General features: G+C 69.6%; 54 protein-coding genes and 9 pseudogenes. 35 read left to right on the forward strand and 28 right to left on the reverse strand.

The window, feature by feature from the left end; genetic code table 11:
• Positions 1–87: 87 nt before the first annotated feature.
• Positions 88–4,080, reverse strand: a complete 3,993-nt coding sequence (locus tag ABZ934_RS27770; protein ID WP_361318316.1) for a Pls/PosA family non-ribosomal peptide synthetase — start codon at positions 4,078–4,080, stop codon at positions 88–90.
• 682 nt (positions 4,081–4,762) lie between these two features.
• Between ABZ934_RS27770 and ABZ934_RS27775 the strand changes: the two genes are divergently transcribed.
• From ABZ934_RS27775 to ABZ934_RS27800, 6 genes are all read left to right on the forward strand, one after another.
• Positions 4,763–4,894: a winged helix-turn-helix domain-containing protein gene (locus ABZ934_RS27775; RefSeq protein WP_361318318.1), complete on the forward strand. Its 132-nt coding sequence runs from the start codon at positions 4,763–4,765 to the stop codon at positions 4,892–4,894.
• Positions 4,895–5,223: 329 nt separating this feature from the next.
• Positions 5,224–6,252, forward strand: a complete 1,029-nt coding sequence (locus ABZ934_RS27780) for a YihY/virulence factor BrkB family protein (protein WP_361318320.1) — start codon at positions 5,224–5,226, stop codon at positions 6,250–6,252.
• Between the two features lie 347 nt (positions 6,253–6,599).
• Positions 6,600–6,854 (forward strand): hypothetical protein, encoded by a 255-nt coding sequence (locus ABZ934_RS27785; RefSeq protein WP_361318322.1) that lies wholly within the window; start codon positions 6,600–6,602, stop codon positions 6,852–6,854.
• Positions 6,855–6,907: 53 nt separating this feature from the next.
• The gene (locus ABZ934_RS27790) at positions 6,908–7,186 is read left to right on the forward strand and encodes a hypothetical protein (RefSeq protein WP_361318324.1); all 279 of its coding nucleotides are present in this window, start codon (positions 6,908–6,910) and stop codon (positions 7,184–7,186) included.
• The gene (locus ABZ934_RS27795) at positions 7,186–7,743 is read left to right on the forward strand and encodes an ATP-binding cassette domain-containing protein (protein ID WP_361318326.1); all 558 of its coding nucleotides are present in this window, start codon (positions 7,186–7,188) and stop codon (positions 7,741–7,743) included. The genes ABZ934_RS27790 and ABZ934_RS27795 overlap by 1 nt, the downstream gene beginning before the upstream one ends.
• 145 nt (positions 7,744–7,888) lie before the next feature.
• Positions 7,889–8,257, forward strand: coding sequence for an ATP-binding cassette domain-containing protein (locus ABZ934_RS27800; RefSeq protein WP_361318328.1), 369 nt, complete (start codon positions 7,889–7,891; stop codon positions 8,255–8,257).
• A gap of 315 nt (positions 8,258–8,572) precedes the next feature.
• On the opposite strand, the gene ABZ934_RS27805 is transcribed toward ABZ934_RS27800, so the two are convergent.
• The gene (locus tag ABZ934_RS27805; RefSeq protein ID WP_361318330.1) at positions 8,573–10,108 is read right to left on the reverse strand and encodes a hypothetical protein; all 1,536 of its coding nucleotides are present in this window, start codon (positions 10,106–10,108) and stop codon (positions 8,573–8,575) included.
• Between the two features lie 486 nt (positions 10,109–10,594).
• Positions 10,595–10,759 carry a hypothetical protein gene (locus ABZ934_RS27810; protein ID WP_361318332.1) on the reverse strand — a complete coding sequence of 55 codons (165 nt, stop codon included), beginning with the start codon at positions 10,757–10,759 and terminating at the stop codon, positions 10,595–10,597.
• Between the two features lie 292 nt (positions 10,760–11,051).
• Between ABZ934_RS27810 and ABZ934_RS27815 the strand changes: the two genes are divergently transcribed.
• Both ABZ934_RS27815 and ABZ934_RS27820 read left to right on the forward strand, forming a co-directional pair.
• Positions 11,052–11,405 (forward strand): hypothetical protein, encoded by a 354-nt coding sequence (locus ABZ934_RS27815; RefSeq protein ID WP_361318473.1) that lies wholly within the window; start codon positions 11,052–11,054, stop codon positions 11,403–11,405.
• A 14-nt stretch (positions 11,406–11,419) separates the two neighbouring features.
• Positions 11,420–11,528, forward strand: a pseudogene (locus ABZ934_RS27820) (hypothetical protein); the annotation flags it as partial.
• 10 nt (positions 11,529–11,538) lie between these two features.
• Here the strand turns inward: ABZ934_RS27820 and ABZ934_RS27825 are convergent.
• Positions 11,539–11,703, reverse strand: a complete 165-nt coding sequence (locus ABZ934_RS27825) for a hypothetical protein (protein ID WP_361318475.1) — start codon at positions 11,701–11,703, stop codon at positions 11,539–11,541.
• A gap of 74 nt (positions 11,704–11,777) precedes the next feature.
• Entirely contained in the window at positions 11,778–12,458 is a 681-nt protein-coding gene (locus ABZ934_RS27830) for a hypothetical protein (protein ID WP_361318334.1), read from the reverse strand.
• Between the two features lie 336 nt (positions 12,459–12,794).
• Here ABZ934_RS27830 and ABZ934_RS27835 point away from each other — a divergent pair, with 336 nt between their 5' ends.
• From ABZ934_RS27835 to ABZ934_RS27845, 3 genes and pseudogenes are all read left to right on the forward strand, one after another.
• On the forward strand, positions 12,795–13,013 hold the full coding sequence (locus ABZ934_RS27835) for a hypothetical protein (protein WP_361318336.1): 219 nt from the start codon (positions 12,795–12,797) through the stop codon (positions 13,011–13,013).
• Positions 13,014–13,041: 28 nt separating this feature from the next.
• A pseudogene (locus tag ABZ934_RS27840) lies at positions 13,042–13,119 on the forward strand (hypothetical protein); the annotation flags it as partial.
• Between the two features lie 23 nt (positions 13,120–13,142).
• Complete coding sequence (locus ABZ934_RS27845) at positions 13,143–13,367, forward strand: hypothetical protein (RefSeq protein ID WP_361318338.1); 225 nt, start codon at positions 13,143–13,145, stop codon at positions 13,365–13,367.
• A gap of 57 nt (positions 13,368–13,424) precedes the next feature.
• On the opposite strand, the gene ABZ934_RS27850 is transcribed toward ABZ934_RS27845, so the two are convergent.
• Positions 13,425–13,745: a peptidase inhibitor family I36 protein gene (locus ABZ934_RS27850; protein WP_361318340.1), complete on the reverse strand. Its 321-nt coding sequence runs from the start codon at positions 13,743–13,745 to the stop codon at positions 13,425–13,427.
• Between the two features lie 1,437 nt (positions 13,746–15,182).
• Here ABZ934_RS27850 and ABZ934_RS27855 point away from each other — a divergent pair.
• The 7 genes and pseudogenes from ABZ934_RS27855 (at position 15,183) to ABZ934_RS27885 (ending at position 24,435) form a co-directional block, all read left to right on the forward strand.
• Positions 15,183–16,481, forward strand: coding sequence for an AMP-binding protein (locus tag ABZ934_RS27855; RefSeq protein ID WP_361318342.1), 1,299 nt, complete (start codon positions 15,183–15,185; stop codon positions 16,479–16,481).
• Complete coding sequence (locus ABZ934_RS27860; RefSeq protein ID WP_361318344.1) at positions 16,478–17,875, forward strand: MFS transporter; 1,398 nt, start codon at positions 16,478–16,480, stop codon at positions 17,873–17,875. Before ABZ934_RS27855 ends, ABZ934_RS27860 begins: the two co-directional genes overlap by 4 nt.
• Positions 17,872–19,017: a GNAT family N-acetyltransferase gene (locus tag ABZ934_RS27865; RefSeq protein ID WP_361318346.1), complete on the forward strand. Its 1,146-nt coding sequence runs from the start codon at positions 17,872–17,874 to the stop codon at positions 19,015–19,017. Before ABZ934_RS27860 ends, ABZ934_RS27865 begins: the two co-directional genes overlap by 4 nt.
• Positions 19,014–20,162: an acyl-protein synthase gene (locus tag ABZ934_RS27870; RefSeq protein ID WP_361318348.1), complete on the forward strand. Its 1,149-nt coding sequence runs from the start codon at positions 19,014–19,016 to the stop codon at positions 20,160–20,162. Before ABZ934_RS27865 ends, ABZ934_RS27870 begins: the two co-directional genes overlap by 4 nt.
• Positions 20,159–22,759, forward strand: a complete 2,601-nt coding sequence (locus ABZ934_RS27875) for an acyl-CoA reductase (RefSeq protein ID WP_361318350.1) — start codon at positions 20,159–20,161, stop codon at positions 22,757–22,759. The genes ABZ934_RS27870 and ABZ934_RS27875 overlap by 4 nt, the downstream gene beginning before the upstream one ends.
• Positions 22,760–22,954: 195 nt before the next feature.
• A pseudogene (locus tag ABZ934_RS27880) lies at positions 22,955–23,533 on the forward strand (WYL domain-containing protein); the annotation flags it as partial.
• An 80-nt stretch (positions 23,534–23,613) separates the two neighbouring features.
• Complete coding sequence (locus ABZ934_RS27885) at positions 23,614–24,435, forward strand: hypothetical protein (RefSeq protein WP_361318352.1); 822 nt, start codon at positions 23,614–23,616, stop codon at positions 24,433–24,435.
• 250 nt (positions 24,436–24,685) lie between these two features.
• Here ABZ934_RS27885 and ABZ934_RS27890 read toward each other — a convergent pair whose 3' ends face one another.
• Positions 24,686–24,970: a hypothetical protein gene (locus tag ABZ934_RS27890; protein ID WP_361318354.1), complete on the reverse strand. Its 285-nt coding sequence runs from the start codon at positions 24,968–24,970 to the stop codon at positions 24,686–24,688.
• Between the two features lie 277 nt (positions 24,971–25,247).
• On the opposite strand from ABZ934_RS27890, the gene ABZ934_RS27895 reads away from it, so the two are divergent.
• The 3 genes from ABZ934_RS27895 (at position 25,248) to ABZ934_RS27905 (ending at position 27,238) form a co-directional block, all read left to right on the forward strand.
• Entirely contained in the window at positions 25,248–25,787 is a 540-nt protein-coding gene (locus ABZ934_RS27895) for an AAA family ATPase (RefSeq protein ID WP_361318356.1), read from the forward strand.
• A gap of 86 nt (positions 25,788–25,873) precedes the next feature.
• Positions 25,874–26,329, forward strand: a complete 456-nt coding sequence (locus tag ABZ934_RS27900; protein ID WP_361318358.1) for a hypothetical protein — start codon at positions 25,874–25,876, stop codon at positions 26,327–26,329.
• Between the two features lie 72 nt (positions 26,330–26,401).
• Positions 26,402–27,238, forward strand: coding sequence for a transposase family protein (locus ABZ934_RS27905; RefSeq protein ID WP_361318360.1), 837 nt, complete (start codon positions 26,402–26,404; stop codon positions 27,236–27,238).
• Positions 27,239–27,272: 34 nt separating this feature from the next.
• Here ABZ934_RS27905 and ABZ934_RS27910 read toward each other — a convergent pair whose 3' ends face one another.
• The 7 genes and pseudogenes from ABZ934_RS27910 to ABZ934_RS27940 all read right to left on the reverse strand — a co-directional run.
• Complete coding sequence (locus ABZ934_RS27910; RefSeq protein ID WP_361318362.1) at positions 27,273–27,821, reverse strand: putative immunity protein; 549 nt, start codon at positions 27,819–27,821, stop codon at positions 27,273–27,275.
• A gap of 475 nt (positions 27,822–28,296) precedes the next feature.
• Positions 28,297–28,812: pseudogene (gene mobF / locus ABZ934_RS27915) on the reverse strand (MobF family relaxase); the annotation flags it as partial.
• 122 nt (positions 28,813–28,934) lie between these two features.
• A complete protein-coding gene (locus ABZ934_RS27920; RefSeq protein WP_361318364.1) occupies positions 28,935–29,249 on the reverse strand; it encodes a hypothetical protein in 315 nt (104 codons plus the stop codon).
• A gap of 140 nt (positions 29,250–29,389) precedes the next feature.
• The gene (locus ABZ934_RS27925; RefSeq protein ID WP_361318366.1) at positions 29,390–30,022 is read right to left on the reverse strand and encodes a Fic family protein; all 633 of its coding nucleotides are present in this window, start codon (positions 30,020–30,022) and stop codon (positions 29,390–29,392) included.
• Entirely contained in the window at positions 30,012–30,725 is a 714-nt protein-coding gene (locus ABZ934_RS27930; protein ID WP_361318368.1) for a hypothetical protein, read from the reverse strand. The genes ABZ934_RS27925 and ABZ934_RS27930 overlap by 11 nt, the downstream gene beginning before the upstream one ends.
• Before the next feature lie 285 nt (positions 30,726–31,010).
• Positions 31,011–31,382 carry an STAS domain-containing protein gene (locus ABZ934_RS27935; protein ID WP_361318370.1) on the reverse strand — a complete coding sequence of 124 codons (372 nt, stop codon included), beginning with the start codon at positions 31,380–31,382 and terminating at the stop codon, positions 31,011–31,013.
• Positions 31,383–31,462: 80 nt separating this feature from the next.
• Positions 31,463–31,654: pseudogene (locus tag ABZ934_RS27940) on the reverse strand (helix-turn-helix domain-containing protein); the annotation flags it as partial.
• A 124-nt stretch (positions 31,655–31,778) separates the two neighbouring features.
• On the opposite strand from ABZ934_RS27940, the pseudogene ABZ934_RS27945 reads away from it, so the two are divergent.
• A pseudogene (locus ABZ934_RS27945) lies at positions 31,779–32,161 on the forward strand (IucA/IucC family C-terminal-domain containing protein); the annotation flags it as partial.
• Between the two features lie 94 nt (positions 32,162–32,255).
• Here the strand turns inward: ABZ934_RS27945 and ABZ934_RS27950 are convergent.
• Positions 32,256–33,965, reverse strand: a complete 1,710-nt coding sequence (locus tag ABZ934_RS27950; RefSeq protein ID WP_361318372.1) for a CAP domain-containing protein — start codon at positions 33,963–33,965, stop codon at positions 32,256–32,258.
• 373 nt (positions 33,966–34,338) lie between these two features.
• Between ABZ934_RS27950 and ABZ934_RS27955 the strand changes: the two are divergent.
• A pseudogene (locus ABZ934_RS27955) lies at positions 34,339–35,137 on the forward strand (IS5 family transposase).
• Positions 35,138–35,839: 702 nt separating this feature from the next.
• Here the strand turns inward: ABZ934_RS27955 and ABZ934_RS27960 are convergent.
• Positions 35,840–36,574, reverse strand: coding sequence for an SDR family oxidoreductase (locus ABZ934_RS27960; RefSeq protein WP_361318374.1), 735 nt, complete (start codon positions 36,572–36,574; stop codon positions 35,840–35,842).
• A 118-nt stretch (positions 36,575–36,692) separates the two neighbouring features.
• Between ABZ934_RS27960 and ABZ934_RS27965 the strand changes: the two genes are divergently transcribed.
• Positions 36,693–37,601 carry a LysR family transcriptional regulator gene (locus tag ABZ934_RS27965; RefSeq protein WP_361318376.1) on the forward strand — a complete coding sequence of 303 codons (909 nt, stop codon included), beginning with the start codon at positions 36,693–36,695 and terminating at the stop codon, positions 37,599–37,601.
• 166 nt (positions 37,602–37,767) lie between these two features.
• Here ABZ934_RS27965 and ABZ934_RS27970 read toward each other — a convergent pair.
• Positions 37,768–37,911 (reverse strand): annotated as a pseudogene (locus ABZ934_RS27970) (DUF5701 family protein); the annotation flags it as partial.
• Positions 37,912–38,497: 586 nt separating this feature from the next.
• On the opposite strand from ABZ934_RS27970, the gene ABZ934_RS27975 reads away from it, so the two are divergent.
• Positions 38,498–38,962, forward strand: coding sequence for a DUF6233 domain-containing protein (locus tag ABZ934_RS27975; RefSeq protein WP_361318378.1), 465 nt, complete (start codon positions 38,498–38,500; stop codon positions 38,960–38,962).
• 287 nt (positions 38,963–39,249) lie between these two features.
• On the opposite strand, the gene ABZ934_RS27980 is transcribed toward ABZ934_RS27975, so the two are convergent.
• The gene (locus ABZ934_RS27980; protein WP_361318380.1) at positions 39,250–39,666 is read right to left on the reverse strand and encodes a CBS domain-containing protein; all 417 of its coding nucleotides are present in this window, start codon (positions 39,664–39,666) and stop codon (positions 39,250–39,252) included.
• 103 nt (positions 39,667–39,769) lie between these two features.
• A complete protein-coding gene (locus ABZ934_RS27985; protein WP_361318381.1) occupies positions 39,770–40,045 on the reverse strand; it encodes an isoamylase early set domain-containing protein in 276 nt (91 codons plus the stop codon).
• A gap of 227 nt (positions 40,046–40,272) precedes the next feature.
• Here ABZ934_RS27985 and ABZ934_RS27990 point away from each other — a divergent pair, with 227 nt between their 5' ends.
• Positions 40,273–40,479, forward strand: coding sequence for a hypothetical protein (locus ABZ934_RS27990; protein ID WP_361318382.1), 207 nt, complete (start codon positions 40,273–40,275; stop codon positions 40,477–40,479).
• Positions 40,480–40,760: 281 nt separating this feature from the next.
• Here the strand turns inward: ABZ934_RS27990 and ABZ934_RS27995 are convergent, their stop codons facing one another.
• A complete protein-coding gene (locus ABZ934_RS27995) occupies positions 40,761–41,135 on the reverse strand; it encodes a hypothetical protein (RefSeq protein ID WP_361318384.1) in 375 nt (124 codons plus the stop codon).
• Positions 41,132–41,392 carry a hypothetical protein gene (locus tag ABZ934_RS28000; RefSeq protein WP_361318386.1) on the reverse strand — a complete coding sequence of 87 codons (261 nt, stop codon included), beginning with the start codon at positions 41,390–41,392 and terminating at the stop codon, positions 41,132–41,134. Before ABZ934_RS28000 ends, ABZ934_RS27995 begins: the two co-directional genes overlap by 4 nt.
• A gap of 364 nt (positions 41,393–41,756) precedes the next feature.
• Here ABZ934_RS28000 and ABZ934_RS28005 point away from each other — a divergent pair, with 364 nt between their 5' ends.
• Positions 41,757–42,695, forward strand: coding sequence for a hypothetical protein (locus ABZ934_RS28005; RefSeq protein WP_361318387.1), 939 nt, complete (start codon positions 41,757–41,759; stop codon positions 42,693–42,695).
• A 744-nt stretch (positions 42,696–43,439) separates the two neighbouring features.
• Here the strand turns inward: ABZ934_RS28005 and ABZ934_RS28010 are convergent.
• Positions 43,440–43,619 (reverse strand): hypothetical protein, encoded by a 180-nt coding sequence (locus tag ABZ934_RS28010; RefSeq protein ID WP_361318389.1) that lies wholly within the window; start codon positions 43,617–43,619, stop codon positions 43,440–43,442.
• A gap of 242 nt (positions 43,620–43,861) precedes the next feature.
• Between ABZ934_RS28010 and ABZ934_RS28015 the strand changes: the two genes are divergently transcribed.
• The 3 genes from ABZ934_RS28015 to ABZ934_RS28025 all read left to right on the forward strand — a co-directional run bounded on the left by ABZ934_RS28015 (position 43,862) and on the right by ABZ934_RS28025 (position 45,396).
• Positions 43,862–44,404 carry a transposase family protein gene (locus tag ABZ934_RS28015; protein WP_361318391.1) on the forward strand — a complete coding sequence of 181 codons (543 nt, stop codon included), beginning with the start codon at positions 43,862–43,864 and terminating at the stop codon, positions 44,402–44,404.
• Positions 44,362–44,730 (forward strand): hypothetical protein, encoded by a 369-nt coding sequence (locus ABZ934_RS28020; protein WP_361318471.1) that lies wholly within the window; start codon positions 44,362–44,364, stop codon positions 44,728–44,730. The genes ABZ934_RS28015 and ABZ934_RS28020 overlap by 43 nt, the downstream gene beginning before the upstream one ends.
• Positions 44,731–44,796: 66 nt before the next feature.
• Positions 44,797–45,396 carry a hypothetical protein gene (locus ABZ934_RS28025; protein WP_361318393.1) on the forward strand — a complete coding sequence of 200 codons (600 nt, stop codon included), beginning with the start codon at positions 44,797–44,799 and terminating at the stop codon, positions 45,394–45,396.
• A gap of 10 nt (positions 45,397–45,406) precedes the next feature.
• Here the strand turns inward: ABZ934_RS28025 and ABZ934_RS28030 are convergent, their stop codons facing one another.
• Together ABZ934_RS28030 and ABZ934_RS28035 are read right to left on the reverse strand one after the other, a co-directional pair.
• Entirely contained in the window at positions 45,407–45,955 is a 549-nt protein-coding gene (locus ABZ934_RS28030; RefSeq protein WP_361318395.1) for a hypothetical protein, read from the reverse strand.
• A gap of 423 nt (positions 45,956–46,378) precedes the next feature.
• Positions 46,379–46,672, reverse strand: a complete 294-nt coding sequence (locus ABZ934_RS28035; RefSeq protein WP_361318397.1) for a DUF1330 domain-containing protein — start codon at positions 46,670–46,672, stop codon at positions 46,379–46,381.
• Between the two features lie 188 nt (positions 46,673–46,860).
• On the opposite strand from ABZ934_RS28035, the gene ABZ934_RS28040 reads away from it, so the two are divergent.
• The gene (locus ABZ934_RS28040) at positions 46,861–47,763 is read left to right on the forward strand and encodes a LysR family transcriptional regulator (RefSeq protein ID WP_361318399.1); all 903 of its coding nucleotides are present in this window, start codon (positions 46,861–46,863) and stop codon (positions 47,761–47,763) included.
• Between the two features lie 330 nt (positions 47,764–48,093).
• Here the strand turns inward: ABZ934_RS28040 and ABZ934_RS28045 are convergent, their stop codons facing one another.
• Complete coding sequence (locus tag ABZ934_RS28045; RefSeq protein ID WP_361318401.1) at positions 48,094–48,531, reverse strand: DUF6228 family protein; 438 nt, start codon at positions 48,529–48,531, stop codon at positions 48,094–48,096.
• Positions 48,532–48,605: 74 nt separating this feature from the next.
• On the opposite strand from ABZ934_RS28045, the gene ABZ934_RS28050 reads away from it, so the two are divergent.
• On the forward strand, positions 48,606–49,004 hold the full coding sequence (locus ABZ934_RS28050; protein ID WP_361318403.1) for a transposase: 399 nt from the start codon (positions 48,606–48,608) through the stop codon (positions 49,002–49,004).
• A 47-nt stretch (positions 49,005–49,051) separates the two neighbouring features.
• On the opposite strand, the pseudogene ABZ934_RS28055 reads toward ABZ934_RS28050, so the two are convergent.
• Positions 49,052–49,234 (reverse strand): annotated as a pseudogene (locus ABZ934_RS28055) (hypothetical protein); the annotation flags it as partial.
• Between the two features lie 612 nt (positions 49,235–49,846).
• On the opposite strand from ABZ934_RS28055, the gene ABZ934_RS28060 reads away from it, so the two are divergent.
• Positions 49,847–50,488 carry a carbonic anhydrase gene (locus ABZ934_RS28060; protein ID WP_361318405.1) on the forward strand — a complete coding sequence of 214 codons (642 nt, stop codon included), beginning with the start codon at positions 49,847–49,849 and terminating at the stop codon, positions 50,486–50,488.
• A gap of 133 nt (positions 50,489–50,621) precedes the next feature.
• Here the strand turns inward: ABZ934_RS28060 and ABZ934_RS28065 are convergent, their stop codons facing one another.
• The gene (locus ABZ934_RS28065) at positions 50,622–51,620 is read right to left on the reverse strand and encodes an L-threonylcarbamoyladenylate synthase (protein WP_361318407.1); all 999 of its coding nucleotides are present in this window, start codon (positions 51,618–51,620) and stop codon (positions 50,622–50,624) included.
• 498 nt (positions 51,621–52,118) lie between these two features.
• Between ABZ934_RS28065 and ABZ934_RS28070 the strand changes: the two genes are divergently transcribed.
• Positions 52,119–52,868 (forward strand): Imm21 family immunity protein, encoded by a 750-nt coding sequence (locus tag ABZ934_RS28070; protein ID WP_361318409.1) that lies wholly within the window; start codon positions 52,119–52,121, stop codon positions 52,866–52,868.
• Positions 52,869–53,343: 475 nt separating this feature from the next.
• On the opposite strand, the gene ABZ934_RS28075 is transcribed toward ABZ934_RS28070, so the two are convergent.
• Entirely contained in the window at positions 53,344–53,937 is a 594-nt protein-coding gene (locus tag ABZ934_RS28075) for an MBL fold metallo-hydrolase (protein ID WP_361318411.1), read from the reverse strand.
• Between the two features lie 93 nt (positions 53,938–54,030).
• On the opposite strand from ABZ934_RS28075, the gene ABZ934_RS28080 reads away from it, so the two are divergent.
• Positions 54,031–54,987: a helix-turn-helix domain-containing protein gene (locus ABZ934_RS28080; RefSeq protein ID WP_361318413.1), complete on the forward strand. Its 957-nt coding sequence runs from the start codon at positions 54,031–54,033 to the stop codon at positions 54,985–54,987.
• The last annotated feature ends 501 nt before the right edge of the window (positions 54,988–55,488 follow it).

Consider the following 55,488-nt stretch of genomic DNA (forward strand, 5'->3'; position numbering starts at 1 on the left):
CCCCCGTGGTGCCGGTCGTTCCCGTGGCGCCCAACCCGAATCCGCCCGCCACCAACACCACCCAGTGGTGCGTGCCGATCAACTTCGTCATTCTCCTCGGATCTCTGTGGCCTCGGGCGGCAGCCCTTCCGCCGGAAGACCCTGCCAGTCCGTTCCCGACGTCAGCCGCTCCCCCTTCATGACGAGGGACAAGGCCCCGAGCCGGACATCCGCGCCCACCACCGTGTCGTAGAGCACGACCGTGCGCGGGCCGATGCTCGCCGCAGGGCCGACGGTCACCGTCGACATCTTCATCACACGGTCCTCGAACAGGTGGCTCTGCAGCGAGACGTGCATGCCCACCGCGGCATCGTCGCCCACGTCCACCAGATCGAACTCCGTGATGAACGTCGTGCCGATCCAGGTGCGCCGACCGATACGGGCGCCGAACAGACGCAGCACCGGCGGCAGGAACGGCGTTCCCACCAGGGCGCCCACGCCCGCCGGAACCGCTGCCGCCTCGAAGAGACCCGTGACGAATTCCGTACGGCGCACAAAAAGGCTCCACAAGGGCTCTACGCGCGGCCGGTACTTTCCGGCGACCACCCACTTGGCCAGCGCGCAGTACCCGATGACGGCCAGTACCGCGCCCACGGCGATCAGCGGGGACACCAGCAGTGCTGCCGGCGCTCCCGCCCGACCGGCGACAGCTCTCAGGGCCAGCAGGAAAAGGAAGGCACTCGTGGCGATCACCGAGGCGGGCAGGGTGACCCGGAAAAACTCGATGACCAGGCGGCCGAGCACGGCCCTGCGACCGGGGCGGAACGTCAGCTCCTGCGGGTACGACCCGCTGTCCTGGCGCACCGGCAGCCGCAGCGCGGGCGAACCCAGCCAAGTGCTGTCAGCGGGCACGCCGTCCCCGGGCGGCACCGTCGCCACACCGATCAAAGAGCCGGGGCCCAGCCGCGTTCCGGCGGGAACGAGGGCCGCGTTGCCGACGAACGCCCGTTCGGCGACCTCGGTGGGCCAGAACCCCATGCGGTCGGCAGCGAAGGTGGCCACGCCGACGCCGGCCATGTCGGCGACGAAGCTGCCGTCGCCGAGGGTGAGCAGGTCGGGGTCGATGTGCGACGCCGTGGAGACCTCGGCGCTCCGGCCGACGCGGGCGCCGAGGAGACGCAGCCACGGGGCCGTGTAGAGCGTGGCGTACAGCGAATTCGTGAAGACGAGGCTGTGTTCGAGAAGCTTGTCGGCGAACCACTTGCGCACGCCCAGTGCTGAGCGCGCCGGATAAATCCCGGTAGGTGTCCTCGGCAGCACCGCCCTCTTGCCGACGGCGACGAACAGGCAAACCGTGGCTACGAAGAGTGGCCCGCACAGCGTGGTTGCGGCCATACCCGCTGCCGTGCCTCCGCGCAGCCAGGCCCACCAGAACAGGGCGACACCGGGCAGGGCGGTGGCGAATGCGGCCGCTTCCAGCAGGACCACGCCGAGCAGAGCAGCGACCAGCTGGCTCGGCCGCCAGCGGTCCGTCTCGCCCTGGTGGGCCCGCAGCATCGCCTCGACGGGCGGAGAAAGCGCATCGACCGGGCGGGCGGGCGATCCGGCACGCCGGGCTCCGGCGGGCACCGCCCCACCGGGGCCTGCGACGGACTGCTCGCCGAGCGCGGATCCGGGGCCCAGGCATGCCCCGGGTTCCAGGACCGCGTTGGCGCCGACGTACGCCCGCGCACCTACGACGATCGGGGCAACCGTGACCCATCCGTCGGCGACCTGCCAAGGCCGTACGGTCACTCCGTAGCCGATCGCGGCGTCGGAGTCGACCCTCAGCAACGCGGGCAGCCCGACCAGGCTGGTGGCGATGGTGACGCGGGGGCCGATGCGCGCGCCGAGGAGACGCAGATAGGGGGCCATCAGAGGAGAACCGCTGAGCACGCGCAAGGGGCTCATCCCGAGCACCAGCACATCCAGCGTCCACAGACGCAGATAGGTCACCCCCCAGAGCGGGTAGCGGCCGGGTCTGATGCCCGCCCCCAGCGGGCGGGCGAGGGCGACGGGAACCAGCCAGCGCACCACCATGTATCCGCTCATCACGGCGAGTGCCGGCCCCACAGCTCCCCAGCCGGGAACCCGACCGTGGTGCGCCGCGTAGGAGAGGGCCACGGGTGCCGTCAGGAGGAAGAACAGCCCGTACAAGGCCGCCGCCTGAGCCAGCCCCGCACGGGCGATCCGCGCAGTGCCGTGACGCAGGGGCTCCGGGCGAGGCCGAGCCGCCGGACCCGGGGTGCCCGCCGAAGAGCGCAGACGTGCCGCGAAAGTCCGCACTGTGGGGTTCTCGTAGAGGTCACGCAGGGTGGGGGCGGCCCCGCCGGCTGTGCCACGCAGCAACGACACGGCGCGGGCGGCGAGGAGGGAGTGGCCTCCGAGGCCGGTGAAGAAGTCGGCTTCCGCCGACAGTTCATCGGAAGCGACACCGAGCGCTTGCGCCCAGGCGTCGCGCACCCTCGCCTCCGCCTCGTCGCGAACCGGCGCCACGTGGCCGGTGGCGGCGAGCCGGCGGCCGGAGGGTGCGGGCAGGCGCGTGCGGTCAGCCTTACCACTCGGCATGACCGGCAAGGCGTCGAGGAAGTCCAGGGTCGAGGGCACCATGTACGCAGGCAGCGACCGGCACAAACGTTCGTGCAGCCGGGCGGTAAGGACATCGTCCGGGACGCTGACGGGCTGATTGCGCACGACGTAAGCGGCGAGGACGCGGTCACTGTCGGGCCCGTTCGGGGCATCAGGCACGGCAGGCACGGCCAGATATGCGGTGGTCGCCTGGGCGACGCCTGGGTCCTCCAACATCAGGTTGTCGATCTCGTCCAGCGACACGCGATATCCGCGGATCTTCACCTCGGCGTCGGCCCGCCCGAGGTACTCGATCTCCCCTTCTCCGGTCATCCTTCCGAGGTCGCCTGTGCGGTATAGACGGCCGCCACCGGGGGCCAGAGGGTGCTCGACGAAGCGGTCGGCCGTCAGGTCGGGCCGGCCCACGTAACCACGGGCGAGGCCCGGGCCGCCCAGGCATATCTCACCGACGGTGCCCTGCGGCACGGGTTGGCGCCGCTCGTCCAGGAGGACGACCGAATACGTCGGAAGCGCCCGGCCGATGGTCACCGGGCGGCCCGGCAGCAGTTCCTGGCAGGTCGCCGTGACGGTGGCCTCGGTCGGCCCGTACGTGTTGAGCATGCGCCGACCCGGTCTGCTCCACCGTTCGACCAGCGCGGCAGGGCACGCCTCGCCGCCGACGACGACACTGCGGAGCTGCGGGAGGTCTCGCGAGATCGTGGCCAGCAGGGTAGGCACGCAGTAGAGAACGGTCACGGCGTGCACCTGGAGGAAGTCGGCGAGTTCGTCGCCGAGTCCTCCGGGCCCCGGAGGACCGGCGACGAGCGTGGCTCCGGCCGTCCAGGTGGGCCAGATTTCCTCGATGGAGAAGTCGAACGAGATGGTCATGCCCTGGTACACGCGGTCCTGCGGCCGAACGTCGTAGATCGGGGAAACGACACGCAGGAAGTTGCAGATGCTCGATTGGGCGACCTCCACACCTTTGGGTCTGCCGCTCGACCCGGAGGTATACATGACGTACGCGAGTGGATCATCCGTGGGCTGGTCCTCGGCGGGCGGGCGCGAGGACGGCAGCCGGCTGAGATCTCCGGGGTGCGCGTCGACCTCGATCACCGGGCACGGCCCGTTCGGGCCCGCCCAGTCCGCGCCATCCGCGAGAGCGGACGTGGTCAACAGCACGTCCGCAGCCGCGTCGCGCAGGATGAAGGCGACCCGATCGGGAGGCGCCGCGGGGTCGACCGGAACAAACGTGGCACCCGACTTGCAGACGCCCAGCATCCACACGTACATGTCCACGGACCGGGCCAGCGAAAGGGCAGCTCGCCTGCCGGGGCCGATACCGAGACGGCGCAGGTGGTGGGCGGCCTGATTGGCCCGCGCGTCGAGATCGGCGTAGGTCAGACGGTGTGGTCCACACTCGAGCGCGACCGCCGACGGTCCACGATCGCACGCATCCTCGAAGAAACGATGCAGCGTACTTGTGGTACCTGCCATCCGCGGGGCAGTGCGGCTCCCGGCCGAAACGACGGGAAGTGCGGCAATGCGGGAAGCCATGGTTTCCCCCTTTTCGGAACGAAGGGCGCGCGGTCCTCCCGATCACTCCTCCAGCCTGGCCGGAACCCGATAAGAGCACGCTGAGAAACGCAGCCCGAACGCCAGGTGAGTCCTCGAAAACGATCCGGGCCCCGGACGCCGCGCGAGGCCCTTGCCCTCGATGACACCTCCTTCATCCGCAGTTCGACGGCGTGCTCGTCGCGTTCAACCAGCCGCAAATGGCGGTCAGGGCTGTTGCACAGAGGAGGGGTATCCGCCGACGGAGGACATGCCTGCTTCGTGCTCTCTCGCCTGACGGCACGACGCGCCCGGTTACACCTCGCCGCTCGCTTTCGGCGCAGCCTTGGCGCTTGTCGCGCGTGCCGGAACGTGGTGACGCCCGCTTGCCCCTCAATTTCGGCAGCTGCCGGACGGGTCCCCCTCAGCGGCGCACGGCAGTGTCGAAGACGGCTCGCGCCTTGTTCTGGTCACTCCGCGGTGGAATGCCACCGGCAAGCCCTCCGTACTCGACGGACCGGTGCCCCGGCACGGCTACACGGTCATGTCAGCGGCGCGCGCACCAGGCCCAGGGCGCCCGCGCGGTCGGCAAAGGTCCGACCTGGCACGACTTCGACGCTGAGCGGTGACTCTGGCTCGGATGCAAACCCTGAACCGACTCCGCTTCCGGCCGAGCCTGTCGGTGGCAACGGTGTGGCGGCTGCTGAAACGACACAGATGGTCCTGGCAGACACCCACCGCACAGCGCCGCCCGTAGGAGCATCCACCGTTTTCCCAGCCGCGGCCGCAAGGCCGACCCGTGGTGGACCGCGTGCCTGAGCCCCGGACCGTCCAGGCGCACGGATCAGCAGTTCGGAACAGGGAGCGATGCTCTGTTTCCAGAGCTGTTCGTCGCACAGGTCTTGCCCATCGCCCAATGTGCCGGTTGCACGGTTGGAGATGGCGCCGGTTCGCCGCCTCCACCTGGTCGGCGGCCCGGACAACGTGCACTGAGCTGCTCCCCCGCTCGGGGCGGTGGCGGTTACAAGCGGCTGCGTGGGGCGCAGGATGGATGGGGGCAACCGAAGGTGTCACGGGAGGATTGCGATGAACCGTGCCGAAGTCGTTGTACGACGGATCGACCTCTTCCAGCAGCGCCACGCCGTGGTCGGGCTGCCCTTCGCGGTCGTGCAGAAGTTCGGCAATGACCAGGCCGGCGGCAAGGCCACCGTCATCGCCTACTACGCCCTTTTTGCCATCTTCCCTCTGCTGCTGGTGTTCTCCACCCTTCTGGGTTTCGTCCTCGGCGGGAACCCGGGTCTACAGCATCGGCTGGTGAACTCCGCGCTGGCGGACTTTCCGATCATCGGTAGCCAGCTGCGCAGCGCGGCTCACCCGCTGCGGGGCAGCGGCCTTGTGCTCGCACTGGGCCTGGTCGGCGCCCTCTACGGTGCGCAGGGGGTCGGTCAGGCTGCGCAGAACGCGATGAACACGGTGTGGAACGTGCCGTTCAAGGAGTGGCCGGGCTTCGTGGGCCGCCGGGTACGGGGCCTGGCGATCCTGGTGGTCCTGGGCATCGGCGTGCTGATGTCGAGCACCCTGATCGGCTTCGCCCCCAAGCTTGGGCCGCTGGCCGGGGCCTGGTCCTGGGCGGCGTCCGCGCTGGTCAACTTCGGCGTCTTCCTCGCCGCCTTCACCCTGCTGACCGCTGCCACCGTACGGGTGCGGGACGTGCTGGTCGGCGTGGTGATCGCCACCGCATTCTGGGAGGCTCTGCAGGCCATCGGCGACTTCTACGTCCGCTACGTCATCCATCACGCAGCCGACGTGTACGGCTTCTTCGCGATCGTGATCGGCCTACTGACCTGGGTATACACCGCCGCGCGCCTGACGTTGCTCGCCGCCGAGATCAACGTTGTCCTGCGCTACGGACTGTGGCCCCGTTCCATGACCCAACCCCCCTTCACCGCGCAGGACAAGGCCGCGTTCCTCCTGCTGGCGAAGATGGAGGAACGCCGACCCGAGGAGACCGTCGAGGCAACCTTCAGCCCCGAGGCTGACCGGCAGCCCCTCTCTTCATCCCGCTGGGCTGGGGCGGTTCGGCCGGCGGAGGTTAGACGGGGACGGCCACGATGAGTGCATCGCCGCTGTTTTGCTGCACCACGGTGCCGGCGGTGGCCCGACGTGTGGCTCATTGATGTTCCCTGCGCGCAGACGCAGTTCCAGGTCGTAGACACCCAGCCGGCCCCCCGATACGAGCACGAGGAGGGCCACCGTGGCGGCTACCACGCGGACGCTCGCTGTCTCATGCGCCCATCATTGCGTGGGCCGGCCTTGGGCAGGCGCTGCGTCAGACCTTGGGTGGCGCGGTTTTGCCGTCGTCTAACCCTGCTCGGTGCGGGCTCTTACCGGCCGCTGCCTAGCGTCGCGGGTATGGCCGTCCGCCTCACTCGTGAAGGGCACCACGATCATGCGACGCACACTTGTTCTCTCTGGTGCCCGGTCTCGCGCTGACCATCGGCCTGGTCGCCGGATGCGGCAGCAGCAGCACATCCGTACCGCCCAAGAGGACCAGCAGTACGCAGCCTGCGCCGGCCGAGTCCAATCCTGCCGATGACATCCCCGACAACCAGGCGTATGTCGCCTACCAGCCCGCCCAGGGCGGGTTCACGATCAAGATCCCCGAGGGCTGGTCCGCACCGAGAGCGGCCATGCGGTCACCTTCACCGACAAGCTGAACCGGATCGAAATCGGCCCTTCCAACGCCACCTCGACTCCCACCCCCCAGTCGGTGAACTCCACCGTGGTGCCCGTTCTGAAGCAGCAGGTACCCGCATTCCAGGCGGGGAAGACCACGGTTGTCTCCCGTCAGGCCGGGCAGGCCGTCCTGCTCACTTACCAGGGCAACAGCGCCCCGGACCTGGTGACCGGGAAGGTGGTCCACTCCGCGTTCGAGCGGTACAGCTTCTTCCGGGGCGGCCGGCAGGTCGATTTGACGCTGTCCGGGCCGGTCGGAGCCGACAACGTAGACCCGTGGCGTATCGTCACCGACTCCTTCCGGTGGCAGTGATGAACGCCTCCCACACGCTCGCCCAGCAGTCCACGGACACTGCCGCGCTGACGGCGCGGCACTTGTACCGGTTCTACCGGGCGGGCGAGGAGGAAACTCTGGCCCTGCGCGGGGTCGCCCTTGAGGTGCGGCGCGGGGAGAGCCTCGCGGTGATCGGGCCGTCCGGGTCGGGCAAGTCCACCCTGTTGGCCTGCCTGGCCGGGCTGGACGAACCCGATGGCGGCACCGTCCACGTCGGCGGCGAGCGCATCAGCCACCGCCCCGAGGCAGAGCGGGCCCGCGTCCGCGCCCGCCGGATCGGTGTTCTGCTGCAGTCCGGGAACCTCATCGCCCATCTGGACATCGGCGCCAACATCCGCCTCGCCCGGACCGCCGCCAAGCGTGACCCCCCGGCGCCGGCAAGCAGTCCATCGCCGAACTGCTGGAGCGAGTCGGGCTCGCACACCGCTCCCGTGCCCTGCCTCAGGAGCTCGCCGGAGGTGAGCTGGCGCGGGCGGCCTGGCCGTCGCTCTGGCCAACGACCCGGACATCCTCCTCGCGGACGAGCCGACCGGTGAACTGGACGGCGTCACCGAGCAGCGCATTCTGGTGCTGCTGCGCGAGCGCGCGCAGGCGGGCGGCGGGGTGCTGCTCGTCACCCACAGCCCCGAGGCCGAAGATCGCCGACCGGGTCATCACCCTGCGTGACGGAAGTATCGGGTCATGACCACTCCCCAGGAGGTGCTCGTCCACTGCCAGGACGTCGCCCGCACCTACAGCTCGGGGCCCGCCGCGGTCGTCGCGGTGCACGGTGCGACCTGCCAGGTCCGCGCCGGAGACCGGATCGCGATCACCGGACCGTCCAGTTCCGGCAAGTCCACACTGCTGCATCTGATGGCCGCTCTGGAGAAGCACGCCACCGGGCAGGTGACGTGGCCCGGCCTGGCCGGAGGGCCGGTGGCGAGTCAGGTCGGGGTACCAGGCCGCCCGGGAACTGCTCGGCGGCGGCGACGAGGTCCGGGAACCGGTCCTGGATCAACGTCCCGCGCCGGGTCTGCACCAGCACCCGGTCACCCGCGCCGGTCGGGGTGAACAGCAGCGCGCCCGGTACCCGTCGAACTTCTGTTATCGCTGTTGAACTGTCCGCAGATAGTGTCCGGCTCCATGTCGAGGACAGGATGGCGGGTGCACTTCACCCGCCGGGATCCGGTGTGGCCCCGTGTGGTCTCACCCTTCATGCGTGAGTTCAGCGACCTGTTCGCCACCCTCGAAGGGAGGCTGGATGAGCAAGGGGGTGCCTGAGGGACAGCCGTTCTTGATCTGCCCACCCTCGAAAACGACGCCCTCAAGCGGCAGGGCACGCTCATCGCGCTGCCCACCGGCCGACACCCGTAGAAGAGGCAATTCTCAGGTGGGCCGGGGTGCTGCGAGCGTCTGCGCAGCCTCTGCGGCCTGGCGCAGATTCTCGGTGGGGTGAGCAAGGCCGTCGAGCATGGTCTTCCCCGACTGGAGTGCCGCCTGGGCCACCTCGTAAAGACCGAGCGGCACGGCGGCCTGTGTGATGAGGAAGTATTCCTCGGTGACTCTCACCCCCAGGCCGAGCTCCCGCCAAGTGAAGGTCTGACAGGACGGTTTCGGTAGATCAAGATCGAGCGCCAGCTGATTGGTAGGCGGCAGCGGTGGCGGGCCGTCAAGTAGCGTGACTGCCCGTTGAAGGGACTGCCAGGCTGCCTCTACCTCGCCGTGGCGGCGTTGCAAAGAGGCGAGGTCGACGAGGGCCGCGCCGTGCTTGTCGGCGTCGTCCTGCAAGGACGCGTGCAGGCGGCGTGCCCGGATCGCCTGCCCGAGGTCCCCGAGGATCTTGAGCTCGTTGGCGAGGGACCCGAGCAGGGCCCCATCACGCGGGCCTGTGTCGTCGAGGATACGTATGAGAGCAGCGCGGGCCAGTTCGGTCTGCCCCTGGCGGCGGGCCAGCGCCGTCCAGGTGAGGTCGTATTCGGCGTGGGGATCCTGGCCGTAGTTCGACTCGTCGAAGTCCGCCGCCCACTGCGTGAGGGCTCGTGCGGAATCGGGGAAACCACCGAGTAGGAAGTGGAAATCGGGGTCGGACTCCAGCAGGGACCACAGCAGAGCGTGGTCCTCCGTCTCACCGTGCAGGGCGACCAGGACCGCGGCGAGGCGGAGTTCTTCAGTGGGGCCGCGGCGGACTTCCTGCCGCAGGAGTATGCGCAGAAGCTGCAGGTCGCCCGGCTGCCGATCATACTGTGCAGCGCGCAGAACGGTGGCCCGCCGTACCGGATCGCCCACAATCGCGTCCCAGCGGTCGCAGCCCGCCCGCATCCGGGCCAGATCGGCCCGGCCGGGAGCGAGAACCGCCTGCCAGAGCGGCGGACGCCGAAGACGGTCCAGCAACTCGTACGCGCAGCCTTCATCCGCGTTCAGCAGCAGGAACTCCGGCTCGGTCCGCAGAAGGGACTCCTGGAGCCTGTGCAGCAGATCCCTCCTGGGGAGCCGGCGCAGACCCAACCCGCTGAGCAGCGTGCTGCGATCGGCGTCCAGCTCAGGGCCGTAGGAGCCCCGAATCTCGTCTTCGATCCGGTCGAACACCGCCTCCAGTACCTCGTCATCGGCCGCGAGGTCGAGATCGGTGTAATCGTGCCAACCCGGCAGACCAAAGAGAATCTCCAGCGCCTCGTCCATGCTGGCACCGATGAGACCCGCCTCGCCCTCGGAGCTCGCGTACAGCACAGCCCCGTCGGCACATATGAAATAGGTTCCGCCGGTGTCATCGCCCGCCACGGCCCTCAGCATCGCTCCACTCGCCAGACGGACCTCTTCCACGTGCTCAGCCCGGTCAAGATCAAAATCGAAGGGTCCCGCAGCCAGCCTCTCCAGATCAGGATTCCGGCGCAGGACAGTGAGTACGTCGTCGGGGCGTGTCATGGCCGGACCGTAACAGCCGCCGCCTCCGGGGTTCGTCTCGTGTCGCCGGTCAGTGCAACTGAGCAGTCGTCACGCTTCTGACCTGGGGTTACGTAGTTTGGCTGAGCGGGTTGGCGGCTGTGCTGGCTCACTGAATCTGCGCAGGGTACGGAACGCGCCGAGTCCCTGAACAGCCCCGGAACGCCGCCTATACGCCTCTGAACTGCACAGACATCCCCAGGGCCACCCAGGGACCGAACACGGGCCGGGCCGCTCGCGGACCAGCGGATCCCGCCGTGGACGTCACCGTCCCCGGTCGGACAGGTCACCAGGTACGGATCACACCCCCGGCGGAGGTGTGATCCGCACAGTGCAGGAGACAGGGGCTAGCTCCGCAAACCCCGACGAAACCGCAGGTCAGAGCGTATATGGACCGCCCCTCGCGCACGCGGTACACCACCACACCCCTAGCCCCGCAACCCCCTGCGGACCGCGCCGAGAATCCGGTCAGCCGGCTGCGGCGGCCGGATCCTCCCCGAACCGGGGAACGTCCCCCACGGCCACGTCCAGGCGCAGTCGCCGGAACCTCAGTGGATGGCGCCATACGCCGCCCCGGTCCATGGCGCGGTCGGCGCTGATCTCGGCCACCAGGTCGGGGCGGACCAGGCGCACGTCCAGGACGTCAGGGCTCCCCCCATGTCGCGGCGAACGTGACGCCCTCCCAGGGATGTCCCGGGCCGGCACCGAGCCGCTCAGATTTGCGCCCTCCCGTCAAGACACGTTCTTCAGGGGCATGACGGTGGCTACCACCAACGCGCCTACTTGAAGTGTGGTCACGCCGCAAAGACAGCGAGACCAGCCAGGAGAACGGCGGCCTTAGTGGCCCCGTATCAACCAGCCGCGGGTCGCTCGGGCGCAGCTTGCCCGACCGTTTTCCGGCGGCCTCTATCCGCAAGGAGCACTCATGTCGTATGACCGCCCCAGCCCGACCGCCGCTCAGTCAAAGCGCCGGATCTCGCGCTCCATGATGGTCTTCGCCTCAGCCGCTTTCATCACCGGAGGCATCGCGCTGCCGGCCACTGCGGCGATCGCGCCACAAACACAGACCTCTGTCAAGAGCCTCCCGTCCGACGGCAGTAACCCCCACCGGCAGCCCGGCGGCGGAGCCTACGGGCCGAGGACGTGCAAGCCCGGCTACGTCTGGCGTGAGAAGTTCAAGGGCGACACCCTGTGCGTCACACCGGCAGAACGACAGCAGGCCAAGAGCCATGGCACGGTGATCGACTACGGCACGCACCTCAATCCCGTGAACGAATAGTTCCCGACGCGCGTGGCATCTACGACGTCGCGGCAAATACCGGCTGGTAACGTCGGCACCGATCACGACACCGCCGCGTTCGCGGTCGAGTCGATTCGCCGCTGGTGGCACAGCCAGGGCCAAGCCGATCCGGTCACCCGGCTGCGGCGGCCCGACCCTCCCCGAACCGCGGGACGTCGTCCACGGTCACGTCCAGGCGCAGCCGTTTGAAGCGGAGCGGGTGGCGCCAGACGCCGCCGCGGTCGACGGCTCGGTCGGCGCTGATCTCGGCCACCAGGTCGGGGCGGACCAGGCGCACGTCCAGGACGTCACGGCTCGCCCAGGTCGCGGCGAACGTGACGCCCTCCCAGGGGTGTCCGGGGTCGGCGGCCGTCAGGTGCTCGGCGACCAGGCGGGCCGCCTCCGTGCGTAGCGGGACGGTGCGGCCGACCTCGCGCAGCCGGCCGTCGTGGTCGTGGCGGCCGAGGACGAGGAGCTGCGGGCGGGTGAGGGTGCCGGTGGGGCGCCGATGACCGCCTCGGTGGCGTCGCGTTGTCTGACCTTGGTCCACGCCCCCCTGTGGCCCGGCATGTAGCGGCTGCTCTGGGGCTTGACCACGATGCCTTCGACGCCGGACACGTCCGTCCACGACTCCAGCCATTCCCGGGCCTGGGCCGCATCCGTGGTCATCGGACACAGCGTCCAGGGGGCCGTCAGGGCGTGCTCGGCGAACAGGGCCTCCAAGCGGGCGCGGCGCTCCACATACGGCAGGTGCAAAAGCTCCCGGCCGTCGATCTGCAAGACGTCGAACACCACGAAAGAGGCCGGCAGCTTCACGGCCAACGCGGGAACGCTGCGGGTGCGGGCGGCGGCCCGACGCTGCAACCCCTCGAACGACAGGGCGGCGCGGCGGGTCTGGAGCAGCACCCGCCCACCCGGCCCGGCCGGGGTGAACACCAGCGCCCGATACCCGTCGAACTTCTGCTCATACGCCACCCCGGAAGCAAGCGGCCGCACAGGCGGCATCACCTCGGCGACCTGCGCCAACATCGGCTCCACCGGCGGACGCAACACCAAAGCCTCCCTCGTCCTCGACTCTGACCCGCGCCCACACACACGGCCCGACGAGAACGCCGGACGGCGGAAGCCGACAAACCCGAGCCGCTCGACAGCGGGGGCAGAGCTGGGCCAACAATCGAACACGTGATGGAATAAAAGAGTCCGCCGGACCCCAGGAGCCCGCCATGACCTCCCCCACCCCGGCTCCCCGACCGCAGGTCGTGACCTGGGCGCCGAGCCAGACCGGACCGTGTGCAAAATGTCACGCCCCACCTGCCGCTACGGGGTGGGTGCCAGCCCCTTGTGCGAGGCGTGTAAGGCCGCGCGGCGGGTGCAGTACGGGGCCTGACCGTGTCTGTCCTGCCGCCCGACCTGCCGCGCCTGCGGACGCTGGTCACCTACCTGCGCGGGGAGCTCGGCCGCGCCGAGCGCGCACTGAACGAGGCCGAGGAGGCCAAGGCCGCCGCAGCACGGCTCCGTCCCCCGGCGGAGCCGCCGGCGTGGCTGGTCGAACACGAGATCGGCGCCGGCCGCCCGGCCGCGTCCCGGGACGTGTTGGGACACTGGTAAACGCTGCGCTCCCGCCACCGCCGACCAGGTACTCGACCTGCTCGCCCAAGGCGTGCCCACATGTCCCCAGTGCTGCCCGGACACCGCACTCGGAGTGCTGGAATGATTGCCCGACAGCAGGGTGGAGGGATGAGCCCCGCCCCGCGCGTCATCTACCCGCCCGACGCCCAGGGCGGGCGCCGCATCCGCTGCGACGGCGAAATCCTCGGCCGCGCCCTCCGCCCCGGCGATCTCCTGGAATTCCTGCGCCGGGCCGGCCTGGACCCCGACGACGCCCGCCTCGACGACGCCAGCCTCATCGAATGGCGCGGCGGCGGACCCGCCGTCTGGGCCCCGGACCCCGGCGCCGAGTGAGCGCAGCAGTGCGGGCCACGGGTGGTGGCCCGCACTGCTTTGCTGCCGTCGCCGGGCCTACTTCTCCCAGGTGACCTTGACCACGGTGTCGTTGGAGTCCGACGGCTCCTCGAGCCTGTCGCCGGCCTTCAGGACGCGCTCGGTCCGGCCGATCAGGATCGCGTCGCTCTCCGTCCGGTTCCACCACGACGAGACGTTCTTGGCCATGCTGCCGCCACCGGAAAGCGGCAACTGCGCCAGGTCCACGTCATACCCGGCCCCGATCCCGTAACCGGGGCCCTGCCGGTTGTAGTCCCGGTACAGACCGAGCGTCTTTGGCGGACACTCCGCGCCGTCAGGGGTGATCGCAACGACGCCGGGGGGCAACTGAGTGCTCATGGCTCTCTCCGTTCCTCAAGTCCCGCCGGTGTCTCCGGCGAGGCTGGTAGCGACAACGTTCCACAACCCGACAGCACAGATAGGGGGCCATCCGGGGCATGATCGTTACTGCAATGGACATGACCACCCGCACAGCCCAATAGTCGGCCACACACGTCCAAGGCGTCTGCAAGGACTAGCAACAACTCGAGTTGACGGCACCTTTCAGCGAGAACACCCACACGCAAAACCGAAGCCCCTCGACTGGCAACGCCACCACCGCATCCTTACCGACCTCGCCGACGCCGACGGCAAATTTGCCGGCCATCGAACCCGGCGTGCTCTTCGCAGCGACGACCTCGGCAAGTGGCTAAAGCGGCAGAAGCAGCCCACACCGGGGCGCGGCTCCTCCCCGAACAGCAGGACCGGCTGACCGCGCTGGGCTCCAGCCCGCTGAGGCGCCGTCTTCCGCCCCGGCAGCCGGGCATGCAGCGAAGGGGGTCCGAGCAAGGCGCAGCAGGCGTTCCAACGCGGCCTGACGGCCCTCACGCTCTGATGGCTCTGCTTTGAGTCAGCGGGGGCTGACGCTGAAGCGCTGGGCGAGGCCGTGTGCCAGGAGTCGGTGAGCCCCATACTGCTCGGCCACGGCAGGGCGATCGGTGTGCCCCAGCTCTCACCGGTGCGTACCGTGTACTCCAGGGTGCCTTCGGGGAAGGGCACTTTCCCGCCGGTCGACTTGACCTTCAGCTTGTGGAAGCCGTCACCGTTGAAGTCCCACTCGGTGGTCCCGCGGTGCGCCATCACGGCCAGGGTGTACTGGTCCAGGACGAACCCGCGTTCGCAGGACATGTCGTCCTCGTTGCGCCAGATGGCGATGAAGGTGGCGAGCATCCCGACGGCTTCCATCAAGAAGCCGGAGCGGCTTCCTCGGCGGGCCAGCTGCCCCGCGGCCCTCCGGCGGGGAAATGGTCGACCACCCTAGCGCTCGTCATGCCCGGCACCTCCAGCGTCGAAGACCCTGCCGAGCGGTTGCCCCCGACGGGCGGCGGACATGCGCGTCCCGGCAGCGCCGGGCGCCGCCGCACCCGCACCCCCACCGGCGGCGGCCCATCCGCCGTTCGGACCAGGCGGGAGGTCGGCGCTGCGGATCGTCGCTAGGTTCGGGCGGTATGAAGCGCGTACCGAACGACCCCGGGCCCACGCGGCGTACCCTGCTCACCGTCGGGACCGGGGCGGTGCTGGCCGCAGGGTCTGCGTTGCGTACTGCTCATCCTATTGACTGCAAATATTGTTGAATCTGGCCCGATTGGCCGGAAATCTTGGTCGATTTGGTGACAACCGCATTGATGTTTCATCATCGTGACCGCACGTCAGCTTCGGGCGCGCATTCGAGAAGGCGGGGGCGTCAGAGCCCCGTTCCTCCTTCCGCTCCCTCTCCCGTCACCTAGGCAAAGGCCCATGTCCGCCCAGCACCTCCCGGACCTCATACGTTTCGCCCGTCACAACTCGCCCTACTACCGCGACCTTTACGCGTCCCTGCCGCCGGACACCGACCGTCTCACCGACCTGCCGGTGATCGACCAGCAGGACTTCTGGGCGGCCAACACCCTCCGCGACAACCGCGTACTGACCGGCCCGCTCAGTGAGGCCACCGTCTACAAGACCGGCGGCACCACGGGGTCCCCCAAGTTCTCCGTCTACACGCGAGACGAGTGGCGCACCTTCGTCACCTCGTTCGGGCAGGGGCTCGTGGACGCGGGTCTGCGCCCGGGGCACCGCGTGGCCGACCTCTTCTACGCCGGAGAGCTGTACGCCAGCTTCCTCTTCGTCCTCGACTCGCTCGCCCACGCGCCCGTGGACAACGTCCGCCTGCCGATCGGCGGCGGGGCCCGTCCGGAATCGACGATCCTCGCGCTGGACGAACTCTCCGCGCAGGTCCTGGCCGGCACGCCTACCACCTTGTGCCAGCTCGCCGAGCAGGTCGTCTCCGGCGGTGTCCGGCTCGACTCGGTGGAGCTGCTCTTCTTCGGCGGCGAGGCCCTGTTCGAGGACCAAAGGCGCCTGCTGGCCTCCGCGTTCCCCCGCGCCGAGGCACGCTCCATCGGGTACGCGAGCGTCGACGCCGGGCTGCTGGGCCGCCCCGTACCCGGCTCCGACACCCGCGTGCACCGGCCCTTCTCGCCGTACACGGTCGTGGAGATCCTGGACGACGTCACCGGCGAGCCCGTCACCGAGCCGGGCCGGCCCGGCCGGGTCGTCGTCACCAGCCTCTTCCGCCGCCTGATGCCGATCATCCGGTTCCCCGCCGGAGACCGTGCCGAATGGACCGGCACCGGCCCCGGACACTTCCGGATCCTCGGCCGCGCGGAGGAGGGCGTACGCGTCGGACCGGTCTCCCTCTACACCCAGGACGTCCAGAACGCGGTCGCCGCGGCGGACACCGCCGGGCGGGTGGTCGGCCTGCAGCTCGTCGTGCGGCGCTGGGACGGCCGGGACGGGCTCGTCCTTCGGCTGGCGACGGCCCCGGGCGACGACGGCGCCGCGAGCGCAACCTCCGGCGAACCCGCCGACGGCCTGCCGGCCCTGGCCGAAGCAGTCCTCGCCGAACTGGAAGCCGTACGGCCGCTCTACCCCGACAGCGTGCGCGCCGGGTTCGTGCACCCCCTGTCAGTGGAGTGGGCACGCCACCGCGACCTCACGGTCAACCCCCGCACGGGCAAGCTCGTACGAGTCCTCGACGAGAGGCCGACCGCATGACCGCCACGCCTCCGCCCGCGCCTTCGCCTTCGTCTCCGTCCCCGGCCCCGGCCCCGGCCCCGACCGCCGGTATCGACGAGACCGGGACCGAGTCGGGTGCCCGGGCCACCGGCCGCCGCGCCCCCCTGGTCCTGCGCAACCGCGCCTTCGCCGCCGTGTGGCTCGGCCAGGTCCTCACCCAGGCCGCCGTGCGCATGTTCCAGGTCGGTGTGTCCTGGTGGATCGTCGCCCATGCCGTGGACGACGCCCGGGGCCTGGCCTCGGGGCTGTTCATGGCGGCCTGCACGCTGCCCGCCGTGGCGCTGGCGCCCGTCGTGGCCGGGGCCATCGCCCGCTTCGCCCACCGTTCGGTGCTGCGGACCGCCGCCGCCCTCGCCGGGGCCGCCTCGTGCGCCCTCGCGCTGTGGGCGCACGACGAAGCCCTGCCCCTCACCGCCGTGTACGCCGCCGCCCTCGCCCTGGCCACCTGCCAGGCGTTCTTCGACCCCTGTCTGACCACCTCGGTGCCCGAACTCGTCGACGACGCCGACATCGAGGCGGCCACAGGCTTCGAGCTGTCCACCCAGTCTCTGGCGGGCCTCGGCGGCGCGCTGCTCGGTGCCCTGACCGTCGACCGGGTCGGCGTGGCCGGGCTGGCCGCGGGCTGCGCGGCCGCCTACCTCGGCGCCGCCCTACTCGTCGCGAGCGCCCGTTTCCGCACCACGGCGCCACAGCCGTCCGGCGCCGCGGAAGGCCCGGCCGACGACCCGTCAGCCGCGCCCCGGCGCCGCGGGCTGCTCGGCATCCTGCGCGAACTGCCGTACGTGCGGCGAATCCTGATCTGCTTCACCGCGGCGAACCTCTTCACGACCGCCGTCTTCGTCGTCATCCCCCTCTACACCCGCTCGGTCCTCTCCGGCGACGGCGCCACCGTGGCCCTGCTGGAAGCCTCCCTCGGTACCGGCGCGCTCATCGGCGCCTTCACCGGCGCCCGGGTACCGGGCCGGCCCACCGTCGCGGGCGCCTACTGCCTGGGCCTCATGGCCCTCGCCCTGGCGCTGCCCGGGCTGGTCGTCCACCGGACGGTCATCGCGGGCTGCCTGGGCGTGTCCGGCTGGTGCGCGGGGGCCGTCAGCGTCCGGTTCGTCGCCCTCTTCCAGCGCCTCGTGCCCACGGCGGACAAGCCCGGCTTCTTCGCCGTGATGCAGGCGGTACTGGGCTCCTCGCTACCGGTGGCGTCCCTGCTCTTCGGCGCGGCGGGTGACTTCCTCTCGCCCCGCACCCTGTGCCTCGTGCAGGGCGCCGGCCTGCTCCCCGCGGCCCTCGCGCTGGCCCTCCTGGGCTCCCGCACCCCCGCACCGCCGCCCGGGGCGGCACCGGAGCGGGACGCGGAAGCCGTCGGGGGTGTGCGGTGAACCCCCTCATCAACCCGGCCACGCGCGATGACATCGCCGAACTGCGCCAGCTCTACTACGCCGTCTACGGGCCGCACTACCCCGTGGCCCTGGGCACCGACCCGGCCGAGATGGCCCGTCTCATCGCCGACCCGCACTCCCGCTGGCTCGTCGGCCGTTGCCCCGACACCGGGGCCCTGACGGCATCCGCGGTCATCCGCGGCGACGCGGGCAGCCGCATCGGCCGCCTGGAAGGCATCGCGGTCCACCCCGGGCACCGCTCGGGGGGCCTGGCCGCCGCGCTGACCGGGGCCCTGTGCACCGAGATGCTGGACACCGGGCGGCTGGACTCGGTCTACGCGACCGTGCGCACCGTAAGCGCCGGGCCGCAGCGAGTCGTCGCCCGCAACGGCTTCCGCCCGCTCGGCATCCTGCCCAACGCGGTGGACCTCAGCAGCCGCGAGAGCCTCGCACTCTACGCGCGTCATTCCGCGGGGGTGCTCACCCGCCGGATCCCAGTCGCCGAAGTCCCCGCACCCGTCATGCCGTTGCTGCGCACCTGCGAGGACGCGCTCGGCATCTCCTACCCCGGGGTCAGGGCCGTTTCACGCCCGCTCCGGGAACCCGCTCCCCAAGGGGCCGCGGAACGGCTGGAGATGATCGAGGCACCGGCCTTCGTACGACGCCGCTTCCGCGAGCGTTTCCCCGACGCCGAGGGCTGGTTCTACCCCCTGCACACCCCGAACGTACTGCTCACCCCCGAAGACGGCCGCTTGGAGGTGTACGCCTATCTCAACCGCGCCGGCGGGTACTGCTCGCTGCTGACCGCCCACCCCGACCCCGCGGCGGCCGCCGCCCACCTCGCACCCGTCACCCGCGCCCTGGCCCGGGCCGGAGCCGGTTACGTGGAAGCCCTGGTCCCCCTCGCCCACACGGAAGCCCTCAGCGCCTTCCTGGCCCAGGGCTTCGTCGCCGGAGCCCTGTACCCGGCGATGCGCGCGGACGGGGACGGCTTCCACGACTACGCCGTCCTATCCCGCTCCAGCGAGCGGATCGACTTCCGCGGAGTCGCCGTCGAACCGTCCCTCCAGCCGTATCTGGACTGCTACGTGTCGGCCTGGGCGTCGACCCACCTGCCCACACCACCCGAGGTTGCCCCATGAACCCCCATCTCGCGCCGGTCGCCGTACCCGACCCGGCCCTCCTGCCGCACGTACAACAGCTGTGCGACCTGACCGACCCCTATGCCCACGGGCCCGAGCAGGACGCGCTGTTCGCCGCCGCCATGGCCGAGACCAACGCCTGGCACGCCGAACGCTCCCCGTTCTTCCGCTCCCTGTACGAAGCCACCCCCGAGGCGCACCCGTACCGGGCCCCGCTCGTCCACGCCAACTTCTTCAAGCGGCACGAGGTGCTCTCCATCCCGCGCGAGGAGGTCGAGCTGCACCTGACCTCCTCCGGAACCACCGGCCAGAAGTCGCAGATGTTCTTCGACCACTGGACCATCCGCTCCGCGCAGCGCATGGTCGCCCGGATCTTCGAGCGCAACGGGTGGATCACCCCGGACCAGGAGGTGAACTACCTCCTGTACAGCTACGAACCGGCCCCGTCCCTGAACCTCGGGACGGCCTTCACCGACAACTACCTGTGCGACTTCGCCCCGGCACGCAGCGTCGAGTACGCCCTGCGCAACACCGGCGGCGACCACGAGTTCGACCCCTTCGGCTGCATCGCCGCGCTGCGCCGCTTCGAGCGGGAGGACGCCCCGGTCCGCATCCTCGGCTTCCCCGCCTTCCTCTTCTTCACCCTGGAGCGGATGCGGTCCATGGGACTGCCCCCGCTGCGCCTGCCCGAGGGGTCCCTCGTCGTCCTCGGCGGCGGCTGGAAGGGACACGCCGACCGGCGCATCGGCAAGGAGGAGCTGTACGCGCGCGTCACCGAGCAGCTCGGCATCCCCGGTGAACGGATCCGCGACACCTTCGGATCGGTGGAGCACTGCATCCCGTACATCGAGTGCGACCACCACCGGCTGCACGCGCCCGTCTGGTCCCGGGTGACGATCCTGTCCACCCGCACGCTCGAACCCGTGCCCTACGGGGAGCCGGGCTACCTGCACCTCGTGTCGCCGTACATCACCTCGGTACCGGCCCAGAGCGTGGTCATGGGCGACCTCGCCTCCCTCCGGCCGGGGGACGCCTGTGGGTGCGAGCTGGAGACCCCCTGGTTCACCGTCCACGGCCGCGCCGGGGTGAGCCGCAACCGCAGCTGCGCGGTGGCCGCAGCAGAACTGATGAAGGGAATGGCGTGAGCGAGATCCAGACGGCGACCGGCACCGCGACCCCCACCGCGAACGGTTGCGGGACCGGGGCTGCGTCCCCGGACGACCGGCACGACGCCGGCGTCGCGCACCACTACTGGCAGGGCGCCTTCATCCGCGACGAGGAGGCCGGGCGCCGCCTCGCCGACCTGCCGGCCGCCGTGGAGGCGGCGCTCGTCTCGGTCCTGGAGACCGAGACGGTCCTGGCCGCCTGCGACGCCCTCGCCACCGCCCTGTGCGACCCGGCCCACCCCGTACACGCCCGGCTCGCCCCACACCTTCCCGACGGGGAGGACCCGGCCGTCCTGGCTGAACTCGGCGGCGCCCTCGGCCGTCGCGAGCTCACCCGCAAGCTTCGCCGGGAGCTCGGCAGCGCGACCCCCGGCCGGCTGAACCGGGCCGATCCGCGAGAGACGGTCTACGAGGCCTGGGCCCCCGTCGGCCTGGTCGCGCACATCGCCCCGGGTAACAGCGCGACGGTCGCACCGCTCAGCATCGTCGAAGGCCTGCTCGCCGGAAACGTCAACATCCTCAAGACCAGCAGCGCCGACACCCTGCTGACCCAGCACCTGATGGCCGAACTCGCGGCCCTGGACCCCAGCGGCGCACTGGCAGCGCGGATCGTCGTGCTGCGCTTCCCGTCCTCCAGGCAGGAGTGGCTGCGCCTGATGTGCGCACCCGCGGACGCCGTGGCCGTGTGGGGCGGCGAAGGCGCCGTCGAAGGGGTGGCGGCTCACGTACCGCCCGGCTGCCGGCTCGTGGAGTGGGGACACCGCATCTCCTTCGCCTACCTCACGGCCGACGCCTGGTCCGACGCCGGCACCCTCGACGCCCTCGCGGCCGACGTGTGCCTGCACGAGCAGCAGGCGTGCTCCAGCCCCCAGGTCGTCTACCTCGACACCGAGGACGAGGGCGAGGTGTTCGCCTTCGCCGAGCGCTTCGCCGCGGCCCTCGCCTCCCGGCCACCGGGCGCGTCCGCCGCCGGGGCGGACGACCCGGACCCCGCCCAGGAGGCCGAGCTGACCACCACCGAACTGGTGGCCCGGCTGGAGGAACACCTCGGCCTGACGCGTGTGTTCGCCGCCCCGGACGGCTCGTGGCGGGTCATGGCCGACATCCGCCCGCCGCTCGCCGCCTCACCCCTGCACCGCAGCGTGTGGGTCAAACCATTGCCCCGCAAGCGCATGATCGCCACCCTGCGCCCGATGCGCCGCTACCTGCAGACGGCTGGCCTCGCGGGCAGCCCGACCGACATCGCCGAGCTCGCCCGTACCGCCTTGGCCGCGGGCGTCACCCGGGTGACGCCGGTCGGCTCCATGCTGGACAGCTACGCGGGTGAACCCCACGACGGCGTGTACGCCCTGCAGCGCTACAGCCGCCGCGTGGCGGTGCATGCCGACCCGGCCCGCTTCGCGACCACCGCCTGCCTCGACGACCTCGCCCGACCCCTCGTCCTGCCGCAGCCCACGGGACCCCTCCTGGGCAAGGAGGACGTACAGGAGCGGGGTAGGCACCTGGCGCGGGCCGACGCCGAGCTGTTCTTCCGCAGCGGCGGCAGTACCGGCGCGCCGGCGCTGTCGGTCTTCAGCTACGACGACTACGACACCCAGATGCACGCCGCCGCCCGCGGCCTGCTCGCCGCGGGCTACGACCCGGTCGGGGACCGCACCGCCAACCTGTTCTACTGCGGCGCCATGTACGGCAGCTTCATCAGCTTCTTCTCCGTGCTGGAACGCCTGGGCGGAGTCCAACTGCCCCTGTCCGCCGGGCCCGACCACAGCGCCACCGCCCGGGCCCTCATCGACCACGGGGCCGACACGCTGTTCGGGATGCCCTCCTACCTCTGGCAGCTCCTGCACGCGGAGGAGGACGCACTGCGCGCGTACGGCGGCTTGCGTAAGATCTTCTACGGTGGCGAGCACTTCACGCGGGAGCAGCGCAGCGCCCTCAAGGAAAGGTTCGGCATCGAGGTCGTCCACTCGATCACCTACGGCAGCACCGACCTCGGTCCGCTCGGGTACCAGTGCACCGAGAGCTCCGGCGGCGTGCACCACCTGCACGCCGACCTGCACACGATGGAGATCGTCGACCTGACCGAGGACCGGCCGGTGGCCCCGGGCGAGACGGGCCGGCTGGCCTTCACCACGCACGCCCGGCGCGGCCAGCAACTGGGCCGGTACCTGATAGGCGACCTCGGGCGGGAAGTCCCGGGCCGGTGCGCCTGCGGTCGGCACGCGCCGCGCTTCGAGCTGATGGGACGCACCGGTGACGTGATGCGGGTGGCGACCTACTTCCTCAACCAGCGCCGCATCCTGACCCTGGCCGCGGAACAGGGCGGCCACCGGGGCGAGTTGCAGGTACGGCTGGACGCGGCGGACGCGCGCGAGCGGCTCACCGTGCGGGTGGAGCGCGGCGGGACGACGGACCCGGAGCGGCTCCGGGAGGTCTTCCTGAGCGGCTACCCGGAACTCCGCGCGGCGGTGACCGAACGACTGCTGGACCTGGTGGTCGAGGCGGTCGACGGTGCCTCGCTGGACCGCAGCCCGACCAGCGGCAAACTCCTGGCGGTGGTGGACACCCGCCGCTAGGCGGCGTCGTCGGCACTCGACGGGACCCTGGTGGCGAAGACCTCCGGTGCGGGTGGAACCCCACCGCGCGCGGAGGCTTCGCGCGGAGGTCTTCGTATCCCAGCGGCGATGCCCCGGGAGCCGGCAGGGGCCTCTGCCCGTGCGCGGGGCACCGCCGGTGCCGCGTTCGCCGGCCGGAGCGGTGATGCTCGGATCATGCGTGCAGCCCGCCTGATCCGTATGGCTCTCCTGTTGCAGTCGAACCCCGGCCTGACCGCCGCGTTCGCCCGCGAGCTGGAGGTCTCCGAGCGAACCGTGATCCGCGACGTCCAGGCGCTGCAGGAGGCCCGAGTCCCCGTCCGGTCGGAGCGCGGCCGGGCGGGTGGGTACTTCCTGGCCCCGGGCTGCCGGACCCGGCTCACCACGCTCCACCCGAGCGAGGCGGAAACCCTGTTCCTGTCGGGGCTGCCGACGGCCTTGCAGGACCTGGGCCTGTGCGACGCGGCGCACACTGCCCGGCTCAAGCTGACCGCGACCCTGCTCCCGTCGGTGCGCGAGGCAGCCGAATCGGCGGCGCGCCGTTTCCACCTCGACGCCCCGGCCTGGTTCCGGGAGCCGTCCACGCCCGAACTGCTCCCGGACCTGGCCCGCGCCGTCTGGGCCGACCGGGCCGTCGAGCTGGCGTACGAGCGGCCCGGCCGGGACGGCTCACCGCCTTCCACGGCGACCCGGGTGGTGGAGCCGTACGGGCTCGTGTTGAAGGCCGGTACCTGGTACGTAGTCGCCCGCATCCCATGTGTACGCCAGGACCGGGACGGCGGCTGGCGTACCTGGCGCAGGCGGCCAGGCTCGGGGTTTTCGGAAGTCGCCTCGTCGTGAAGGTCCTGAGCGACACGTTCCAGCTCGGCGCGGTCTGCGTCGGGCATATCCAGGGTGCTGCTGACCTGACCGACGTACCCGGCAAGCTGGGCGAACAGCGTGGGGTCGACGCCCTCGGTGTTGTTCTGGGTGAAGTGCTGCTGCTCGCCGATGATGACGCCCTTGGCGTTCGGCATGAAGTTGTTGTACCTGGTGCCGGGGCGGGGCTGGTTGACGTGGTCCTGCACGCTTCCTCCTGCCAGGGCACAGCGGGTGCCCTGAGGTGTGATGGCGACCGTGGCCGGGTCGGTGTCGATGTGTTCGATGAGCTTGTGCTCCGCCAGGTAGGCGAGAGCCTGGTGCAGCTCGGAGGCGCTGATCTCGGTTCCGGCGAAGTAGGAGCCGGGGGTCGCGAGGAACAGGGCCGGGTCGACGGGTGTCTGGTCACTGACGGTGTCGAAGAGCCACCGCAGCAGGGCGTCCATCGTGTGCTGGATCCGGGCGGCGCGGTCCTTCTGCAGGTCCTTCAGCTGGCGCACGGCGACGCGGCCGGAGTCGCTGAGACGGACGAGCTTCGTGGTCCCCGCAGTGCGAAGGAGATGCACCAGCCCCTGCTGGTCGAGCTGGAAGGCCAGGATGGCCGGGTCCTCGTCCTCCAGCTGGAGTTCTTCAGCGAAGGAGTTGACGTCGATGAACGCCGCCCGGTCTGCCTCGCGTGGCCATCCAGCCACAACAACATCCGGGCCAGAAAGCCGTTGCTCTCGGTCACCTCACCGCCGGGGACAGCGCCGGAGGTAGCTTCGATCCGTGTGGAGACGCGAGGAGGATTCCGTCGTTGAGCCCGCTCCAGACTCTTGTTGGTCTCCTTGACCAGGTCCCTTGCAAACTTGTCGGTCTCCCGCTTGTTGATGCCGTTGCGGGCCACGTTGCCCTCCTGTCTCAAGTACCTCGCCAAGCGTACGGAACAGGTCCGACATCGAGCCTGGAGGAGACCCGGACGGCCGCCACGTGACGTGCCGGTACCGGTCCCGTCGGACCATCCACGGGCTCCGGGGATCCCCCGGGGCCCGTGGTGTGTCCGACTCGGGGTCAGCTCTCGTTGTCCTCGGGGTCGGTGAGCCAGTTGACGACGTCGGCGTTGGTCATCAGGACCGCGTGCGTTTCGTGGGTGGTGTCCTGCTGGATGACGTGGAAGCGGCCCGGGTGCGGGCTCTGCTTCGGGGCGCGGCCGGCCATCGGGGCGAGGCGCTGCCAGGTGTCGGCCGTGAACCGCGCCAGGATCACCGTGGCAAACAGCTCGTGAGCCGCCCCTTCGAGGACGGTGGCCTGGGGCCGTCCGTCGAAGATGACGTGGATACGGGCCGCGCGTCCCACCCAGAGGGCTTCGTCGAGCGCGGTGATGGCGGGGGGGACGTCTTCGGGTCGTCCTTCTGCCGGAAGGTCGGCGCACCGGGTGCAGGTGACAGTAAAGGGCTGGTGTGATCGATCCTCGGGGTACTCGTGCTGGTCGTGGGCGGCTGTCCGCGCCGTAGATCGTCCGTCAGCGGTTGGTTGCCAGGTTTTCGGTGCTCGATTCGGTGCCGGACGTGCGTTTCCCGACCAGTGACAAGCGTGACTCCGAAGCCCGAGCTGTTCGACGTACGATGCCGAGATGCACGCAGACAGCCCTCGGGACGCTCACGCCCTCCTCCTCAACGGCACTGTCGGCGTGGGCAAGACAACCGTTGCCGAGGCCCTGGGCGACCTTCTCGCCGATGCCGGGGTCCCTCACGCCGTCGTCGATCTCGACTGGCTGCGCAAGTCGTGGCCTGCGCCTCCCGGTGACCGTTTCAACTTCGGCATGCTGCTGCGGAATCTGCGAAGCGTCACCGGTCACTATCTCGATGCCGGGGCGACGCGCCTCGTCCTCGCTGGTGTGATTGAGGACCAGGACGAGAGGAAGCTACTGGCCGATGCCGTGGGTGCTGAACTCTCGGTCTGTCGGCTCCAGGCTGAGCTGTCGATCATCCACCAGCGACTGGCCCAACGCCACGACAGCGAGCCCGAAGCACTGCAATGGCATCTGAACCGGTCCGGTGAACTGGACGGAATCCTCAGCCGGTCCGCAGTCGACGACTTCATCGTCGATGTCGGCACAGACTCCGTCACTGACGTCGCCGTATCGGTGCTCAGGGCAGCAGGCTGGACGTGACCATCGAATTGCAGCCGTAGTCGTCACGGAGGCTCGGTCACACCCTTTTCCGGAAAACCCCATCAACGGCCTTTTACGATCTGTGCATGCTGGATCACGAGCTGCTGGAACGGATCACCGCGCGGCGCCCGAAACTGGACGAACGTGAAGAGCAGCTGGCCGACCAGCTGGCGGAAGTGCGGGCCGAGCGAGACGAACTCGCCGTCGTCGAACGCGTCCTTGAACGGATGACCAGGCAGCTCGCTGAGGAGCGTTCTTCAGCCCGGCCGATGCCGGGGCAGGTGGGCGGACGGGCGGTGATGCTGATCCCGCACCGCGAGCCGGGCGCGGAGGAGGATTCCCTTCCCTGGGACTACCAGCGCATCATCGCCGCCGTGCGGCAGGCCGCCGGACCGGTCATGGCCCGTGAGGTCGACGAGGTAGTGGGGGTGGACGTCAGCGTGAAGGCCAAGCTCGAACCGCTACGGAGCAAACTGATCAAACTCCTCGATCGTGGCTGGCTGCGGAAACTGCCCGACGGCCGGTTCACCACCCGCCTGTGACCAGGAATGCCGCCACTCGAGGCGGCTTGGAACAGACGTAACCCGCCAACCTCTGGCGGCCGTTGATATTGTGTGACGAATACCAAAGAGCTCGCCGAGGGCACCTGCCCGCTTGTCTACCAGTGCCGTCTGCCACTGTCCACGCGCACCGTCAACCACCTCGCCGATCTGCTCAGGCGCCATCTGAAGGCGATCCGGTCCCGATGGAGGATCCTGCCGCCGGGGAAGATCGCGGTGATCGTTCTGGCCGTACTGCGCCACGACCAGCGCCTGGCCGACATGGCCAGCGGCAACAACGTGTCCGAGTCCACCATCCGCCGCTGGCGCGACGAGCTGATCACCCTGCTCGCCGCGCAGGCACCGCGCCTGGACCGCGCCCTGAAGAAGATCGCCAAGCAGGGCGGGGAGGTCGTCCTGATCGACGGCACCCTCATCCCCACCCAGCGCCGCACCGGAAGGGACAACCGCCGCAACTACTCCGGTAAACACCGCCGTCACGGCCTGCACTTCCTTGCCCTGACCGATGAGAAGAGCCGCCGCCTGACGTGGATATCTGCAGCCCGGCCCGGCCGCACCCACGACGTCACCGCAGCCCGCCACGACCACATCCTGGCCCACCTGCGAGCAGCCGGCCTCGGAGCCCTCGCGGACCTCGGCTTCCGCGGCCTGGACAACGACGTATGCGCCCCCGTGATCGTCACCGGCTTTCACGCCAGCCGCACCCACAAACTCACCCCAGGTCAGAAGGAAGCCAACCGCGTCCTCGCCGTCGGGCGCGCACCGGTCGAGCACGGCTTCGCCCACCTCAAGAACTGGCGAACCCTCACCAAGCTCCGCACCGACCCCGCCCGCGCGACCCGCCTCCTGCGCGCTCTGCTTGTCCTGACAAACCTCGAAGTCAACCGCTGACGGATGTGAGGCCGCTCCGCCTGGACGCTGAAAGTCACTCAGCGATGGTGAGTGAACGAAGGTCAGCGTCCAGCATGCGGATCAACTCACCAACCCGTCCGCCGCCACTCGGCGCCGCCGGGAAGCGTTCGAGCACGTCAATGACGACTGGTGTCGCACGATGCACCGTCTGCTCGATGCTTTCAGCACCAACGCTCCGATCGTCGCCGGCGACAAGTTCGGCCGCTCTGGCCGCGTAAGCGCCAGCTCCGAGGATGTGCTTGACCTGGGTGGCCTTGGCCAACGGATGCAGGTAGGCGGCGCCTGCCGCAGACATCGCAGCCCACGCTGCCTCTCGGGCAGCCGCAGTGTCCGCGTCCTTGGCCGCTTTGAGGGCCGCCGATGCTGTGTCGCGCAGAGACTTCCCGCGTTCGCCGCCCCGAGCGAACTCCCACGCGGCACTGATAGCGTCTCGAGGCCGCGAGTCGTCCGGCTGATCGGCCTCGAATACCTCAAGCGCCGCCTCAGCACAGGTCGCAGCGAACGCGGCGATCTCACGAAGGTCCTGCTTGCTCAAAACGATCTCGCTCGCGTCCCCTGTCATGGGTTCCATCTTCCACGATTGCGCCGGACCGCTAGTTGGTAGGGGCGGCTCCGGGCTTCATATGCCGACTGGCTCCCAAGCAGACCGGATCGCCGGACCGCTGAACCGGCTCGACACCCGAGCATTCACCGGCTCGTAGAAGGCTGCCCCGCCACAGCGAACGGAAGACGACCAGCCGACCGCTGACAGACGATCTACTCCTCAGACAGCCGCCCACGACCAGCGCGAGCACCACGAGATCCGGTCACACCAGCCCTTTGACCAGCGACTTCAAGTTGGCGCAGGCTCAGTGCGGACCATCGTGGTGCGCACGAGAGTGGAGCCCAGCGTCAATCGGTGCGCACCGCAGTGGTACTCCACCTGCGGAGTACCACTGAGTGGAGTGGCGCCCACTGGGTGGAGTCCACTCGATGGGCTCCACCCAGTGTCGGCATCGGGCGGTCCGCTCGGTGGACGATGCCCGGCATCGTCACCAGTCGGCGGCCTGGCAGGCCAGCCCGTAGGCGGCCCGCTCCCCCGGCGGGTGCCCCTGCCGCTCTTCGTACGCGGCCTCCAAGACGGGGAGCGCGTCCTCGATCTGCTGGCGGCGGGTGGACTGCCAGCCGATGAGCCGCTGGTCGATCCCGGCGATCTCCATGACCGGGCGGCGGCCGGGCGTCACCTCACGCAGCTCCCACGCCCACCCGAGCCGGGCCGAGACCTCCTCCATGAAGTGGAGGGTGTAGAGGGTGTCGGCCGCGACGATGTTGGCGAGCATCGAGTCGGCCGACAGGTTGCCCCACGTCCCTGCCCTGTCCGGACGCCGGGCGCGGATCGAGGCCACCGCATGGTCGTGCAGGAGCGGCTTCGTCTCGGCCGCCCGGGACTCGTAGTGGCGGAACACCGCGACGATCAGCCCGTCCCTGATCGGCTGGCGCTGCTTGCCGAGGCTCTTCCACCGGATCTCCGCGACCGTGTCCTCGAGCCAGGCCAGCGTCTTGTCGCGGGCGATGTCCTGTCAGCCTTCGCACTCGGACAGGCTCGGCCACCGCACCTCCAGCGATCGGATCGGACGTGTCACCGCACATCCAACCGCCACGACCGTCAGCCTGGCGAACGTTCCCCGTCAGAGGACTACTTGTCACGCATGGCTTCGATCTCGGCAGCCAGCGCAGCCACGTCGCGTGCCTGCGTGTAGTAATTGCTCGCGTATTCGTCGCTGATCGCCGGAAGAACCTTCTCGAACACCCCCACCAACCTGATCAAGCCTCCTCGGGACGGTTCGGGGAGGGGGCCCTCGAGGACGCGATAGACGTAGCCGGCGGTGCCCGCGTCGAGCATGACCATGTCCTGGTCCTCAACGTCCAGGCCGCGGAACCCGTTCGGGAACGGCATGGCGCGGTACTCGTCCATCATCTGCGCGAGCGCGTCGAGCTTCTTCTGAATCACGCGGAGATTCTGCCAGGGGCCCGTGCGGTGAACTGCCAGTCACACCCCTGGAGGGGACTCACTGTCGCCGTACGCAGGAAGGTGCTCAGCCGCGTACAGCTGAATGTGCTCAGCTGTAGCGGCAGCGACGACTTCTCCCACTACGCCGCTGCGGTTGCCCGACGGTCGGTGGCGCGGATCAGTACGGAGATTAGAGCCGTGAGGTCAAGGGCGCCGGCCGGGTCGTCTGCGTAGCGAGTGGTCTGGAGCGGCCCCACTTCGTCCAGACGCACTCCCTCCACCTCCAGGACGTGGGCGAGTGCCAGCAAGGCCAAGCGGGCGTTGCCGTCCGGGTAGGGGTGGAAGAAGGCGATGTCGAGATACGCCCGGGCCGCACGGGCGGGCAAAGGCACTGACCGGTCCGTGCTCTGGCGCAGGCAGGCAGCGAAGTCCCGCCAGGTGTGCGGCGTCAGCCCGTAACGTTCCCGGCCGGCCTTGGCGAAGGCGTCGCCCTGACGCAGGCGCACTTCGGGCATGCCGAGGACCTGCTTCTGCCAGTCGTCGAGCAGGGCCGGGGTGAGCGGTTCTCCCTGCGCGGCCGCGGCGCGGGAGAGGGTCATCGCGGCGAGCAGCCGGTCGGCGCGGTCTGGGTCGCGGTGGCGGACTGGGCCGTCGAACCAGGCGGCGAGTCCGTCGACGGCCGACCGCACGGGCGCCGAGCTCGTCGTCGCAGCCGAGCACCAGTCGACCTGATCCCTGACCTGGCACCATAGGGCCAGTGCGTCATCGCTCACGGTAGAACCCACGACCGGTGAGGTGGACCGCCAGGTCCTCGCCCACCGCGTCGACCAAGGTCGGAGCGGGCTCGGCCCAACTCTTGAACCGGCCGCCGATCGCGGCTTCCACCGCCTTCTCCGCCTCCTCCGGCCCCAGGCCAGTGGAGGACAGAAACCAGGTCAGCGTCGTGTTGCAGAGCCCGTACCAGGCGGACTCGGCGTGGGTGCGGTCCACGACCGCAGTGACCAAGCGGGTCGCCGCACGCTCCAGATGCCAACTGCGGTCCTCGGTATCCGCACCGGGGTGCGGGGCAAGCTGCTCGAACCGCTCGGCCACATCCTCCAGCCACCCGCGCCATTCCAGCAGCGAGACCACCACCCGCGCGGCGGTCTCCTCCGCCTCTCCGACCGAATGCGCGTCGCAGCACCAGGCGGCAACAGGTCCACCGTTGTGGGTTGACCAGTCCCAGCCGCAGCTCCAGCGGCCGTAGCGCGACGCCAGGAGCGCGGTCACATCGCGTATGAAGCGGAAGTTCTCCAGCCGATCGACACCAGCAGGAGGTGTCATCCGGGCGAGCAGCGCCGTGACCCGGGCCTCCTCGTCGTCGTCCCAAGCAAAGGCGTTCCGACGAGGGTCGGCCTCGGACCACGGCAGCGACCAGGCTCGAAGTTCTTGGTGGATGGACGTGGTGTACCCCCGAAATCGGACGTGGCAGGACAACCGATCAATGATGCCGACGCAATCGAGGCATGTCACCCGGATTTACGGACCACCGATCTGTGTCTCCCACGTCCAGCCGCCATCGCCATGCCGAGCACGTTCACATGTACCCGGCTGAGCACTTTGCCGAGTACGCCGACACTGGCCGCCGAACAGGCCGCCGCCGGCTGATCCGATCCAGGCACACTCAGGGGTGGTCGGGTAGTTGAGGCTTGTTGGCTAGGGACGGCGCCATCCCTTACGGCTGCGGTGGCCGCCTTTTCCCGACGGCCACCGCGGGAGAGGTTACGCGGTGGCCCTGTCTTGGCTGGGGGTGCGCGCGACGAGGGCGTGGGCGGCGGTGGGGTGGGCGGGTAGCAGGGCGCTGAGGCCGGTGAGGTCCAGCAGCCGCTCAAGGCGGTCGGGGACGGCGGCGAGGACCAGGGTCCCGTCAGCGGTCTTGGCGCAGCGGAGGATACCGATCAGGGCGTTGAAGCCGGAGGAGTCGCAGAAGGTGACGGCTGCGAGGTCCAGGATCAGGTGGCGCTGGCCTTGTTCGATCAGGGCCAGTGCCTGGGCGCGCAGGTGGGGGGCGGTGGCCATGTCGAGTTCGCCGGCGACGTGGGCCAGGGCAAGGTCGCCGTCGGTGTGCTGTGCGGTGAGGCGGAAGTCGGTCACGATCTGCTCTCCGGCATCTCGCCGGGCGGGGGCGATGGTGTGGGCGGTGGCGGTCGCGGTGAGGCCGTCCGCGATGTCGGGGGCCGCTTCAGCTGTCCCTTGACGTACCGCTCCACGGTGCGCTGGGACACCCCGAGTGCCTCGGCGGCGGCCTTGGTGGACTTGAGCTGCTTGACCAGGTACTTCATCTGCGCCTGGGCGCGCTTGGGGGCGGGGCGGGTGAACGCCTTCTCCAGGGCGAGGTCCAGGCTGTCCCCGAGCGAGCTGACCATCGTCTACTCCCCGTCGTCGTCGGCCGGGCGGCCGTTCTTGATGTTCCGGGCGATGTTGCACAGGCCCCGTTCTTCTCGAACTGCTCCTCGGTCCACAGCGTGATCTGGTTCCCTCGTGCTTGACATGGCCCCGGACGCGGTCCTGCCGTCGGCGGTCGAGCGGATCCGGGCGGACGGCCAGTACATGAAGCTCCTGTCGATCTTCACGGACGTCTTCGACTGCTTCTTCCGCTTCCTGGGCCCGATCCTGGCGGCGGAGGGGATCTGCGAGGAGGAGACCTTCTGGCGGGCGGTTGTCGACTGCGCCCACGCCTACCAGGAGTCGATGCCGGAGCTGGCGGACCGCTTCGCCCGCTACGACCTCTTCACGCCGGAGTTCCAGCTGTCCTGCCTGAACCGGCTCCAGCTGCGCAACAACCGGCAGATGGTCGATCTCACCGACCGTCGGCGGTCCTCCAGCTGATCGGCAACCTCAAGAACCCCGTCGCCCCCTTCGCGCGACGGTGAACCGGGCCGGGTGGGTGTCGATACGGTCCTCGACACCCACCCGGCCCGGGGCTCACCTCCCTCGGCGCCCTTGGCCCCGTTCTGGCCGGGGCCGCTACGACGTCGGGAAGACGGGCGGGCCGAACCGCACCGGGTCATGCCACGGCTGCGTACCGACCACCCACGCCACGTTCAGGGCGCCCTGCTTGTCGACGGCGAGCGCTGTCAGCAGATCGTTCGCCTGCTTGGCCATGGCGACCGGTGTTCCGGCCGGGAAGACGGGCGGGCCGAACCGCACCGGGTCATGCCACGGCTGCGTACCGACCACCCATGCCACGTTCAGGGCACCGCCCCTGTCGACGGCCAGCGCTGTGAGGAGATCGTTCGCCTGGTTCGCCATCGCCACCGGGGCCCCCGGCGGGAACACGGCCGGGCCGAACCGCACCGGGTCGTGCCACGGCTGGGTGCCGACCACCCAGGCGACATTCAGGGCACCCTGCTTGTCGACCGCCAGCGCGGTCAGCAGGTTGTCGTTCTGCTTCGCCATGGCGACCGGTGCCCCCTCAGGGAAGACGGCCGGGCCGAACCGCACCGGGTCGTGCCAGGGCTGGGTACCGACCACCCACGCCACGTTCAAAGCGCCCTGCTTGTCCACCGCCAGCGCTGTGAGGAGATCGTTCGCCTGCTTGGCCATCGCCACCGGGGCCCCCGGCGGGAACACGGCCGGGCCGAACCGCACCGGGTCGTGCCACGGTTGGGTACCGACCACCCACGCCACGTTCAGGAAGCCGTCCCTGTCGACGGCCAGCGCGGTCAGCAGGTTGTCGTTCTGCTTCGCCATGGCGACCGGTGCCCCCTCAGGGAAGACGGCCGGGCCGAACCGCACCGGGTCGTGCCACGGTTGGGTACCGACCACCCACGCCACGTTCAGGAAGCCGTCCCTGTCGACGGCGAGCGCCGTCAGCAGGTTGTCGTTCTGCTTGGCCATCGCCACCGGGGCCCCCGGCGGGAACACCGCCGGGCCGAACCGCACCGGGTCGTGCCACGGTTGGGTACCGACCACCCACGCCACGTTCAAAGCGCCCTGCTTGTCGACCGCCAGCGCCGTCAGCAGGTTGTCGTTCTGCTTCGCCATCGCCACCGGGACCCCGGTCGCGAACGGCGGCTTCGGCGGCGGCGGTACCGGGCTGCTGCCGGGGGGAATGGCGCGCTGCCCGCCGATGTTGCCCGCGGCGGAGTACCGGCACACGAGGATCCATCCCGTGTTTCCGTTTACGGGCACGCCTTCCTTCACGCCGCAGCCGATCGCCGTGGTGGAGGACTGGGGAGACATCCACACGATTTGCGAGTAGTGGCCCCACGCGCGGGGAGCGTTGCTGTCGACCGGCGCGTTGTTGTCCGCGTCGAACGCGGCCTTCTCGGCCATCCAGCTGAACCCGACCCCCGGGTCCATGGCCATCAGCGGCTTCGCCGGGCCGGGGAAGGCGTGGAGCAGGTTCTCGCCCTCGTTGCCGTTCGTGTCCCTACTGCTGTGGACGAGTTTGCCGTCCTGGCTGGAGGCGGGGTCGTCGGCCCAGGCCTGCGCGTCGCAGGCGAGCTGGGGATCCCACCTCACGGACACCAGGGGGAAGGAGGGGTTGTACTTCTGGAGGGCCGCCTGGCGTGCGTCGTTGTGGGCCCTTACGAAGGCGTCGGCATCGGCGGCGCTGATCTGTGAGCCCGTGCCCGGCGGGGGGACGGACGAGGCGCATCTGGGCCCTTTGGCCTGGGAGGCCGGCGCCGGCGCAGCGGGCTCGTGCGCGGCGGCGGCCGGTATCGGCCCCATCGCGCCCAGGCCGCACAACACGGCGGCTGACGCTGCAAGTATCTTCAGTTTCATCGGACACCCCGTTTATGTGGCATCGCGGTGACCTGCGCGGGTGCCGGTGCCGGTCTGAGCGGCGGCACGGGCGCGACGGTCCGGCGTCGCGGGAATGACGCCCGACTGTCAGCGTCACCCGTTCGCAGGACGCCCGCCCGCCCAGCGATCGATCACTACGCCATCGGGGTGAAACACGCCGCCGGGGGGTTTCGGCTGGCGGACGGGCGGACTGTTACGGCCAGAGGGACGTTCAGGAGCGCGGTAGCGGGTGATGTCCTGCACGTCTTTAGACGTCGTCTCATTTGGCGGATTAGGTAGGCTGTCGGTCGTGGCGGGGATTGTTGAACGGCTGGTGCCGGATGAGTTGTGGGTGTTGTTCGAGCGGGTGGTCCCGGAGGCGCCGTCGCGGCCTCAGGGCGGTGGCCGGCGTCGGCATGGCGACCGGGAGGTGCTGGCGGCGATTGTGTTCGTCGCCACCTCGGGCTGTACCTGGCAGCAGCTGCCCGCGGCATCGTTCGGGCCGTCGGGGGCGACAGCCCACCGGCGCTTCTCCGAATGGACGAAGGCCAGGGTGTGGGCCAAGCTCCACCACCTGGTCCTCGACGAGCTCGGCGCCCGCGGTGAGCTGGACTGGTCCCGCTGCGCGATCGACTCCGTCAACATGCGAGCCCTGAAAAGGGGGACCTGACAGGTCCGAATCCTGTCGACAGGGGCAAGTACGGCTCAAAGATCCACTTGATTGGCGAGCGGACCGGTCTGCCCCTGTCTGTCGGAATCTCAGGGGCGAACCTCCACGACAGCCAGGCCCTCGAACCCCTCGTCCGCGGCATCCCGCCCATCCGCTCACGCCGCGGACGCCGACGGCGCAAGCCCGCCAAGCTCCATGCAGACAAGGGCTACGACTACGCCCACCTGCGGAAATGGTTACGTCAGCGCGGCATCAAGCACAGCATCGCCCGCAAGGGAATCGAGTCCTCGCAGCGGCTCGGACGCCACCGCTGCACCATCGAACGCACCATGGCGTGGCTCGCCGGCTGCCGCCGCTTCCACCGACGCTACGAACGCAAAGCCGAACACTTCCTGCCTTCACCAGCATCGCCTGCACCCTCATCTGCTACCGCAGACTGACCAAATGAGATGACGTCTTAGAGGTCGTTTTCATCTGGCCTGCCCGCTTATCAACGGATTCTCGGAGTGTCGGGCTGCGGTGCAGGTGAGGTTGCGGAGGTGGTCGGCGCTTGTGGGGCGGGTGGGGTTGCCGATGGGGCGAAAGGCTACGTACTCCTGTCTCATCCCAGGATGCCCGGTCTCCGAGGTCGTGTGCTTCCATCGTCGCGGGTGTGCGCCGCACCCGGTCGGCACCCTGCAGCATCGCACCCAGCAGCATGTTGCCGTAGGTGCCTTGCCCGCCGCCAAAGCCCGCCCGGCCCCGTCCTGCGAACGCTGACCAGTCAGCAGCCCCCGCAACCGCTCCACACGCTGTTCGGGAGTCGTGCTCTTGCTGGTCATCAGCCCCCACCCTCTGTCTGCCGGCCCCAACGGGCGCGGGCAAGGCGGGACATTACGCACCCCGCCTCACAAGACCATCGACGACCAGTCACATAAAGGGCCGAAAGGTGCCTCTCCTCAGGGCCGGCAACCGCCCGCAAGATCACCTATGGGGCGGGTTGCGACCGCCCGAGGCATATCCCGTCACTGTTCGGCTCGGTGGCAGCTACTCGGGCCGTCTCGAAATGTCGCCATCGCCTCGAACGCCTCGATACGCATCGACCGGTCGTCGTCGGCGCCGGCGCTGGCATACGGGGCGGGCCAGCGGACTTCCGCTCGTGGCCCGGAGGTCAGGAGCGACCGGTGACGTGGCCGCCGTCGACGCGCAGCGCATGGCCCGTCACGAAGCCGGCGCTCGCGAGGTACAGCACCGCCTCGGCGATCTCGGATGCCTCTCCGACCCGGTTGAGGAGGGCGAGCCCGCCGAAGCTGTCCACGTCGGTGCCCTCGTGCAGTGGAGTGCGGATGATGCCGGGCGAGACGAGGTTGACGCGGATCCCGTCGGCTGCCAGCTCGGCGGCGAGGCTCGTGGTCAGCCCGTGCACGCCGGCCTTGCTGGCCACCGGCGCGCTGGCCGGGAAGCCGGCCAGCCCGTGGTCCACCAAGACGGTGCCGATGTTGATGATGCTGCCGCCCTCGCCCTGCGCGCGAAGCGCCCGCACCACGGCCTGGGTGGTGAGGTAGGTGCCTTTGAGGTTGCCGGTCAGGAAGTCGTCGAGTTCCGCCTCCGTGACCTCGGTGAAGGGCTTGGAGGCGAAGGTGCCCGCGTTGTTGACCAGGACGTCGATGCGGCCGAAGCGCTCCAGGGCCGTGCCGACGAGGGCCTCGCCGGTCGCCCGCTCGGCGATGCTGCCCGCGACCCATGCGGTCCGCTCCGGTTGGCCGAGGTCGGCGGCGGTCTTGGCGAGGCGGTCGGCGTCGCGTCCGTTCATGACGACGTTCGCGCCGCCCGCCAGGAAGGCCCGGGCGATCTCCAGGCCGATGCCGCTGGAGGATCCGGTGATGAGAGCAGTTGTCATGGTCATGATGGGTGCCTTTCGGGGCAGATCGGCGGACTGATACGTCCGGCTGACACCCCAGAACCTACGAACACTCAACTCATAACACCACGACGTAAATTGAAGCGTGTGATAATCCCAGGTTATGGATGTGGATCTGCGTGACCTGGAGCTCCTCGACGCCACCGCCGAGGCGGGGTCGCTGACGGCCGCCGCTGAGCGCCTGTACGTCAGCCAGCCAGCGCTCAGCCAGCGGCTCACCCGGCTGGAGAGCCGCCTCGGCATGCAGCTCTTCGACCGCAAGGGCCGCCGGCTTGTGCCCAATACGGCGGGCCGCCGACTGCTGGTCGCCGCCCGTCACATCCTCGCCGAACTGGAGTCGGCCTCCCGCGATCTGCGGGAAATCCGCGACGGTCGCGGCCGGCGGGTCCGCTTCACCGCCCAGTGCAGCACCACTTTGCCGTGGCTGCCGCCCGTCCTGCGCGCCTTCCGCGAGCGCGAGCCGGACATCGACGTACGCATCGAGACCGTCGCCGACGACGCCCCGATCCCCGCGCTGCTCGCCGACCTGGTCGACGTCGCGCTGGTCACCAACCCGGACCTGCAGATGGACCGAGTGTCCCTGACCAAGCTCTTCGACGACGAGATGATGGCCGTGGTGCCCGTCGCTCATCCGTGGGCCTCCCGCGGTTACCTGACCGCCCGCGACTTCGACGGAGCCGACCTGGTCCTCTATGACGGCTACGACCAGAACCGCATCCCGTCGATGCCGCTGCCGATCCCGGCCGGGGCCAGACCCGGCCGGATCACCACCATGCCGGTGGTGACCGACCTGGTGATCGAGATGGTGGCAGGCGGCCAGGGCGTGACCGTGCTCCCCAACTGGGTGGCCGCCCCGTACGTGTCCTCCCACGACCTCGCGCTGACCCGCATCGGCGAGGAACCGCTGACCCGTACCTGGTTCTGCGCCACCCGGACCGGCCCACGGCCGCCTCACCTTGAGGCCTTCGTCGAGGAGCTCACCACCCGCCTCACCACCCCGATCAACGCTTAGCTTGACATTTAACGTCGCAGGCCACCCGACCTGCTGATCTGCGGTTCTTCCCGGGACAGGGGAGGCAGGCGGCCAGCCGAGCCAAGCGTCACGACGTCCGCAAGACGGTCAAACGTGGCTGGGCTTTGCCTCCGCTGCGGGCCGCAGGGGCTACTGAGCTTGACGTTCAACGTCGCTGCACCTTGGGCTTCTTGAGTGACTCGGCGCACGTGTGGCGGTTGCCCCACCAGCACCAGCCGACCTTCGGGGCGTTGCGTCGCTCGCGGCCGTCCCGCCCTGCGCCGTTGCTGATCCAGATCGCCGGAGTGCGCACCCAGTGGATGCAGGTGCGGGCGGCCCAGACGTGGTGGCGGCCGAGGAGGAGCTGAGCTGGGGGCCGGGTAAGAGCGGTCCGTGATGGCGTCGATGCATCGGGAGCGGATCGGTGTTCGTGAGGCTGTCTCCGGACAGACCGTGTCGAGGGCCGGAGCGGGACCCGGGTAGGCGAACCGCTCCGGCGTAGCTCTGACGGCTCACACACCGCAAAGACACCATCGGTCCTCCACGCCTGCCCGGGAAGCCCGTGAAATGCCGCAGCCGGGATAGGCGAACGCCGGCATCCGCATCTCCAAAGACGCCTTCCAGGGAGATCGCGGGCGGCACACTGGCGCCGGGCGGCCGATCGACGTCAGGCGCTCACGAACCACGCACAGCGCCCGCTCCGCCAAACCGGTGGCGAAGCCGGATCAGGTGGGAAAGCTCCGCCACGACTTTGAACCGGTCGAGGAGGAGACCGATACGATGATCATCCCCTTCGCGCACGCGGCGGCGATGGCATCAACAAGCTGGTCAGCGTCCACGGACATGCGAGAAGTCTTGACTGGTGAACAGCACTTCACACACGCCACCGGAAGCCAGTGACCACATCCGCCGGCACCAGATGTCCGGCGGCGAACACGACGGCTTCACCCAGGTCGGCACTCGACGGCGTCCCCGCCGGCTCTGGGGCGCTACCGGACCGAACCGTTCCGGAGCACGATGCCCTCACCACACGCACGTGCCGCCGGGCCGCCACCCGATGGTGGGCGGCCCCCGCCGAGGCTGGCCGCAGGGGTTTCGCCGCGCGTCGGCGCCCGCCGCGCGAGCCACCCAAGTGGCTGATCGAGCGCGGTATCGACGGCGCCCGGCTCCCGGCCCGCCTCCACCCCCGCACCTGCTGGGATGCACGCACGCGCTGCTCACCCATGCGCGGCGAGGAGACGCGCCGGGCCCCGGCCGAGGGCGTACCTGGCTGCCCGAGAATGCCGCCCTCACGTCGCCCTGGGCGGGCTGGAGTGAACGGCCGGCGGCAGGTGGAGGGACGAGCCCTGCTCTGCGGGTGATCGTCTATCCTCCGGACGCGCCGAGGGCGGCCGCCCGGGTGCGCTGCGACAGTGAGATCCTAGGCCGCGAGGGCCCCGGTGGCCTTGTGGAGTTCCTGCGGCGGGCCGGCCCAGCGCATACCAACTCGCCGAGGCCAGGGCCGGGTCGCCCCCTGATTGCCCGGCAACCCTGCGGAGTGATTACCGGGCCCTCACTCACCATCAGCAACCGGGACAGCCGGTGGCCCTCAAGCAGGTCCTCCCGCCCGGGCGGTCGGCCCCACGTCGTCCTCTCGACGGTGAAGGCGTCAGTTGACGGAGAGGGCTTCGAGGAGGTCTCCGACCTGCGGGTCGGGCAAGGCGCGGGCGACGTCGGCCTGGGCGACGATACCGACGAGGCGGTGCCCGTCGATGACGGGCAGGCGGCGGACTTGGTGCTCGGCCATGGTGCGCAGGATCTCGGTGGCATCGTCGTCGGCGCCGATGGTGACCGCTTCGCCCTGGGCGAGGTCTCCGGCCTTGCACCGGGCGGGGTCCTTGCCGGCCCCGAGGACCTTCACGACGATGTCGCGGTCGGTGAGCATGCCCTTGAGCCTGTCGTCGGTGCCGCAGATCGGCAGCGCCCCGACCCCCAGCTGCGTCATTTTCTTCGCGGCCTCGAGGACCGTTTCCTCGGCGCCGATGCACTCGGCGCCCTCCGTCATGATCTCGCGAGCCGTGGTCATCCAGTCATTCCTTCCCGTAGGTGTCATGTCATCGGTGCCCGTGCGTTCCCCGAGGGGAAACGTTCGGGTAGTCGGGCGGCTGCCCCGCGACTGCCGGGCCGAATCAGGTGTGGACTCGGCTGTTGATGCCGTCGTGGCTGTCGGCGTGCTCATCGTCGAACCAGTGGTCGTCCGCGGCGAGGTAGCGGAAGGAGTGCACGCTCTTGCCGGGCAGGGCGACGGTGACCGCGCGTGTGCCGTCCTCGCGTGGAGCCAGGGAGTGGGTGCCGGGCTGCCAGTCGTTGAAGTCGCCCACCACACTGACTGGGCCGGGAGGGGTATCGGCGGGGAGCACGAAGGTGATGTAGGTGCGGTCCTTGAGCTGCTTGCGTTCCAGCACGGAAGTCTCCTGACGGCAGAGGGGGCAGGGTCGGGGCCATCCTCGGGCCGGCGGCGTCGGTCGGAGGCGGGACACGGCCAGGGGAGAGACCCCGTTCACCCGCCCGGCACCGACCCGCACCCACCCGGCACCGGCCCGTCCGGGCCCAAAGTGGGGACACGCTGCCGAATGCGCCGTCGCGTGTCAGCGTGGAAGGCAAATGCCCTCCGAGTTCGAGGAGTGTTCTCATGGGCGGTACGCAGGGCAAGCGACCTTGGTCCGGCAAGGCGCCCGCCGAGGTACGTCCACAGTCACAGATCCCGGCCGGGCAGGACCCGGTCCACCCCACAGAACCCGACCGGCCCTCCCCCGACAAGCACTCGGAAGCCCTGCGCCGCCGCGAGCAGGACATGCTCGGCGAAGACGACTACTGGGGCGGCTACGACGAGCTGTAGCCAGAGCCGAACGGTGTCTCGAGCGGTCAAGCCGGAGAAGTCCTGGTGCTTGTTCCCATGCCGCCGGCGCCCGTGCACGGGCGCCCTGACGAGCGGATGCTCTGGTTCCCACCAGGCCGCGATCGGCCACGTGGTGGGGGCATGACCGGTAGGACGGGGCCGCGCTTTGCCCGCGCACCTTCCCGGCATCTGAGGAACGCTATCCTCGCCCGAGCCCATTCCACCCGCCGTCAGGGGCGGCTTCGCCTCCAGGGCAGACAACATGGTTCTCGCCCGGCCTGCTAGGACGGGTTCAGCGGGTAGACCCCGGTGCCCTCGTACGCTTCCGGGGTCAGCGAGAGCACTGTGACGGGCTCTCCCGTCTTCGCGGCCTGCCAGGCGATGGCGGCAGGGTGAGTAACCTGCCACTCGGTAGTGGGCCAGGACTCGGCGTCCAGGGCGTGCTCCGCGGTGAACGGCACAGCTTCGGCGAAGCGCAGGCGCGCGGCATGAGCCCCGGCCCCGGCCGCCGCCCGCTCGGCAGCGAGCACGGACAACGCCGGAATCAGGACACGGCCGGTACCGCGGGATGACTCGATGTAGAGGCCGGTAAAGAACGGATCGGCCCGGTAGAGAGCGACGAGAGCTGTGTGATCGAAGACAGCAGTCAGGCTCACGCGGCGGCACTGCTCTGGTGGGCACGAATCTTGTCCCAGGCGGACTGCCCGGCCCGCTGAACCTGCTCGGTGTACTCCAGCCCAAGCTCAGCAGCCGCCTCGAGCGCCCGCTGCTCCTGCTCGGCCTGGGTCAGCCGGCTCTGGGCGAGCTCCTCGAGGAGTTCGGTGATGGTGGTGCCGCGCTCTTGGGCGAGCAGGCGCAACCTGTCGCGGGTGGCCTCGGTCGCCTTGATGCTCGTGGGCTTGCTGCTACTCATGACCCTGATTCTACCGTCGGTAGAATCAGCTGTCAGGCCGTCGCGGCCACCGCTCTTGTCTCCGGATGGGTTCTCTTCGCGGGAGTGCGAATATTTCCGGGCTTTCACCTCCTCCACTTCACGTGATCCGCTGCAGCTGCTGAAGCGCCCCAGGCGGGACCGTGCGGTGGGCTGGATGCATAACCACAGCTGCAGTGACTGCGCCCGCTCCCCTCTGCCGCCCCGGGTGCGGTCAGCCGCCGGTCAGCCAGTAAAGGGCCGGAAAGTGTCGTATGGGCTCAACTGCTTATGGGGAGATACGAGCGGTCATGACGGTACGTAGCCAAGGGGTCACGTGAAGTGGACACAAGCGTTCGATGAAGCGATGGGGGAACTGAGGGAGGCACGCAAGCAGTTGGAGCGCCTGGACGACCCAACAGTGGGTCTATCCGCGCTGCACGGCGAACTCTCACAAGCCCGCATGAAGATCCAGGAAGTCGTGCAGAACGGTGTCACCGGACTGCGCGAAGAGAACCGGGAGCTGCGCCGGCGCCAGGACAAGATGATCGCCGACCTGCAAGAGAGCCGGGAGGAAGCGCGGCAGGACATACAGCAGCTGCGCGAGCTCGGCGATCTCCTGCGCGGCTTCGTTAGGGCTGCTGTCCCGCAGCAGTCCCAGCCAGAGGCCGAGGCGGACGCCTGGCCGACCCGGGACAGCGAAGCCGAATCCGGCGGCCCGTCCGCGCCGCAGACAGCGTCCGACCATGACGACCAGGGGGAGAACATGGAGCACACCGATGGCCAGGAACCGCGGAAGGCGACCGAGAGCGAGCCGGTGGAGGAGGCCGGCTTGAAAAACGCCATCGAGGCCGCCTACCGCAACACGGCTATCAGCCCCGCACCTCCGCCCGCCGCCTCCGAGCAGACGCCCGAGCCCCAGCCCCAGGACCCGAAGGTCGCGCACGGCGTCCTGCTACTGAAGGCGGCCGGCGTCGCTTCGGCCGAGCTGGTCCTGCATCGCGACACCTGGGAGTTCCTCTCCGCGCTCGCCGTCGACCACGGCCACTTCCGCACCCCGCCCGCGGTGGAGGACGTCAAGGAGGGGCGCATCCAGGCCGCCCTCTCGGGGCGCTCGCTCATCGCCGTCCTGATCGAGCTCTGGAACACCCGGACCACCGCCACCGTCCTGGAGGCCGACTGGGCACTGGCCACCACCGCCTACAACCGGATCGCGGATGGTCTCGCCGGAACCACCCACTCCGGCGAGACCATCCGCATCACCTTGGACGACGGACTCGGACACACCGGCACCGCCGACGACTGAGCACCCGCAGGGAAGCCCATGCCAACCAGCGCTCTGGCAGGCCAAAGGAACAAGGCGCTGCTGGTCGATCGAGGTGTGCGGCCGGCCCGTTGATCAGGACGCCCGCCAGGAGCACACCGGGGCGGCCCCGGTAGCCGAGGGCCCGGGTGATGCCGCAGGCGGCGCCGGGATCGCGATATACGAGGCGACGTGGAGGGCGACGGCGGGGCCGCCGTGGGCGGAGGAAGTCACCGTCTCCCGGCCGGTCCGGTCGTTGCCGTCGCTGGTGGGGGTAGCCCGTAGGCGTGAGCCGAAGAAGCCCGGATGCCCGGGGTTGAAACTGCCGCTGCGGCAGCTTCTACCGTTTTGAACAGGGCCGCAGAGACCGGCCCGCTGAAACGATGCGTGAGGAGCGTGAAGAGGCAACCGCTCAACGGAACTGGGCCGTGAGCGAGAATCCGCTCAAACACCCACCTGCACCGCCCGAGTGCCGTGACTGCGCGACATCGTGTAGCGGACGCCGCGTCCGCGTCGACGACCTCGGCCGCGCCCTCGGCCCCGCCGGCGTCCTCGACAGATGCCAGACTGAGGGCGGCCCTGGCGTGTTTCAAGCCCGAAGGCAGCCAGGATCAGCGCCGGGTTTCCCTGTGGGCGAGCAGGCTGGTGAGCTCGGTGATCGCCTCCGGAGATGGCTTGAAGTACCGGCGGACGTTCTCCGGCTTCTTGTGCGCCCGCTACAGCAAGATCGACCTGCTCTGCCTGGACCTATGCCGAGCCCGCGACTCGCACCGACAGGCCGGTCTCGGCGATCGCGGTGCCGATGCCGATCAGCAGGTGGGACTTGCCGGTGCCGGAGTCGCAGATCAGCACCAGAGGCCGGCCTCGCCGCGCGGTGGCGGCCAGGTCGATGAACCGCTCGCGGAACACCGGCAGGCGTCCCGGCATGCCTCGTCGATGAGCATGTCCTCCGGGTGTCGGCGTACGACCTAAGCCGGCTCTGACAAGATTTTCGTAGTCGGAGATCATCTCGATGTGGGTAGCCGCCCGGTTTGCGGGGTGGGCAACCTTTGAGTGTGGTCTGTTGAACTGCCAGAGATATTACCGCACTTGGTGGGCTACTGGTGTTCTCGGCTGATGCTTCCGGTCCTGTCGTAGTGATCGAGGCTCGTACCCGCTCCGGTGTCCCAGTGGGATGCAGCGGGTGCGGTGTCCCGAGCGACTGGACTCACAGCCGCTATGTCCGGCACCTCGCCGATGTGGCGCTCGGCGGCCGGCCGGTCCGGATCGACTTGTCCGTGTGCCGTCTGTACTGCGAGAACCCGTCCTGCCCGAAGGTGACCTTCGCCGAACAGGTGCCTGGGCTGACCGTCCGATACCAGCGGCGAACACCGCTGCTGCAGCACCTGGTCGAGTCGGTCGGTGTTGTGCCGGTGGGCCGGGGCGGGGCCCGAATGCTGCGGGTCCTGAACGTCAGACTCTCGCGGTGCACCGTGCTCGCCCAGCCGATGCGGATGCCGCTGCCGCCGCTGGTCACACCCCGGGTGCTGGGGGTGGACGACTTCGCGCTCTACGGCGACACCTACGGCACTCTCCTGGTCGACGCCACCATCCGACTCCCCCTCACTCTCTGGGAGGGCAGGACGCTGAACAACTCAGCCGATGGCTCCGCGCGCATCCCGGAGTCGAGATCGCCTGCCGCGACGGCTCCCTCACCTACCGGCAGGGCATAGCCGACGGTGCCCCCGAAGCTCTGCAGGTCAGCGACCGTTTTCACTTGTGGCAGGGCCTGTCCCGGCGCGTTCAGGAAGTCGCCGCCGCCCACCGCGGCTGCCTGCCAGCCGCACTCCCCGTCCCCGAACCGGGCAGATCCGAGTCTCCTTCGACGCCAATGGAACCCGAGCAGGACACTCCCGCCGGCCGGCACGCCCGGTGGCTGTTCGAGGCCGTCCACGCGCTGACCGATGCCGGCCGTCCTTACAGCGTCACGGCCCGCGAACTCGGAAAGACCGCCGCACCGTCCGCAAATACGCCAGGGCCCGCACCTGGCGCGAGGTGACACGCCGCCCGCCCCGCCGCCCGTCAACCCTGGATCCGTACCTCAACTACCTGCAGCAACGCTGGGATGAGGGCGAGCACAGCCAAAATCCTCCACCAAGAACTCGCTGGCAAGGGCTACCTGGGCCACTACCAGCGCGTGAAAATGGCCCTGGCACCGCTGCGACGCGGCCTGCCCCTGGACGAGCCCCGCGAACGACCGCCCTCCCCACGCGACGCCGCACGCTGGATCATCACCAACCCACTCCGGCACGGCCCGCAGACGGCGGAGCGCCTGCGGCGGCTACTCGACCACTGCCCGGAACTCCACCGCACCCACGAACTGGTCCGCCAGTTCGCCGCCATGCTCGACAACCGCGACGCCACACCACTGCCAGCCTGGCTCGATCACCTCACCAACAGCGGACTCCCCCTCGCCGGCATCGCCACCGCCCTACGCGAAGACCGGCACCCGGTCGCCCAGGGGATCACCAGCCCCTACAACTCCGGAGTCAACGAGGGTCGCATCACCGACGTCAAGCTCCAGAAACGCATCATGGCAGGCCGCGCCGGCGTTCCACTCCTCCGACACCAAGTCGTACTGGTCGCCCGCCTACGCCGCCGCTCCGCGGACCAGCCGACCACACCATCGAAAGGGCCGCCGGATACGGAAATCAGGAGCCCGTAGGTGAACGCGCTCACGGTTGAATGGGCTCTGCCGGGGGCCGGGCGGGGTCATAGTTGGTGCGGGCGAAGGCATCGTCGGCACGGTGCACGACGTCGGGCTGCGGGGGTGCCGGCCACACGCTCAAGGAATGCTCCTCAACCGGACTGTCGCCCTCATGCCCCTCGCCGTCATCTCGTCCGCGTGCCTGAACCCGGACGCGATACCAGCCCTCGCCGGCGGTCGCGAAGTTCCCCGCCTCCTCCTCCACATCCCCACCCCACCGGAACAGTCGTAGATTTCCGCTTGTGCTGTAGATACTCACGTCTACTGCGGTCTCCCACTCCAGCCCCGGCGGAGGAGGTTCCTCTGCGCACTGTTCGGTAGTGAGGCGGATCCAGCCGGTGTGCGTGCCAGTGAACACCGTGAGGTGTTCCGGGCCTCCAGCCGCCAGGCTATTGCCATCAAAGATCCGCCCGACCGTGTCGGCGTCGTCGTAAACAGTGAGGAAGTCGTCGCCCTGCAGGTAGTACTGGCAGTACGAGACAAACATGCGATCCGAAGTCCACCGTGTGTAGCCCATTCACCGGATCATGCCCTGCCCCACTGACACCCTCGAACAGCCCCACAAAGATGATCTCCGGCTACGAAAATCTTGCCAAAGCCACTTCCACGAGTACGCCGACAACTTGGCCGCAGCGCCACGCCGGGCGGTCGACCGCCTCCACTCGCACGTTGGAGCCTTTCTCGGACTACTGAGGTTGTCCTCGCGATGTCGTGCTGTTGTTCTGCCGTCCGTGCCAGCGCTTCAAGACACGTGAACACGAGGCCGCTGGGACGCCTTTCTAGCCCTCCCGGTCGTTCCCGGGAGTCAGGGATCAGGCCGTCGAGGACGTCGACGACGAACCGGGACGCGGGGCATGGCTTCGAACTCGTCTCGTGAGTCGTCGTTCATCACCGTGTGCGTATCAGGTGACGGATGCTCAGCGATGGCTGGGCCCGCCGGTCAGTCGATGCCTTCGATGATGCGGAAGTCGCGCTCGACGCCGTCGGGGAGGGCCACCAGCGCCTTCTCGTATGCCTCGCTCTCGTATGCCGCGACGGCCTGTTCAAAGCTGTCGAACTCGATCAGAACGACGCGTTGCGTGATTCCGGCCTCGTGGGCGACGACTCGACCGCCACGGGACAGGAGGCGCCCGCCCCCAGCCTGGACAGCCGAACGGGCCAGCTTGTCGTAGGCAGTCAGCCTCTCAGGGTCGGAAATGGCGGGGTAGACACTGACCCAGTAGCCCTTAGCCATGGAAACCTCCTGTGTTCGGCCGGACACGTCCGACCTCGAATTGACACTCAGATCGATCGATCCCGGCGACGGGTACTGCGGTCAGTTGAATCGTCATATGCGCAGGTTAGGGCTTGATGTGCGGTCGAGGGAAAGACCGGTACGGGATAGACTCAGAACGGATCGTTATCAATCGGCAGGGAGGGCACGTGGCGCCGGATACGGTGAGCCTGCGGTACTTCCTGGTGCTGGCGCAGGAGTTGAACTTCACCCGCGCGGCCGCACGGATCGGTATCGCACAGCCCGCACTCAGCGCCCGGATGCGCCGATTGGAGGCGGAACTCGGTACGGCCCTGCTGGTTCGCAACACGCGTAGCGTCGTATTGACCACGGCCGGTGCGGCTTTGGCGGAGTCCGCGCCGCCCGCGCTGGCGGCGCTGGACCGGGCATGGGACACCGCCCGGAGCGCGGCGGCCGGTGAACTGGGCACGCTGCGCATCGGATACAGCCTCAGCGCCGGGGCCGAGACGGCACCGGCCCTGGTGGACAGGCTGATTCGCGGCAACAGCGGACTCGAGGTCGGCGCAGTCCCGATGGCGACACCGGAGATCTCCCCCGCGGTCGCCGACGGCCGCATCGATGCCGGGATCACCCGCGGTGAACAGCCGGGCCGTGGCGTGCGCCGGTTCCTGCTGCGGCGTGAGCGCGTCGGGGTCCAGCTGGCGCAGCACCATCCGCTGGCCGAACACCCGGAGATCGAGATCGCCGACGCGGCCGCGTATCCGCTGCGACTCCCGGACCGTGCGGCCAACCCCGTGATCCACGATCAGCTGTCCGCACTGTTCCGAGACACCCGACCACGCCCCCGATTCCACACGCCCGCAGTCTCCTTCGACATGTCTCAACGCGACCTGCGCGACGGGGTCACCCTCGCCCCGGCCGGAGAAGCCGCGGTCACGGCACAACCGGCCGGTCTCACCTGGCGACCGCTGCGGGGCGCGCCCAACCTGACGATCCACCTGGTCCTCCCACGCGAGCAGTCGCCGTTACACCGCCGCATCCGTGCCGTCGCCAAAACCCTGGCGCACGAGCTGCACTGGCTGCCGGACTGACGCGCAAGAGGTCAAGCGAGACGGACGCCTGCGGTGGCGAGGCCGAAGACCTTACGCCCGGCGGACTTCGCGGTGATGACGACGGCGGCCTTGCTGAATGTCCGACACGACCTCGCTACGCCGGCGGATCAGCATCCGATGATGGCCCCGGGTCCGGTCCGAGTCGTACACCGCGGCGCCGTCCTCGCCCAGCCCGAGATCTCGGCGGATACCGTGCCTTCGCCGACGCCGAACCGGACAAGCACGGGTAACCGGCGGGAACGCCCGCCGTCAACGGCGTCCATGACGTCGGTCAATGCTTGGAGGTTGTCTCACGTGGTGGTGTTTCTGTTACTCGACTGTGCTCGTGAGGAACGCGTGGAACTCGGCAGTGAGGTTTCGCATCTCCTCGCCGGCCGCGTGCACGGTGGTGGTCTCGAAGTGCCACTCCTCGGATGGGGGCCGGTCATGGATGCCCCAGGTCAGGTGGACATAGCCGCCCCGGCGGTGCTCCGCTGAGATGGTCAGGTCGTGTTCCAGAGAGCGCCAGGTGCGTGGCCCGTCCCAGCCTGGGAAGTCCTCGGCCAATGAGGAGAGGAAGGTGTCGAGGCCGTCGCCGTCCCATGTGCGCACCAGGGTTTCGATGCTCACCCATTGCCCGTGAGCTTTCACGAGGAAGTCGAGTGTGGGGTCGTCGCTCCCGAACGGTCTTGCCAGCTCAGAGAAGAGCAGGTGGACCGGTCGCGATCCAGGGTCTCCCACGCGAACCGCAAGGCTGTTTTCGATCATTTGAGCAGGCTAGAAGTCGTGGGACTCGGTAACCAACTGATATCTCCGCGCTGCCCCGGACTCGGACCCTGGCTGTGGATCTTGCTCGGGAACTGGTCCCCGATGGGCTATGGAGGATTGCCGCGCCCCTGATACCGCCGTTCCGGCCCAGACGGCAGGGCGGTGGGACGGCGCCGGTGGCGGATCGGAAGGCATTCACAGCGGTGGTGTACGTGCTGACCAGCGGTTGCGCCTGGCGGTACTTGCCGCCGATGTTCGGTACTTCGCCTGCCACCGCGCATCGCCGGTTCGCTGCCTGGACCAAGGCCGGCCTGTGGCGTCGGCTCCACCGGGCGGTCCTGGACGAACTCGGTGCCTGGACGAACTCGGTGCCAGCGGTGGGCTGGACTGGACCTCAGCGATCATCGATGCCGCGTCCGTCCGTGCGAAAAGGGGGGTTCGTCTTCGGGTGGCGCTCTTCGGACACTCGCTGAGGCGCCTCACGATCCCGGTCGGCCACCAGGGCCCTGTGGGCCTTGGTTCAGGGGCGGGTGAGGGAGCTGATGGTTGCCTGGAGGGGGTTGGGTTGGTGGCCGTGCCATTCGCAGAGCAGGACGGTGGCGTCATCGCCGAGTTGTCCGTCGTGGTGGCGCAGGACGGCGCCTACGAGGCGGCGCAGGGTTTCGGGGACGGGTAGGGCGTCGGCCTGGTGGCGGATGATGAATCGGCCAGGTCGGTTTCGCGCCGTCCTCCGCAGTGGGCGGCTCAGCCGCCACCTTCGGTCTGCTGGTCGGTGCCCGCGCCTGTCAGGGCGTGTTCGCGGCCCTGCTGGCGCCCGCGGCCCTCTCCCTGCTCACCACGACGTTCACCACCCCCGCGGACCGGGGCAGGGCCTTCGGTGTGTACGGGGCGCTGGCCTCCTCCGGAGGGGCGGTGGGACTGCTGCATCGCCCTGCCCCGGCCACAACGACGGGTCGTTGCCGGGTGGTGGGCCCACCTGGGGTATCGCCGAGATACGGGCCCAAAGGGGCAACGGGATGATCTTGGAGCCCTGAAGGTCGGCCGGAGTGCGCCGGAAGCGTAACGTTCGGGTGGTGGGGCTCGCACCCTCGCTGGGGCGGTGGTCGTTGGTCGGCCAAGGGCTGATCAGCGAGGAGGTCCGCTGTGGAGCGGATCAACGGGCAGCGCGTACAACTGCACCGGGGTGGGTGGCTCCACCGCACGTTGAGGATCCGGGCTGAGGCCGCCCTCGCCCGGCGTCTGGGACTGCCGATGGGCAGCGGCGGGGCTGACCCCTCATGGCGCGGGGACCTGGGCCTGGTCGTAGTCTGCGGGCATGACTGACACCCCGATACTGACTCCCGCGCAAGCCTTCGAGATGCTACTGGCCGGCAACCAGCGGTTCGTCTCAGGAACACCGGAGCACCCCAACCAGGACGCCGCACGCCGCTCCGAGATCGCACCGGCCCAGAACCCCTTCGCGGTGCTCTTCGGCTGCTCCGACTCCCGCCTGGCCGCCGAGATCATCTTCGACCAGGGGCTCGGTGACCTGTTCGTCGTCCGCACCGCGGGCCACGTCACCGGGCCGGAGGTACTGGGCAGCATCGAGTACGGGGCGAGCGTGCTGAACTGCCCCCTGGTAGTGGTCCTCGGCCACGACTCGTGCGGTGCGGTCGCGGCCACCCGCGCCGCCGTGGAGGACGGAGTGGCCGCGCCCGGGTACGTACGGGACGTCATCGAGCGCGTCACGCCCAGCGTGCTGGCCGCCCGCTCCGCCGGCCTCACCCAGGACAGCGACATCATCGCCGAGCACACCCGGCACACCGTCGACCTGCTGCTGGACCGCTCCCGGGTGCTCGCAGACCAGGTGAAGGCCGGACAGACCGCCGTGGTGGGCCTGTCCTACCGGTTGTCCGACGGCAGCGCCCACCTGGTCACCACCCGCGGCCTCGACGTCACCGCCGACTCCGCATCGTGACCGGAGCTCCGCCGGCCGGCGCACAGCCGCGTCATGGCCCACCACGGAGCCGGTCATGCTGCCTATCCCGTACCTCGCGCCGACCTGGCCCATGCCGCGGACTGCGAGGGGTGCCACGGGTGGGGAATCGTGATCACTGTCGAGGGGCGTTGCCGGGGGCGCAGGGCCGGGGTCCGGCGGCGCGGCGGAGCCGGTTGGCGATCGCGAGTCCCAGCCCCTCCTCCACCGGCAAGGACGCGACGATGAGGTCGCACCCTTGCTGGTCGAGCTCGCGCAGGAACCCGTACAGCCCGCGTGCGTAGGCGGCCATCGACCCGGGGACCGTCACCGCGGCGTGCGCCTTCACCGGAGCGTCGGCGAAGGAGGGAGGGAGGAAGACGCCGACCCGGTGCCCCAGCTCCTGAGCGAGTTCCGCTTCGGCGACGACCTTCTCGGGCTCGACGAGGACGACCCGAGCCCGCGGCGCGTAGTGGGACGGATGCTGGCCCGGAACCCGGACCCGGCCCGCCGTAGGGATCGCAAGCGGATGCCCCAGCGCCGCTTCGAGGTCCTCGCGCGTCACCCCGCCGGGCCGAAGGACGCTCGGGGCATCGCCCGTGACGTCGACGATGGTCGATTCGACGCCGACCTCGCAGGGCCCGCCGTCCAGTACGAAGTCGACGGCATCACCAAGCTCCGCACGGACGTGGTCCGCCGTGGTGGGGCTGACCGAGCCGAAGCGGTTGGCGGACGGGGCCGTCACACCGCCGCCGAAGGCCGAAAGCAGCGCGAGTGCGACGGGGTGGTCGGGCACGCGCACGGCCACCGTCTCCAGGCCACCCGTCGCCTCCAGGGGCACCCGGCGACCGCGCCGCAGGACCAGCGTCAGCGGCCCCGGCCAAAAGCGTTCGGCCAGCAGGCGCGCGGTCGCGGGCACGTCCTCAACCCAGTCGCCCAGCTGCACCGCACCACCGATGTGGACGATCAGCGGGTGCGAGGGCGGGCGCCCCTTGACCTGGAAGATACGCGCGACCGCGGCGGGATCCTCGGCGTTGGCGCCCAGGCCGTATACGGTTTCGGTCGGGAAGGCCACCAGGCCTCCGGCGCGCAGCACACCGGCTGCCTCTTCGATGTCACTGGTTCTTGCCGTCACCCTCGCAATACTCTCACTGATCCCGCTCTCCACATTTCCGTGGTCTCGTCGGCGCACGACAACGAACCAAAGGCCGGCGCCACCGCGTGAGTCCGGACGCACGAGAGCCGTCACGGCAGCGCGGGGGGACACCGCCAGGACGGCCCCGGACTCCATCTCGTCTTTCTCGGACACGACCCGCAAAGTAGCCGTGTGTGATGCTCAGGCCATGCCATCGGCGCGTGCGACAACTCACCACACACGTCAGCAGTTTCGCTTCAGCAGACGACCGAATGACCGAGTTTCCAGTCGGACCAGCCGAGCCGACGGGGGCCGTCTCGGACTGGCTGCACCACGAGAGCGACGAACAGCCGCCGAATCTGGTTGCAGGTAAGCGGGATCATATGGTCAAAAGACTGTCCCGTAACTGCTGATTGCCGCCGGCGCTGAGCAGTTCTCTGTGCTAAAGCGCCAATGAGCGCCGTGGGCGTTGTCAGTGGGCGAGGGCACACTGACTGCATGAGCGCCTCTTCACCCACCGCCGCCGATGCGTCCCTCCCCTCGCCTGTCCGGGTGCATTCGATGGGCGGCCCTTTGATCGTCGTCCCCGTCTCCGCCCTGGCTGCATGGCGCGGGTGCACGGAGAGCGGGGTTATGGCGGGAGACGCCACCGCTCCAGACGACTACGACCGGGCCTGTGCGGTGGACGATCCGGCCGGTGTGATCACCGTTGGCGAGAACGGTGCGCAGGCACTGGTGCTAGCGGATGAGCCGGCCACCAGCTGCTATCTGTCCGAGCGACGCGCGTTCCTGCGATGGCTTGCCGCCAGTTCCGAGGCCGGACTGAGAGCCGCGGCAGATGCTGTCCTCGTAGACCCGGCCACGGTGTGGGAGGAGTGCGGCACCTGGGTGTCGGACGGTCCGGCCGTGCTCATGGACTCTGCCGTAGCGGGTTCCGAGCTGGGCATCGAGTATCCCGGCGGCGGGATGCCCGCCCAGGCATCGGTCCCGTTGCCCGCTGGCCGCTGGATGGTCCGCGCCGTCCACACCAAGGTGGACGAGGAGAACTGGGTCGGCCTGGTCCAGCTCCTCCCTCCCCCAGGCCAGGACCGGGTGAGCGACGGCGCACACCGCCCTGCACAGTGCGCGGCACCGGCCGGCTTCGGGTACTCACCGAAAAACTCACCGACGGCAGTCACCAGTCACTCACCAGTGGCAGTCACCAGCACAGGGGCTGCACCGGAGGGGGCTGGACAGTTGCGTGCATAGGCGGATCCGGGAGTTGCGCTCGCGGTATCGAGTGTGGGAGTCCGTATCGCTTCTCCGCCACCCGGAACCCACTGCTCAAGGACGTGTCGTCGTCCCCCACGCCCACGCCGAGGAGCTGCCGGACGGGACCCCGGTACGGCTCGGGGTGTGGCTGTCCACACCCGCACCCCCCGCGAAGGCCTCACCCCCGAACAACGCCAACGCCTGACCAACCTCGGCATCCAACGGGCCTGATAGGGGGGCTGACGGTGTCGGAGCCCACTCCGTGCGGCAGTGAGCGCTGAGTTACCCGGGGAGCAAGCCGGCGGCCACATTCTGGGCAAGGTGGCCGGGGTCGCCGGTGCCGGGGATGGCCAGGACGGGGCTCCCCCAGTCGACTTCACCCGGGCCGCGTCAGTTCTCGAGGCGGTTGACGCCGAACAAGGTCTCTCATCACTTGCTCGCCTTCGACGACGACCCCCGAGGGACGGAACGGTCAGCGCGGAGTGGTGTCGTCGGCCTCGAACGGGCCGCCGTGGCCGGGCACGATCAGGTCCGCCACCGCCAGCACCCGCAGCCGGGAAGCGCGCAGTACCTCGCGGTCCGGGGCTACGGGGTCGTCCGCCGGACCGTTGGCGTGCCACCACAGGTCGCCGGCGAAGGCCACCACGCCGGAGTCCGTGCCCGCCAGCAGCGTGATGTCCTCGAGGCTGTGGCCCGGCGTGCGGATCAGCCGCAGCGACGGGGTGAGTTCGTAGCCCTCTGCGTCCCGGTTCGTCCAACTGTCGCCCTGGTACTCCACCTTGTGGTCGTGCACCCGGGCACGACCGAAGAGGCCCACGTTCATGGTGTTGTCCGGGTGGTGGTGGCTGAGCACCACATCGGTGATGTCGTCGGGGCCCAGCCCCAGCTCCGCGAGCGGGGCGAGGATGTGGTCGCGGCTCGCCACCATACCCGGGTCGAAGATCACATGCCGTCCCGCGTCGTAGATGTAGGAGACCGTGGCGGCGACCCCGGGGCCGGTGGAACCCACGTAGCCGGTGGTCAGGACCTTGAAGGCGGCGCTGCGGCCGAGCGGTGCGTCTGTCATGGCCTCAATCCTTCCGAGTGCGACCACGATCCACGAGTGGCAATGATGCCCCTCATCGCAGGATTTGCGCCAACCGTGTGCCACGCTGTGTCAATGCCGCCTTTCAAGACCGTCGCCGCGTACGTCCCTCCCGGCGTCGGCATGCTCGCCGTCGGCATCGTCACCGAGGTGTTCGGTCCCCACGGAGCGGCGCTGCCCGGTTTCGACTTCGCCCTGTGCGCCGACCGGCCCGGACCGGTGCCCACGGACTGTGGCGTACCGCTGTCCATCGCGCACGGACCGGATCGGCTCGCCGGCGCCGATCTGCTCATCGCCCTGCCCGGGGCCGGATTCCGCACACCGCCCTTCCCTGCCGTACTCAACGCGCTGAGGGCCGCGCATAGGCGCGGTTCCGTGATCGCGGCCCACTGCGTGGGCACGTTCACGCTCGCCGCCGCCGGACTGCTCGACGGCCGGCGGGCGACCACGCACTGGCGGTTCGCCGAACTGCTCGCCGGCCGCCATCCGGAGGTCACCGTGGAACCCAACGCGCTCTACATCGACGAGGGGAGCATCGTCACGGGCGCGGGGGCTGCTGCGGGCTTCGACCTGTGCCTCCACCTGCTGAGGCGGGAGTACGGTGCCGCGCTGGCCAACACCGTCGCCCGGGACATGGTGTTGCCCTCCCACCGCGACGGGGGACAGGCCCAGTACCTGGCCGCGCCCGTCCCCGAAGACGGCCAGGACGAGCGGCTCGCCGAGGTCCTCGGCTGGGCCCGCGAGCACCTCCACGAGCCGCTGCCCGTCACCGAGCTGGCCCACCGCGCCCTGATGAGCAAACGCTCCTTCGCCCGCCGCTTCACCGCCGCAACCGGCACCACCCCGCACGCCTGGCTGCGGAGCCTGCGGCTGAGCAGAGCCGAGGAACTCCTGGAAACCACGGACCTCCCCATCGAGGAGATCGCCCACCGGGTCGGCTATGCGAGCGCGGCCGTGCTGCGCGAACAGTTCGTACGGCGCCGGGGAGTCCCACCCCGCTCCTACCGCCGGGCCTTCACCAGCACGCCGTAAGCGAACCGGGCGGGCCACCGCCGGCCGGGCCGTTCCCCTTGCCGAAGGCACCGGTAGATGGAGCAGGCGATTACGGGCCGGCCCGACTCGCACGTGCCCGCGGCAGATTGCGGCATGCGCTTCGGGTGGCCGCGGTGGCGGCCAGGCTTTGTGAGCCTTTAGCACTTCAAAACTATGGCCGGCCAAGAAGACCGCCGACCGCCGGGTTCGCAGCGCACCTTAAAACCGGGTTCGCAGCGCACCTTAAAAGACGCGGGGCGGTCACCCACAGGCTCAGCGGTTTCGGCGCAGGGCGACGCCCGCCAGGCAGGCCGCCAGGGGCGGCTGCTGCCGGTGTCGCGAGGATCAAGCGACCCGGCGAGACGCCCTTAGAGGGGCGAAAGAATGCGTCGCGGACCCGGTCGAAAGCGCTCAAGGGGACTCCGCCCAGAGCGTTCCCGGGGGGTCGGCGGGAAACGGCGGGGTGCGGCCGGGTCGGGACGGTACGCCGCACCGTTCGAC

It is taken from the genome of Streptomyces sp. NPDC046557, assembly GCF_040645975.1.
Classification (GTDB): domain Bacteria; phylum Actinomycetota; class Actinomycetes; order Streptomycetales; family Streptomycetaceae; genus Streptomyces.

Coding starts and splice junctions, on each gene's coding strand:
- ABZ934_RS27860 (WP_361318344.1), top strand. CDS start 16,478: ATGACCGCCACGCCTCCGCCCGCGCCTTCGCCTTCGTCTCCGTCCCCG.
- ABZ934_RS27910 (WP_361318362.1), bottom strand. CDS start 27,821: ATGACAGGGGACGCGAGCGAGATCGTTTTGAGCAAGCAGGACCTTCGT.
- ABZ934_RS27795 (WP_361318326.1), top strand. CDS start 7,186: ATGAACGCCTCCCACACGCTCGCCCAGCAGTCCACGGACACTGCCGCG.
- ABZ934_RS28030 (WP_361318395.1), bottom strand. CDS start 45,955: ATGGGCTACACACGGTGGACTTCGGATCGCATGTTTGTCTCGTACTGC.
- ABZ934_RS28070 (WP_361318409.1), top strand. CDS start 52,119: ATGAGCGCCTCTTCACCCACCGCCGCCGATGCGTCCCTCCCCTCGCCT.
- ABZ934_RS28035 (WP_361318397.1), bottom strand. CDS start 46,672: ATGGCTAAGGGCTACTGGGTCAGTGTCTACCCCGCCATTTCCGACCCT.
- ABZ934_RS27850 (WP_361318340.1), bottom strand. CDS start 13,745: ATGAGCACTCAGTTGCCCCCCGGCGTCGTTGCGATCACCCCTGACGGC.
- ABZ934_RS28075 (WP_361318411.1), bottom strand. CDS start 53,937: ATGACAGACGCACCGCTCGGCCGCAGCGCCGCCTTCAAGGTCCTGACC.
- ABZ934_RS27780 (WP_361318320.1), top strand. CDS start 5,224: ATGAACCGTGCCGAAGTCGTTGTACGACGGATCGACCTCTTCCAGCAG.
- ABZ934_RS27845 (WP_361318338.1), top strand. CDS start 13,143: ATGAGCCCCGCCCCGCGCGTCATCTACCCGCCCGACGCCCAGGGCGGG.
- ABZ934_RS27855 (WP_361318342.1), top strand. CDS start 15,183: ATGTCCGCCCAGCACCTCCCGGACCTCATACGTTTCGCCCGTCACAAC.
- ABZ934_RS28060 (WP_361318405.1), top strand. CDS start 49,847: ATGACTGACACCCCGATACTGACTCCCGCGCAAGCCTTCGAGATGCTA.
- ABZ934_RS27805 (WP_361318330.1), bottom strand. CDS start 10,108: ATGACACGCCCCGACGACGTACTCACTGTCCTGCGCCGGAATCCTGAT.
- ABZ934_RS27960 (WP_361318374.1), bottom strand. CDS start 36,574: ATGACCATGACAACTGCTCTCATCACCGGATCCTCCAGCGGCATCGGC.
- ABZ934_RS28080 (WP_361318413.1), top strand. CDS start 54,031: ATGCCGCCTTTCAAGACCGTCGCCGCGTACGTCCCTCCCGGCGTCGGC.
- ABZ934_RS27980 (WP_361318380.1), bottom strand. CDS start 39,666: ATGACCACGGCTCGCGAGATCATGACGGAGGGCGCCGAGTGCATCGGC.
- ABZ934_RS27900 (WP_361318358.1), top strand. CDS start 25,874: ATGCTGGATCACGAGCTGCTGGAACGGATCACCGCGCGGCGCCCGAAA.
- ABZ934_RS28025 (WP_361318393.1), top strand. CDS start 44,797: ATGAGGGCGAGCACAGCCAAAATCCTCCACCAAGAACTCGCTGGCAAG.
- ABZ934_RS27895 (WP_361318356.1), top strand. CDS start 25,248: ATGCACGCAGACAGCCCTCGGGACGCTCACGCCCTCCTCCTCAACGGC.
- ABZ934_RS28045 (WP_361318401.1), bottom strand. CDS start 48,531: ATGATCGAAAACAGCCTTGCGGTTCGCGTGGGAGACCCTGGATCGCGA.
- ABZ934_RS27990 (WP_361318382.1), top strand. CDS start 40,273: ATGGGCGGTACGCAGGGCAAGCGACCTTGGTCCGGCAAGGCGCCCGCC.
- ABZ934_RS28005 (WP_361318387.1), top strand. CDS start 41,757: ATGGGGGAACTGAGGGAGGCACGCAAGCAGTTGGAGCGCCTGGACGAC.
- ABZ934_RS27770 (WP_361318316.1), bottom strand. CDS start 4,080: ATGGCAGGTACCACAAGTACGCTGCATCGTTTCTTCGAGGATGCGTGC.
- ABZ934_RS27950 (WP_361318372.1), bottom strand. CDS start 33,965: ATGGGGCCGATACCGGCCGCCGCCGCGCACGAGCCCGCTGCGCCGGCG.
- ABZ934_RS27870 (WP_361318348.1), top strand. CDS start 19,014: ATGAACCCCCATCTCGCGCCGGTCGCCGTACCCGACCCGGCCCTCCTG.
- ABZ934_RS27815 (WP_361318473.1), top strand. CDS start 11,052: ATGTCGTATGACCGCCCCAGCCCGACCGCCGCTCAGTCAAAGCGCCGG.
- ABZ934_RS27800 (WP_361318328.1), top strand. CDS start 7,889: ATGACCACTCCCCAGGAGGTGCTCGTCCACTGCCAGGACGTCGCCCGC.
- ABZ934_RS28010 (WP_361318389.1), bottom strand. CDS start 43,619: ATGCCGGGACGCCTGCCGGTGTTCCGCGAGCGGTTCATCGACCTGGCC.
- ABZ934_RS27965 (WP_361318376.1), top strand. CDS start 36,693: ATGGATGTGGATCTGCGTGACCTGGAGCTCCTCGACGCCACCGCCGAG.
- ABZ934_RS28000 (WP_361318386.1), bottom strand. CDS start 41,392: ATGAGTAGCAGCAAGCCCACGAGCATCAAGGCGACCGAGGCCACCCGC.